Genomic DNA, 55907 nt, shown 5'->3' on the forward strand with positions numbered 1-55907 from the left:
GCACAAGGCCAGTCAGACGAAGGGTCACGCCTACCGCTGCCAGCTATCAGCTCATCACTGCTGAACCGACCCCACCAGCCTCACAGTCAGTCGAGCAGGGCGTCCAGGCCGACGGTGAGGCCCGGCCGGCGGCGCACCTCGCGCACCGCCAGCAGCACGCCGGGCATGAACGAGGCCCGGTCGTACGAGTCGTGCCGGATGGTCAGCGTCTCGCCCGTGGTGCCGAAGAGCACCTCCTGGTGGGCGACCAGACCGGTGGCGCGGACGGCGTGGACGCGCACCCCGTCGATGTCGGCGCCGCGCGCGCCGGGCACCTCGTCCCTGGTGGCGTCGGGGGTGGGGCCGAGACCGGCCTCGGCGCGGGCCTGCGCGACGAGCCGGGCCGTGTGGGTGGCGGTGCCGCTGGGCGCGTCGAGCTTGCGCGGGTGGTGCTGCTCGATGATCTCGACGGACTCGAAGTGCCGGGCCGCGCGGGCGGCGAACTGCATCATGAGCACCGCGCCGATGCCGAAGTTGGGGGCGATCACCACGCCGACGCCGGGCGTGCCGGCCAGCCAGCCGCGCACCTGCTCCAGCCGCTGCTCCGTGAAGCCGGTGGTGCCGACGACCGCGTGGATGCCCTGGTCGATGCACCAGCGCAGGTTGTCCATGACGACGTCGGGGGTGGTGAAGTCGACGACCACCTCGGCGCCGGCGACGGCGGACCGGTCGTCGCCCTGGTCGATGGTGGCCACCAGGTCGAGGTCGCCGGCCGCGTCGACGGCCTTGCAGACCTCCATGCCCATCCGGCCGCGGGCGCCCAGCACGCCGACCCGCACCGACCCGACCGGGGTCTTCTCCTGCTCGTCAGTCACGGGGCACAACCTATCCCAATCGGGACGCCGCCCTCCCCACGGACCGGCCGGGATCAGCCCGGCGACTGCACCGGGGAGCGGGACCGGTCAGCGCGCGGCGAAGGCGGACTCGTCGAACGGGCCCACCACGGCGAGGGACATCGGCCGGGCGAGCAGTTCGGCGGCGAGGCCGTTGACGTCGTCGAGGGTCACCGCGTCGACCCGGGCCAGCAGCTCGTCGACCGGCATGAGGTTGCCGTAGAGCAGCTCGCCCTTGGCCAGCCGGCTCATCCGGGAGCCGGTGTCCTCCAGGCCGAGGACGAAGGAGCCCTTGCTCATCCCCTTGCCCCGGGCCAGCTCGGCCTCGGTGATCCCCGTGGCGGCCACCCGGGACAGCTCGGCCCGGGTCAGGTCCAGCACCTCGTCCACCTTGCCCGGGGCGCAGCCGGCGTAGACGGCGAAGAGGCCGCTGTCGGCGTACTGGCTGGCGTAGGAGTAGACCGAGTAGGCCAGGCCGCGCTGCTCGCGGATCTCCTGGAACAGCCGGCTGGACATGCCGCCGCCGAGCACGTTGTTGAGCACCCCGAGGGCGAAGCGCCGCTCGTCGGTGCGGTCGATGCCGGGGCAGCCGAGGATGACGTGCGCCTGCTCGGTCTCCTTCGGCTCGACCAGGGTGGCGGCCGGCTTGGTGCGTACCGCCGGGGTGGCCGGCCGGTGCGCGGCCGGCGCGGCCGGGTCGGTGTCCAGCGGGGTGCCGCGCAGCGCCTGCCGGACCAGCTTGACCACGGCGGCGTGGTCGAGGTTGCCGGCGGCGGCGATGACGATCTGCGGCGGCGTGTAGCGGCGGCGGTAGAAGCTCTGGATCTGCCGCCGGGTCATCGGCGTGACCGTCTCCTCGGTGCCGGAGATGAGCCGGCCGAGGGGGTGGTCGCCGTAGACGGCGCGGGCGAACAGGTCGTGCACCTCGTCGCCGGGCTCGTCGTCGTGCATGGCGATCTCTTCGAGGATGACCGCGCGTTCGGTCTCCACGTCGGGGGCGGCCAGCACCGAGTCGGCGACCAGGTCGCACATGACGTCGATGGCCAGCGGCAGGTCCTCGTCCAGCACGCGGGCGTAGTAGCAGGTGTATTCCTTGGTGGTGAAGGCGTTGGTCTCGCCGCCCACCGCCTCGATCTCCGAGGAGATCTCCAGCGCGCTGCGCTTGTTGGTGCCCTTGAAGAGCAGGTGCTCCAGGAAGTGCGCGGCGCCGGCCTGCGGACCGGTCTCGTCGCGGGAGCCCACCGCCACCCAGATGCCGAACGACACGCTGCGCATGGCCGGGATCGCCTCGGTGAGCACGCGCAGGCCGCTGGGGAGAACGGTGCGGCGGACGGTGCCGCCCAGCGGGTCGTCGCTGAGCGTCCGGGTGATCGCCCGGGCGGTTCCCCCCGCGGGGCGCGCGACCTCGGACGACGTCACCCCCCGTCGAGCTGCCGGGGAGGACGAACGCCGGGTCCGACTCACGAGGAACCTGCTCTCAGTTCGACGAGGGGTGGGTGGTGCGGTGGTGACGAGCGACAGCTCCGACGGCTCCAGCTCGGCGCGGCTGACGCCGAACCGGAGCTGGAGCCGTGGCTGGAGCAGTCACCGGCCGGGCGACGCCGTGGGCGTCACCCGGCCGGTGGGTGGATCAGCTGTGCCGGGTGCGGCGCCGCGGGCGGCCGTCGCCGCCGCCCTCGCCGCCTTCGCCGCCCTCGCCGCGCTCCGGACCCCGGCCGCCGCGGTCGCGGTCGCCGCGCTCACGGTCGCCACGGTCGCGCGGGCCACGGTCGCCGCCGCGGTCCCGGCCGCCCGGCCGCTCGCCGCCACCGGCGGCCTCGCCGGCGGCCGGCGCCTCGGCGCCTTCCGGACGGATCTTGTCCAGGTAGATCTTCCCGCGGGCGTCGATGTCCGCGATCTCCACCTCGACCCGGTCACCGACGTTGAGGAAGTCCTCGACCTTCTCGACCCGCTTGCCGTCGCCCACCTTGGAGATGTGCAGCAGGCCGTCGCGGCCCGGGAGCAGCGAGATGAAGGCACCGAACGCGGCGGTCTTCACCACCGTGCCGAGGAACCGCTCCCCCACCTTCGGCAGGGTCGGGTTGGCGATGCCGTTGATCCGGTCCACCGCCGCCTGGGCGGACGGGCCGTTGGTGGCGCCGACGTAGATGGTGCCGTCGTCCTCGATGGAGATCTCGGCACCGGTCTCGTCCTGGATGGCGTTGATGGTCTGGCCCTTCGGGCCGATCACCATGCCGATCTTGTCGACCGGGATCTTCACCGTGGTGACCCGCGGCGCGTACTCCGACATCTCGGCCGGAGCCTCGATCGCCCGCTGCATCACGTCGAGGATGGTCTGCCGGGCCTCGTTCGCCTGCTGCAGCGCGGCGGCCAGCACGTCCGACGGGATGCCGTCGAGCTTGGTGTCGAGCTGCAGCGCGGTGACGAACTCCCGGGTGCCGGCGACCTTGAAGTCCATGTCGCCGAACGCGTCCTCGGCGCCGAGGATGTCGGTCAGCGTCACGTACTGGGTCTTGCCGTCGACCTCGTCGGAGATGAGGCCCATGGCGATGCCGGCGACCGGCGCCTTCAGCGGCACACCGGCCGAGAGCAGGCCCAGCGTCGAGGCGCAGACCGAGCCCATCGAGGTGGAGCCGTTGGAGCCGAGCGCCTCGGAGACCTGCCGGATGGCGTACGGGAACTCCTCGCGCGACGGCAGCACCGGGATCAGCGCGCGCTCGGCGAGAGCGCCGTGGCCGATCTCGCGCCGCTTCGGCGAGCCGACCCGGCCGGTCTCACCGGTCGAGTACGGCGGGAAGTTGTAGTTGTGCATGTAGCGCTTGCGGTTCTCGGGGGACAGCGTGTCCACCATCTGCTCCATGCGCAGCATGTTCAGCGTGGTGACGCCCAGGATCTGGGTCTCGCCCCGCTCGAACAGCGCCGAGCCGTGCACCCGCGGCAGCACGCCGACCTCGGCGGTCAGCGGGCGGATGTCGCGCGGGCCGCGGCCGTCGATGCGGACCTGCTCGCGCAGGACCCGGTTGCGGACCTCGGACTTGGTCAGCGAGCGGAAGGCGGCGGAGAGCTCCTTCTCGCGGCCCTCGAAGCGACCGCCCAGTTCCTCGGCGACCTTGGCCTTGATCCGGTCCAGGGCCTCCTCGCGGTCCGCCTTGCCGGCGATCTTGAGGGCCTCGGAGACCTCGGCGCGGGCCACCTCGGCCACGGCCTCGTAGACGTCGTCCTGGTAGTCCAGGAAGACCGGGAACTCGGCGACCGGCTTGGCGGCCACCTCGGCCAGCTCGCTCTGCGCGCGGCACAGCTCGCGGATCGCCGGCTTGGCGGCCTCCAGGCCGCTGGCCACGATCTCCTCGGTCGGCGCGGTGGCGCCGTCCGAGATCAGGGCCACGGCGTTCGGTGTCGCCTCGGCCTCGACCATCATGATCGCGACGTCGCCGTCGGCCAGCGCCCGGCCGGCCACCACCATGTCGAAGGTGGCTCGGGCCAGCTCCTCCAGGGTCGGGAAGGCGACCCACTGGCCGTCGACGTGCGCGACCCGGGTCGCGCCGATCGGGCCGGAGAACGGCAGGCCGGAGAGCTTGGTCGACATGGAGGCGGCGTTGATGGCCACCACGTCGTACGGGTGCTGCGGGTCGAGCGCCAGGATGGTCTCGACGACCTGGACCTCGTTGCGCAGGCCCTTGACGAACGACGGGCGCAGCGGGCGGTCGATCAGCCGGCAGGTGAGGATGGCGTCCTCGCTGGGCCGGCCCTCGCGGCGGAAGAACGAGCCGGGGATCCGGCCCGCGGCGTACATCCGCTCCTCGACGTCGACGGTCAGCGGGAAGAAGTCGAACTGCTCCCGGGGCTGCTTGCCGGCGGTGGTGGCGGAGAGGACGACCGTCTCGCCGAGCTGGGCGATGACGGAGCCGGCGGCCTGACGGGCCAGCCGGCCGGTGGAGAAGGTGATCTCGCGGGTGCCGAAGGACCCGTTGTCGATCACGGCGGTGCGGGATTCGGTGCCGAGGTTGGTCTCGGTCATGTGCTGTGGTGCTCCTTCGCGTCGTCGGCCCACGACACGGGGTACTGCTCAGGCGGCCGGTCTTCGATCGAAGCGCCCGGGTGGCCGGCATGATGCCGGGGTGCCCGGGGGCCACTACCGGAGACCGGTGCGCTGACCGGTTCCCTCTCGGTCGGTCGCGTGGCCGGGTTCTTCTGGTGGTACCGGAACGGGGGAGCGGCCGAGTGGCCACTCCCCCGTCACGTCATCGGCGCAGGCCGAGCCGCTCGATGAGCGACCGGTAGCGGTTGATGTCCTTCTTCTGGACGTAGTTGAGCAGCCGGCGGCGACGGCCGACCAGCAGCAGCAGCCCACGGCGGCTGTGGTGGTCGTGCTTGTGCACCTTCAGGTGCTCGGTGAGCTCAGCGATCCGCTTGGTGAGGACCGCGACCTGCACCTCCGGCGAACCGGTGTCGCCCTCGGCGGTCGCGTACTCCGAGCGGATCTTGGCCTTGGCTTCCTGGTCGAGCGCCATGTTCTCCCTGTTTCGTGGAACGTTAAGTGAGGTCCGGATCGGTCGGAGTGACCGGGAAACGGACCGGTTCCTCGCACCCGCGGCGTCGTGCAGGCACGCGAGGCCCCACGTCGGTCAGCCGACGTCCCCGTCAGCCTACCAGCCCGGGCGGGAACCGCCCGGTGAAGGGCCACGAAGTGGCCCGCCCGCCGGCTCCGGCCCGCTCAGCCGACCGCCCGCCGGGTCCGCTCCACGTCCTCGGCGATCTGGGCCACCAACGGCTCGATCGCGTCGTACGTCCGTTGTTCCCGCAGGTGCGCCACGAAGTCCAGGGCCAGCCGCTCGCCGTAGAGGTCGCCCGTGAAGTCCAGCGCGTACGCCTCCACCCGGCGCTCCCGGCCGGAGAACGTCGGGTTGGTGCCGATGGAGACCGCCGCCGCCAGAGGCTCGCCGCCCCGGCGCACCAGCCGGGCCGCGTACACCCCGTCTGCCGGGATGGCCGCGTACCGGTGGGTCAGCAGGTTGGCCGTGGGGTAGCCCAGCTCACGCCCGCGCTGGTCACCGCGGACCACCACGCCCTCGACCCGGTGGGGGCGGCCCAGCGCGGCGGCCGCCGCGGCCACGTCCCCCGCGTCGACGCAGGAGCGGATGTACGTGGAGGAGAAGACCGTGCCCGCCTCGGCGACCAGCGGGGCGCCCTCCACCCCGAAGCCGAAGGTGCGGCCCAGCCGCTCCAGCAGCGCCACGTCGCCGGCCGCCCGGTGCCCGAACCGGAAGTTGTCGCCGACCACCACCAGCGCGGCGTGCAGGTGCTCGACCAGGACGTCGTGCACGAACTCCTCGGCCGGCAGCCGGGAGAACTCCGGGGTGAACGGCACGACGCAGAGCACGTCCACGCCGAGCGCCTCGATCAGCTCGGCCTTGCGGGCCGGCTCGGTGAGCACGGCCGGGTGCGAGCCGGGGCGCACCACCTCGGCCGGGTGCGGGTCGAAGGTCACCACCACCGACTTGACGCCCAGCTCGCGGGCGCGCGCCACGGCGTGGCCGATGGTGGCCTGGTGGCCCTTGTGCACGCCGTCGAAGACGCCGATGGTGACCACCGAACGCCCCCAGCCGCCGGGCGCCGCCTCGTACCCCCGCCACCGCTGCATGCCGCTCCTCCCCTGTCCGCCCGCGCCGTCAGGCGGGGGCCAGCACGATCTCCGCGCGGGCCCGCCCGTCCCGCTCGCTGACGATAGCGATCAACCCGCCGTCCGGGCCGAAGACGGCGTACGGCCCGGCGATGCCCGCCGGGTCCAGCGGCCCGCCGTGGGAGAGCACCCTGGCCTCCTCGGGCGTGGCGTCGCGGCGCGGGAAGAACCGGCCCGCGGCGGCGTCCAGCGGCAGGTTCACCACGTCCGGCGCGCGCTGCTCCAGCGCGTCGAGGGTGGCCGCCTCGGCCAGGGTGAACCCGCCGACCGCGGTGCGGCGCAGCGCGGTGAGGTGGCCGCCGACGCCGAGCGCCAGGCCCGCGTCCCGGGCGATGGCCCGGATGTACGTGCCGGACGAGCAGGTGACGTCCACGTCCACGTCCACCACCTCGGGGGTGTCACGGCGGATCGCCAGCACCTCCAGCCGGGAGATGGTCACCCGGCGGGCCGGCAGCTCGACGCTCTCCCCCTCGCGCACCCGCTTGTACGCCCGCTGTCCGTCGATCTTGATGGCGCTGACCGCGCTGGGCACCTGGTCCACCTCGCCGGTCAGCGCGGCGAGCGCGGCGCGGACCGCCTCGTCGGTGACCGTGCCGGCCGGGGTGCTGGCGATCACGTCGCCCTCGGCGTCGTCGGTGACCGTCGCCTGGCCGAGCCGGATCGTCGCGGTGTAGCTCTTGCCGGCGCCGATGACGTAGGTGAGCAGCCGGGTGGCCCGGCCCACGCCGATCACCAGCACGCCGGTGGCCATCGGGTCCAGCGTGCCGCCGTGCCCCACCCGCCGGGTCCGGGCCAGCCGCCGGATCCGGGCGACCACGTCGTGCGACGTCATGCCGCCGGGCTTGTCGACCACGATCAGACCGTCTGCGCTCACGACGGCCAAGCCTGCCAGACGCCGGTCATCGGCCCTCCGGGGGATACCGCCCTGATCGAGCCGGGTGTCAAGATCATGCGCCCCTCGCCCCACTCCTGCCCGGGAAGCACGATGAGCAGCGACGACCTCACCCCCGAGCCACCGCGGCTCGACCGCCCGTCCGGGGGCGGCCCCGAGGAGATCCCGGACTGGGTACGCCAACTGGAGCGGGAGATCCACGTCGGACCGGCCGCCCGGCTGCGCATCTGGTTCGGCCGGCACGCCCGCGGCCTGCGCCTCGGCGTCGGCGCGGTGCTGGTGCTCGCGCTGCTGGCGTACGTCGGCGCCGCCGGATACCGGTACGTCAAGCGCCCGGCCGACCCGCCCCGGGCTTATCCGACCGTGAGCCCGCCCGCCGGCGTCCAGGCGACCACCGCGGCATCGCCACCCCCGACCGCCGGCCCGTTCGACGGCACCCCCGCGGGCGCCTTCCCGGAGGGCGCGGCCGGGATCACGCTGCCCCCGGCGAAGGCGACCGGCGGCTTCACGGCGAAGCAGGTGTCCGGCACGCTCACGAAGATCCGGGCCGCCCTGGTGACCGCCCGGCTCGACCGCGCCTTCATGACGGCGAAGGACCGGGAGCGGCTGGTGCGGCAGTTCGCCCCGGACGCCCGCCGCCACCTCCGCGAGGACCTCAGCGACGCGGAGTTCCTCACCCTCGCGACCCGGCTCGCGCCCGGGGCCCGGCTGCTGCCCGACCAGCCCCGGGTGAAGGGTCGGATCACCTACCGGGCGACCCGGGACGACCAGGGGATCCGAGTGCTCCGCCTGACCACCAACTTCGTCTGGGCCTACGCCTTCCAGAGCCCCCGGGCCGAACCCGGCGACGGGGTGGTGGTCGTGCACGACACCCTGGTCTGGGAGGTGCCCCACCCGGACGACGTCCGGCCCCGGAACAGCGGTCTCTGGCTCACGGACATCCGCGCGTACACCGCGAACGTCGACTGCGCGGCCTCCGACAAGGGACTGCTCGACATCGGCACGGCGCGGGACGGGAAGCCGGTCGCCACCCCCACGCCGGACCCCGACTCCCTGTACGACCCCGACCGCTCGCTGGACATCCCCGACAACTGCTGACCCGGCCCCCTCCCGCCACCGTGACGACCTGGGAACCGAGATGACCGAGCACCCCCCGACCGTCGAACCCCGCCGTCCCGAGCAGCCGTACCCGCCCGCCGACGGGCTGGGGACGGTCCCCGACTGGCTGCGCCAGCCGGCCGTGCCGCCCGAGCCGGACCGCTCCGACCGGTGGCGCATCTGGCTGGGCGGCCACTCGGGCAAGCTGCTCGGCGGCGTCGCGGCCCTGCTGGTGCTCGCCTTCTTCGGGTTGCTCGCCACGGGCGGCTACCGGGCCGTCCAGCGGTGGGCAAGCCCGCCGACGGCGTACCCGACGATCAGCCAGCCGGCCGGCGAGCAGGCCGTCTCGTCGGCGTCGCCGCCCCCGGCGGCCGGCGCCTTCGACGGCACGCCGGCCGCCGACTTCCCGGAGGGGGCGGCGGGGATCACCCTGCCCGCCGCGAAGCGGACCGGCCCGTTCACGGAGAAGCAGGTGGCGACCGCCCTGGCCAAGGTCCGCAAGGCCCTGGTGACCGGGCGGCTGGACCGCACATTCATCACCTCGAAGGATCCGGACCGGCTGCTGCGGCAGTTCGCCCCGGACGCGCGGTCCAACCTGCGCAAGGACTTCGCCTCCGACGCCTTCGCCACCTACGCCACCCGGTTGGCGCCCGGCGCCCGGATCACCAAGGACGAGCCGCGGGTGAAGGGACGGATCAGCTACCGGGCCACGAAGGACGCCCAGGGCATCCGCATCCTGGAGATCACCAGCAACTTCGTCTGGGCGTACGCCTTCCGGACCACCGGCGGGCTGCCCGGCGACGGGGTGGTCGTGGTGCACGACACGGTGGTCTGGAGCGTGCCGCACCCCGGCGACGTGCGGAGCGGCTCCGACGGGCTCTGGATCGAGAAGGCCGACTCGTACGGCTCCAACATCGACTGCGCGGCCTTCGACAAGGGACTGCTCGACGTGGGCAGCCCCACCTACGGCGGCCCGGAGGACCCGGATCCGGACGCCGTCTTCGACCCGGACCGCACCCTCGACGTCCCGGACACCTGCTGAGTCACCCCCTGGCACGGGGTCGCGGCGTCGACCCCGTCCGGCAGACTGCCGCCACCCTCGTTACCCCCACCTGCAAGGAGCCCTGGATGAGCACCACCCCGCCGTCGCACGAGCACCGTCCACGGGTCGACCTGCCCGAGTGGATGCGGAACCCGGAGCCACCGCGACGCACCCTCGGCCGCCGCCTCTCGGACTTCGTCGACGGCGTGCCGCCGCTGGCCGCGGCACGCCGTCGGCTCTGGGCGTGGCGGGACCGTACCCGGTTCAGCGAGCGCCACCCCGCACTGTCCGCGATCGTGTCCTTCGTGGTGGTGGCCGTGGTGGCCACCGCGCTGGTGGTCGGCATGCTCTACCTCTTCAACAAGATCACGAACCACGAGATCTGACGCGCCCCGTCCCGGTGCGACGTTCAGCCGCCAACCTCTCCGTACGCCTTGGGATGCCCGATGACCACCGAGGACGAGACCACTCCACCGGCCGATCCGGACCGGTACGAGGTCGCCACCCGCGATGAGGCCATCCAGCTGCCCAGCTGGATGACCGGCGAGGACGCGGCGACGCCGCTCACCCGCGGGGAGCGCATCCAGCTCGTGTGGTCCCGGGAGCGCGGCAAGCGCCACGTCGCCTACGTCGCGTTGCTCGCGCTGGCACTCCTCGGCGCCACGGCCGCACTCGGTCAGGTCGCGGTCGACCGGATCCGGGCCGGCACCGCCCAGCCGACGGCCTCTCCCACGCCGTCTCCGGTGCCGCTGAGCCAGGTCGGCGAGCCGCGGGACCTCTTCGCCGGGAGCGTCGCGGCGGATTTCGCGGTCGGCGAGGAGGCGCTCACGCTGCCCCGGGCCACCGCTTCCGGACCGTTCACCGCCGCGGAGGTGGCCGCGGCCCTGACCCAGGTCCGCAAGGCGCTCACGGCGGCCCGCCTCAATCTGGCCATGTTCCTCGGCGACCCGGAGCCGTTCCTGGCCCTCCTCGCGCCGGACGGCCGCCGGGAGCTGGCGCACGACTTCGACGACAACACCTTCGTGCACTACGCCACCCGGATCGGCTCCCGTGACCGGGCTGAGGAGGTCAGGGCCCGGGGGACGATCCGCTACCGGGCCACCACGAACGAGTACGGCGTCCCGGTGCTGGAGATCACCACCGACTACGTCTGGGTGTACGCGTTCGACGTCCCGCGCACCACGCCCGGCCAGGCCGGCCTGGCGGCGATCCACGACGAGGTCGTCTGGCAGGTCCCCCGGTCGCACGGGCTGCCCGCCAAGCAGCGAGGGCTCTGGCTGGTGTCGGCGCGGGCGAGCACCAGCAATGTGGACTGTTCCCGGCTGGCGGAGGGCTTCTTCACGGTCTATCCGTGGCTGGGCGGGCCGGGCTCGTTCAAGCACTGTTGACGGTCGGGGCGTCCGCCGTTGGCCGACTCGCGGTCGGGGTATACCGAATTGAGCGACAAGGTGGGACACTCACTGACATCTCGCCCACTCCTGACCGGGGGCCGTGATGACCGACGATCGGCCGGACTCCGCACCACCGCGCCACCCCGCCGCGACGCCGGGCCACCGGCCCGGACCGCCGGCCGCGCCGGACTGGTCGCGCCGGCCGCCGCCGGTCGCGGGCGGCCCGGGCCACGACGGCGGGCGGCGGGGCTGGCTGGGCCGGCACTCCGGCTCGCTGCTCACCGCCGTGACGGCGCTGCTGCTGCTCGCCTTCGTCGGGGTGGTCGGCGGGGCCATCCTGGTGTCGATGCCGTCCTCGGGCGGGCGGCCGGTGGTGTTCCCGACGTTCGGCCCGCCGACCGGCGCACCGGCGCCCACGTCCGCCGCACCAGCCCGGGCGTCCGGGCCCTTCGACGGCACGCCGGCCGCCGGGTTCGCCCAGGGGCAGGCGGGGATCGCCCTGCCGGCCGCGAAGCGGACCGGCCCGTTCACCGAGAAGCAGGTGGCGGCCGCGCTGACGAAGGTCCGGGCGGTCCTGGTGACCGCGCGGCTGGACCGCCGGTTCATGACCACGGACGACCCGGAGCCGCTGATCCGTCAGTTCGCCCCGGACGCCCGCGCCGGCCTGCGGGAGAGCTTCACCTCCGACACCTTCGCCGCCTACGCCACCCGGTTGGCGCCCGGCGCCCGGCTCACCGCCGACCAGCCCAGGGTGAAGGGTCGGATCAGCTACCGGGCCACCAAGGACGCCGACGGCGTCCGGATCCTGGCGGTGACCACCAACTTCGTCTGGTCGTACGCCTTCCCGACCGACGGCACGGCGCCGGGCGACGGGCTGGTCGTCGTGCACGACACGGTGGTCTGGAGCATGCCGCATCCCGACGACGTCAAGCGCGGCTCGAACGGGCTGTGGATCGAGGACGCGAACTCGTACGCCGCCAACGTCGACTGCGCGGTCTTCGACCGGGGCCTGCTCGGCCCGGGCACGCGCGGCTTCGGCGGCCCGGACCCGGTGTTCGACCCCGCCGCGACGCTGGACCTGCCGGACACCTGCTGAGCCGGGGTCAGCGGACGGCGCCGACCACGGCCCAGCCGCCCGAGCGCAGCCGCAACAGCAGGGCGACCAGCCGGAGCACCACGAACAGGGTCAGCCCCGCCCAGATCCCGCCCAGCCCGAGGTCGAGCCCGTAGGCCAGCCAGATGGCCGGCAGGAAGCCGCCCAGCGCCGCCACGATGGTCAGGTTGCGCAGGTAGCGGACGTCCCCCGCGCCGATCAGCACGCCGTCCAGGGCGAACACGACGCCGCCGATCGGCTGGAGCGCCACGAACCAGGGCCAGGCCACCATGGCCTGCTCGCGTACCTGCGGATCGGAGCTGAACCACGACGGCACGAGGCCGGCGCCGGCGGCGATGAGCACCGCGAACGCCACGCCGCAGAGGCCGCCGACCAGGGCGATGCGCCGGGCGAGGGCGCGGGCCGCGGCAGCGTCGCCGGCGCCGAGCGCCGCGCCGATCAGGGACTGCGCCGCGATCGCCAGGGCGTCCAGCACCAGGGCCGTGAAGAACCAGAGCTGTACGGCGATCTGGTGCGCGCCGACCGCGGCGGCCCCGAACCGGGCGGCCACGGCGGTCGCGGACAGGAAGCTGGCCTGGAAGGCGACGCCCCGGATGAGCAGGTCGCGGCTGAGCGTCAACTGCTGGCCGATCAGCCGGGGCCGGGGGCGCAGCGCGACCCGCTCCCCGACCAGGGCCGCCGCGAAGAGGCCGCCGGAGATGGTCTGCGCCACCGCGTTCGCCACGGCCGAGCCGGCCAGGCCGAGCCCGGCCGGGTAGACCAGCAGCGGGCAGAGCAGCGCGGAGAGCAGGTTGGGGCCGAGCACGAAGAGCAGCGGCCGGCGGGTGTCCTGGATGCCGCGCAGCCAGCCGTTGCCGGCCGCCGCCAGCAGCAGGCCGGGCGCGCCGAGCGCCGCGATCCGCAGCCAGGTCGCGGCGGCGTCGGCCACCTCGCCGGGGCCGCCCGCGAGGGTACGCGCCAACCACCCGCCGCCGATCTGCATGGCGAGCGCCACGAGCACCCCGACGCTCAGGGCGAGCCAGGACGCCTGCACGCCCTCGGCCACGGCCGCGGCCCGGTCCCCCGCGCCGAACCGCCGGGCCGACCGCCCGGTGGTGCCGTACGCGACGACGGTGCCGAGCCAGGCGGTCAGCGTCAGCACGGTGCCGCCGATGGCGAGCGCGGCGAGCGGGACCCGCCCCAGGTGCCCGACGACCGCCGTGTCGACCAGCACGTAGAGCGGCTCGGCCGCGAGGACCACGAGGGCCGGCAGGGCGAGCGAGGCGATCCGCCGGGCCGTGGCGGACTGGGCGGCGGGCGCGACTGTCGGACTCATCGCCGCCGATCCTGGCACGCCCCGCGTAAGGCATGCAACCCCACTCACTACTTACTCTCCCGGACGCACTCCGGGGTTGATCGTGAGGGTGGCGGCGATGTGGATCCCCGAAACTGCCGCCAACGTCATGATCGACGGGGTGGGGCGGGGCCCGGCGGAGATCCGCGGGCGTGCGGCGTCACCGCCGGGCGGCCACCGTCACTGACGGGTGTCCATGGAGGTCTGCAGTGCGCGGCGCATCTGCTCGCGCGCCTCGTCGGCGGTGTTCTCGGTCTGCGGCTTGCGCTTGGTCGCCATGGGAGTTCCCTTCCAGGGTGCGGACCACCGACGCACGGCGGCCCTGATGGGCGCCGACGTTCCCACCCGGCGCGGCCTCCGCCGCGCCGCGACGTGGAGTCGTCGGCCTGCTGAGCGCCGGCGGCGCGGTCCGGGATCACCGGAACGGCTCGCTGGCAGCGTGTGCCCGGGTCGGTCTGACCCTGGAGGGAGGCGGCACCGGGTGTGGCACCACCGCCCCGTGACCTGCGCCGAAGCGCCGGCCCTCACCCAAATTAACGTTCACTTTCCACATGCTGCCCACTGTTCCCGCAATGCGGACAGGGAGACCGGGGGGGGCGGCGGCGCGCCTCAGCGGGCCAGGAAGTGCCAGCCCAGCCACCACCAGAAGCCGAACAGGCCGATCCGCCCGACCGGCACCGGCCCGACCTCGTAGCGCATCACGAAGGCGCAGACGTCGGCCAGGGACGGGATGCGCGAGCCCTCCCGCCGGGCGGCCCACTCGACGGCCGCGAAGAGCAGCAGCGCGACCACGAAGCCGCCGATCGCCACGATGCGCATCATCGGCGCACCAGCCCCCAGAACGCGGTCAGCCAGGCGAACCAGGCCGCCGAGCGGACCAGATGGTCCTCCAGCATGGGATCGGCCAGCCGGGAGAACGTGGGGAACTCGTCCCCCACCGACAGCACGAACGTCGCGCCCTCCAGGACGCCGAAGACGGTGACCGGCAGCAGCCACCAGAGCGCGCCGGCCGGCAGCCGCCGCGGCGCCGACCGCCGGGGCGGCACCCGGTTGCTCAGGCCGACCCAGATCAACGCCCCGCCGGTGCCCAGGGTGTAGAGGTTGGCGGCGGCGGAGAAGGACGGCAACTGCCCGCCGACCAGGGAGAGGCAGATCAGCACCGGCACGGAGACGACCGGGCGGTCCCAGGCCCGGGGCGCCTCGACGGTGAGCTCACGGGGGTGATCCATCACCCGATTGTCCCCAGCGTCACGGTACGCGGAAAGACCGGCACGCCCCGGAGTCACCCCCGGTTCCCGCCCTCGGGGTAGGTCAGGCGGGCAGCAGGGCGCCCGGCAGTTCCGCCCGGATGCGCTCCACCACCTCGTCGACCGTGCCCCGCCCGGTGAACCCGGCCGCGAACCGGTGCCCGCCGCCCCCGAGCGCCATCGCGACCCGGCTCACGTCCACGGCGCCCTTGCTGCGCAGCGAGACCGCCCACTCGGCGTCGCCGGACTGCTTGACCACGCAGCTCACGTCCGCCTCGGCGGTGCAGCGCACCGAGTCGATCAGGGCCTCCAGCACGTACGCCGGCTGGTCGTGCCGGGCCAGGTCCTCCCGGGTGGCGTAGGTCCAGACCAGCCCGCGCCCGGCGGCGGCCGCCGGTTCCAGCCGGGCCCGGCCCACCACCTCGCCGAAGAGGCGCACGGCGCCGAACGGCCGGGTGTCGAAGATCTTCCGGGAGATCTCCCCCGGCCGGATCCCGGTGGCCAGCAGCCGGGCCGCCATCTCGTGCACGGCCGGCGTGGTGGCCTCGAAGCGGAACGAGCCGGTGTCGGTGCTGAGCGCCACGTAGAGGCCGGCCGCGATGTCCGCGTCCAGCGTCACGCCGAGCCGATCCAGCAGGCCCAGCGCGACCACCGAGGTGGCCGCCGCCTGCGGGTCCACCAGCTGGATGGCGCCGAACCCGGTGTTCGAGGCGTGGTGGTCCAGCACCAGCGCCGTGCCCGCCTTGTCCAGCCGGTCGACCAGGTCACCCAGGCGCGACTCGCTCGCCGCGTCGAAGCAGATCACCAGGTCCGGATCCGGGTACGCGTCGTCCTGCGCCACCAGCAGGTCGGAGCCGGGCAGCCAGCGGAACGGCTCGGGCACCTCCGGCGGCCCGGGAAAGGTCGCCTGGAGCTGCCGCACGCCGAGCCGGCGCAGGCCCAGCCCGAAGCCGAGCATGCTGCCCAGCGCGTCGCCGTCCGGGTTGACGTGGCAGATGAGCAGCACCCGCGCGGTGGCGGGGAGCCCGCGTACGGCCGCGACGGCGGCCGCCCAGTCGGTGTCGGTCGGGCCGGCGCCGTCCGGCGGGCCGCCCTCGGCGGAACCGGTCACGGGCGGTCGCCGCCGCGCGGCTCCCCGTCCCCGGTCTCCTCGACCTCGGCGTCCTCGGTGTCCTCGTCCTCGTCCTCGACCCGGTACGGCTGGGGCTCGCCCGCGTACTCGGCCTTGGCGGCCAGGCGCTGCACCTCGGCGTCCGCGTTGCGGGCCGCCGCGAGCAGGTCGTCGATGTGCTTGACCTGGTCCTGCACGTCGTCGAGGACGAAGGTCAGGGTCGGCGAGTGGCGCAGCCCGAGCGCCTTGCCCACGGTGCTGCGCAGCATGCCCTTGGCGCTCTCCAGCGCGGCGGCGGTGCTGGCCTGGGCCGCCGCGTCGCCGAGCACGGTGTAGAACACCGTGGCGTCGCGCAGGTCGGCGGTGATCCGGGCGTCGGTGATCGTGATCATGCCGAGCCGGGGGTCCTTGATCTGGCTCCGCACCACCGACGCGACCAGTTCACGGATGCGCTCCGCGTGCCGGCGAACCTTGGCCGGATCCGTCATGTCCCCCACCTCCAGGGCTTCCTGCTTCCTACGACGGCTCCGGCTCGGCACGCCTGACGCCGCGCCGCGACCTGGAGCCGTCGGCCGGAGACGACGGCGCGGCGCCGCCAGGTCCGACCGCTCAACATCCCGAACACTACCCGCGCGATCGCCACGCTCGCGCGGGGCCGCCGCTGCCGGCGACCGGCCCGGTCAGTCCTCCGCGCCGTGCAGGCGGCGGTGGACCGACAGCAGCTCGACCTCCGGCCGGGCGGCGACCAGCCGCTCGCAGGAGTCGAGCACCTCGCGGACGTGCGCCGGCTCGGCGGCCACCACGGCCACCCCGATCTGCGTACGGCCGTGCAGGTCGAGCGCCCCCACCTCGGCGGCGGACACCTCGAACCGGCGCAGCGCCGCGACGATCGGCCGGACGTACGACCGCTTGGCCTTCAGGGACCGGGAGTCCCCCGGGAGCAACAGGTCGAATTGCGCGGTTCCGGTGTACACGGCGAGCAACGGTACGGCAGGAGCACGGCCCCGGTCACCCGGTTTCCTGCGACGGCTCCCGGTCGCTGCGCCGCGCCGGGCCGGGGTCGCCGTCCGCGACGGCCACCAGCACGTCCCGCTCGATCGCCTGGTCGACCCGGTGCGCGAGGTCCCGCCAGCCGGGCCCGTCCACCACCCGCAGGCCGGCGTCGGCCAGCACCGCCTCGGCGGCGGCCCGCGGGGCCACGAGCGTGTTCCAGGACAGCCCCAGCGCGCCGCCCGGGCGCAGCAGCTCCCGCCACACCGGCACGGCGGCCGTGAGCAGGTCCAGCGGGCTGCGGGACAGGCCGGTCCCGGTGCGGCTGCCGTGCGCCACCCCGTACGGGGCGTCGGTGACGATCACATCGGCGCAGCCGGGTCGGAGCACCTCGCGGGCCCGGGTGGTGTCGGCGTGCAGCACGGTGACCCGCTGGGTCGCCCCGGCCCGGTGCGCGTCCCGGGACGGCGCGACGACCGCCTCGAAGCGCCGGGCCACGAGCCTCCGGTCCCGCCGCACCGGCACCGTCTCGGCGGTGTGCTTGAGCCGCTTGCGGCGCAGCCAGGTACGCAGGAACGCCGCGTAGGCGTCCACGTCCTTGCCGTCGTGTTCCACGCCGATGCCGTCGTAGCCGTACATGAGCGCCTGGTTGAGGGTGGTGCCCCGCCCGCAGAGCGGGTCGAGCACCACGACCGGACCGTCGAGCATCCGGGGCGCCGAGGCCGAGGCGAGCAGGGTGACGTTGAGCAGCAGCCGGGTGAACTGCTCGTTGGTCTTGCCGGCGTACTTGGGGATGGTGACGAGGTCGGAGTCGTACCGGGCGAGGGGGTGCAGCGGCACCGGCCGGAGCAGGTCGTCGCCCACCCGCTCGAAGAGCGCGTACGCCGCCGACAGGTTGGCCAGGTGGGCCAGGTCCCGGGCGCCCGGTCCGGGCTCCGGGGCGGCGAAGGTCAGGTACTCCACCCCGCCGATCCGCTCCACGGCGGCGTCGACCGGCGGCGCGTCGAGCACCCCCGACCCGGCGAACACGGTCAGCTCGGCGTGGGCCAGCCGGCCGGCGGCGTCGGCGTAGACGCGGTTGGCGGAGGGGGCGAGGAGCAGCGCGTACCTGAGCACGCCGGAGATTGTCGCAGCCTGCGGAAACGGCGACGGCCGGGGCCCGCAGGCCCCGGCCGTCGCCGTCGTTCACACCGCTCAGGCGCGCGGCTTCTCCCGCATCTCGAAGGTCTCGATGACGTCGCCGACCTGGACGTTGTTGTAACCGCCCAGCGTCAGACCACACTCGAAGCCTTCGCGGACCTCGGTCGCGTCGTCCTTGAACCGCTTGAGGGAGCTGATCGTGAGGTTGTCCGCCACGACCGCCCCGTCCCGCAGCAGCCGCGCCTTGGCGTTGCGGCGGATGAGGCCGGACCGGACGATACAGCCGGAGATGTTGCCGATCTTGGACGAGCGGAAGACGTCGCGGATCTCCGCGGTGCCCAGCTCGACCTCCTCGTACTCCGGCTTGAGCAGACCCTTGAGCGCGGCGTCGATCTCCTCGATGGCCTGGTAGATGACCGTGTAGTAACGGATCTCCACGCCCTCGCGGTCGGCGATCTCGCGGACCTTGTTGGCGGCCCGCACGTTGAAGCCGATGATCGTGACCGCCTCGGACGAGGCGCTCGCGAGCATGACGTCGCTCTCGGTGATCGCACCCACGCCCCGGTGGATGATCCGAAGCTGGACCTCCTCCGGGATGTCGAGGTTGAACAGCGCGTCCTCGAGGGCCTCCACGGAACCGGAGACGTCGCCCTTGAGCACCAGGTTGAGCGAGGTCTTCTCGCCCTCCTTGAGCTGCTCCATGAGCGTCTCGAGAGTCGCCCGGCCACGGGAGTTGGCGAAGGACGCCGCCCGCCGCCGTGCCTGCCGCTGCTCGGCGATCTGCCGCACGGTCCGGTCGTCCTCGGCGGCCAGGAAGGTGTCACCCGCACCCGGCACCGTGGTCAGACCCAGCACCATGACCGGACGCGCCGGCCCGGCCTCGTCGACCGGCTTGCCGTTCTCGTCCAGCATGGCCCGGACCCGGCCGTGCGCCCCACCGGCGACGATCGAGTCGCCGGCTCGGAGGGTGCCCTTCTGCACCAGCACGGTCGCCACCGCACCACGGCCCTTGTCCAGGTGCGCCTCGATGGCGACACCCTGCGCCGGCCCGTCGATCGGAGCGGTCAGCTCCAGCGACGCGTCGGCGGTCAGCAGCACGGCCTCGAGAAGCTCCTCGATGCCGATGCCGGGCTTGGCCGCCACGTTGACGAACATGGTGTCGCCGCCGTACTCCTCGGCGACCAGGCCGTACTCGGTCAGCTGCTGGCGGACCTTGTCCGGGTTCGCCTCGGGCTTGTCGACCTTGTTGACCGCGACCACGATCGGCACGTCCGCCGCCTTGGCGTGGTTGAGCGCCTCGATGGTCTGCGGCATCACACCGTCGTCGGCCGCCACCACCAGGATCACGATGTCCGTCACCTGGGCACCACGGGCACGCATGGCGGTGAACGCCTCGTGACCCGGGGTGTCGATGAAGGTCACCGCGCGGTCCTCGCCCTCGTGCGGGACGTGGACCTGGTAGGCGCCGATGTGCTGGGTGATGCCACCCGCCTCGCCGGCCACGACGTTCGCCTTGCGGATCGCGTCGAGCAGCTTGGTCTTACCGTGGTCGACGTGACCCATGACGGTCACGACCGGCGCACGGCTGACCAGGCGCTCCGCCGCGACCTCGGCGTCGAGGTCGATGTTGAACTGCGCGAGCAGCTCGCGGTCCTCGTCCTCCGGGCTGACGATCTGCACGTCGAAGCCGAGGTGCTCACCCAGCAGCAGCAGGGTCTCGTCGGAGCAGGACTGGGTCGCCGTCACCATCTCGCCCAGGTTGAACATCTCCTGGACCAGCGAACCCGGGTTGGCGTTGATCTTGTCGGCGAAGTCCGACAGCGAGGCGCCACGGGACAACCGGACGACCTGACCCTGACCGCGGGGGGCACCCGAGGACATGGTCGGGGCCGACAGGTTGTCGAACTCCTGTCTGCGCTGCTTCTTCGACTTGCGACCACGGGTCGGTCGGCCACCCGGACGCCCGAAGGCACCCGCGGCGCCGCCGCCACGGCCACGACCGCCACCACCCGGACGGCCACCGCCGCCGGCCGGGGCACCCGGGCGGAAACCGCCACCGGGAGCGCCACCGCCGCCACCGGGACCGCCGCGGTAACCACCACCGCCGCCGCCACCGCCACCGGGACCGCCGCGGAAGCCACCGCCGCCGCCACCGCCGCCGGGACCGCCGCGGAAGCCACCGCCGCCGCCACCGGGACGGCCCGCGCCGCCGCCGGGACCACCACGACCGCCACCGGGGCCACCGGGGCGACCCGTGGTCGGCCGCTGGCTCGGCATGGAGGCCGGGCTGGGCCGGGGCGGCATGGAGGCCGGGCTGGGCCGCGGCGGCATGCCCGCCGGGCTCGGCCGGGGACCGCCGCCACCGGCGGCCGGGGGCCGCTGCTGGCCACCCTGGATGCCGAACGGGTTGTTGCCGGCGCCGCGCGCCGGCGGACGACCGCCCGGTCGGGCACCCGGGCCCGGGGTCGGACCACCGGGACGGCCGGCGGCCGGGGCACCCGGACGCGGCGGCGCCGCGTTGGGGCCCGGACGCGGCCCCGGACGGGGACCACCCTCGGTCGGGGGCTCGCGGCGGACGTTCTCCCGCTGCTGCTGGCGGGCGGCCTGCGCGGCCTTGACCGCGGCCTCCTGCTCAGCCTTGAGGGCGGCGGCGCGCGCCTCGGCGGCCGCCACTTCGATGTCGTGCGCGCTCGCCGGCTTGGCGACCGGGGTCGCCGGCTGCGGCGGGCCGGGGACCGGGCCCTTGGGCTTCGGTCCAGGGGTCGGCGCGGTCGGCCGCCGCGGCGGCATCGGCCTGGCCGAGACCCGGGGGGCGCCCGGGGTCGGGGACGGGGTCGGGGTCGTTGTCGTTGCCGGGCTCGGGGCGGCCGCCGACGGGGCGGCCGGCGCCGAGGAACCACCGGCGGACGCGACGAATGCGCCACGCAGCCGTCGGGCGACGGGCGCCTCGACGGTGCTGGACGCGGACTTCACGAACTCGCCCATCTCCTTGAGCTTGGCGAGAACGGTCTTACTCTCGACCCCGAGCTCCTTGGCAAGCTCGTGTACGCGGGCCTTTCCTGCCACTGCACTCCTCACTCCGAGGTCGTGCGGGCAGCACCCGCAGCGACCTCACTCCTGCACTTGAAGCCTGGTCATTTCAGGGACTTCATCGTGTGCTCATGTCGGTCGTCCTACCTTGCTAGCGACCCTCGACCGGTCGGGCTGACCGGTCGTCGGGGTTTGCGCGTCAACGTGCTCCGCGAGCGCACCGTGGTCGGGGACCCCGGTGATGCGCAGTGCCCGCCCGAAGGCGCGGCGCCGCACCGCCTGCGCGAAGCAGGCCGGATCCGGGTGCATGTTCGCTCCCCGACCCGGCAGTCTGCGCGCCGGATCAGGCCGGAGGCTGTAATGACCAGCCTCGTCACCGATCGCGACGATTCGCAGCAACTCGCTGGCCGGCGCTCGCTTCCGGCAGCCCACACAGGTGCGCTCCGGCAGCGCGCGTCGTGCCACTGGAGGAAGTCTACCCCTAGCTGCTCGAGATCGCGCCGCCCGCCTCGGGAACGTGATCAGCTCCGCCCCGGCCGGCCGCGCCGCTCTGCTCCGCGTCGGAGCGGATGTCGATCCGCCAACCGGTCAACCGGGCCGCAAGCCGGGCGTTCTGCCCCTCCCGCCCGATCGCCAGCGAGAGCTGGAAGTCCGGGACGGTCACCCGGGCGGTACGGCTGGCCAGGTCGACCACCTCCACCCGGAGCGCCTTGGCCGGCGAGAGCGCGTTGCCGACGAAGGTGGCCGGGTCGTCCGACCAGTCGATGATGTCGATCTTCTCGCCGTGCAGCTCGCTCATCACCGCGCGGACCCGCTGGCCCATCGGGCCGATGCAGGCGCCCTTGGCGTTGACCCCCTGGGCGGTCGAACGCACCGCGATCTTCGTGCGGTGACCTGCCTCACGCGCGATGGCGCCGATCTCCACGGTGCCGTCGGCGATCTCCGGAACCTCCAGGGCGAAGAGCTTCTTCACCAGGGCCGGGTGCGACCGGGACAGGGTGATCTGCGGGCCGCGCATGCCCTTGGCGACGTGCACCACGACGCAGCGGATCCGCTCGCCGTGCGCGTACCGCTCGCCGGGGACCTGCTCGGACTGGGGCAGGACGCCCTCCAGCTTGCCCAGGTCGACGCTGACGATGCCCTTCTCGGACCGCGCCTCGTGCGCCTGCACCACGCCGGTGACCAGGTCACCGTCGCGGCCCACGTACTCGCCGAAGTGCACCTCGTCGGTGGCCTCCCGCAGCCGCTGGAGGATCACCTGCTTGGCGGTCATGGCCGCGATCCGGCCGAAGTCGTGCGGGGTGTCGTCCCACTCCCGGACCACGCTGCCGTCGGCGTCCACCTCCTGGGCGTACACCGAGGCGGTCCCGGTCTTGCGGTCGATCTCCACCCGGGCGTGCGGCTCGGCGCCGTCGGTGTGCCGGTAGGCGGTCAGCAGCGCGGTCTCGATCGCCGCGAGGATCGTGTCGAACGGGATTTCCCGCTCGCGCTCCAGTGCGCGCAGCGCCGCGAGGTCGATGTTCACCTCTCCTCGTCCTCCAGATCTTCGTCGTCGTCGTCGATGTCGGTGTCGGTGTCGGTGTCGTCACCGAAGTCCTCGTCGGCCACCTCGTCCAGGCGGGTGAACTCCACCTGGACCCGGCCCGGACCGAGCTCGGCGTACGGGTGCTCCGCACGGCCGGCGTCGGTCTCCAGCGCCACGCGCTCGTCGTCGGCGGCGGCGATCCGGCCGGTGACCTGCCGGTCCCCCTCCGGGCCGTGGACGGTCACCTTGACCAGCCGGCCGGCGTTGCGCCGCCAGTGCCGGGGCAGGGTGAGCGGGCGGTCCACGCCGGGCGAGCTGACCTCGAGCTGGTATTCGCCGGCCACGATGTCCCCGCCGGCCTCCTCGGCGGCGTCCAGCGCCGCCGAGACCGCCCGCGAGACGTCCGCGACGGCGTCCAGGTTGATCCCGCCGTCGGCGTCCACGATCACCCGGACCACGTGCCGGCGGCCGGCGCGGGACACGGAGAGGTCCTCCAGGTCGTAACCGGCGGCCGTGACCACCGGCTCGATCACCTCGCGCAGCCGGGCCCGGCGCGCGTTCAGGTCGCCGCGGGGTGCACCGCCCCGGTCCGCGCCCCGGGTGCCGTCGGACCGGCGGGGGCGCCCCGAGGGCCCCGTCGGCCGGGTGGCACGGCCACGCTGCGTCATTCGGCGCACCTCTCTGCTGTTGCCACGGGCCCGGGGGTCCGTCGTGTCACTGCTCGGCGGGCCGGTCGGCCCGCCATGCCGGCACGCCACCGGGGCGTTCGCGCCCGGTGGCTGCGCAGAGCGTAACGCGCGGGCCGGGCGGCGGCCCGGGCGGCGCACCGACGCCACTGGCCCACAGGACGGTGGAGATGGTGTTGACTTGTCCGGTGGCGACGGGCAGAACGACATCGGATCAGGGCACACCGGGGCATTCCCGGCGGGCGCTGCTGCGCGCCGGGGCGCTGGTCGCGCTCGGTGGCGCGGCCGTGCCGCTGACCGGCTGTGATCTTTTCGACCGCGACGACGAGTCCAAGCCCCCCGATCCGCTGGAGCCGCTCGCGGCCGAGGCCACCGCGCTGGAGGCCCGCTACCGGGCCGCCGCCACCGCCGTCCCGGCGCTGGCCGAGCGGTTCACCCCGATCGCCGACGCGCACCGGGCGCACGCCGAGGAGTTGCGCAAGGTCATCGGCCGGCCGGCGCCGTCGGGCAGCCCGGCCGCCGGCCCGTCGGAGGCCGCCGTCGACCCGGACACCGTCCGGACCGAGCTGCGGCAGGCCGAGCAGGAGGGGCGGGACAACGCCGCGAAGGCGTGCGCCGCCGCGCCCGCCGAGCGGGCCGCGCTGCTCGGCTCGATCGCGGCGGCCCGGGCGACCCACGTGGAGGCGTTGAAGTGAACCCGACCAGCGGCCCGGTCCAGGCCCTCGGCGACGCGCTCGCCGCCGAGTACGCGGCGATCTGGGCGTACGGGGTGATCGGCGTGCACCTGACCGAGGCGGCCCGCTCCGCCGCCCGCGCCGCCGAGGGGGCACACCGGTCCCGCCGGGACGCCCTCGTCCTCCAGCTCAGCTCCGGCGGCGGTCCGGTTCCCGCCGACCGGGCCGGCTACGCGCTGCCGTACCCGGTGACCGACCGGGCGAGCGCGCTCAAGCTGGCCGTCGAGATCGAGGAGCGCACCGCCGGCCACTGGCGGGCGGCGCTGCCGCACACCACCGGGGCGGACCGGAACCGGGCGCTCGCGGCGCTCACCGACTGCGCGCTGCGGGCCACCCGCTGGCGGCGCACCGCCGGGGTGACCCCGGTCACCGTGCCGTTCCCCGGCCGGCAGGCCTGAGCGGGGCCCCGGTCACCCGGCGGAACCCTGCGGTTGCGGACCGCATACCAGGTATGCATACTCCAGGCCATGTCCATCCGCCACGGCCTGCTCGCCCTGCTGGAGCGCGGCCAGATGTACGGCTACCAGCTCCGCTCGGCGTTCGAGGAGTCGACCGGGTCGACCTGGCCGCTGAACATCGGGCAGGTGTACACCACCCTGGCCCGGCTGGAGCGCGACGGCCTGGTCCGCTCGTTGCCGGAGAGCGAGGGTGGGCAGCGGCCGTACGAGATCACCGACGCCGGGCGGGCGGACCTGGCGCTCTGGTTCGCCACCCCGATCAGCCGGGCCGACCGGCCCCGGGACGAGCTGTCGATCAAGCTGGCCCTGGCCCTCACCACCCCCGGCGTGGACGTCCGCTCGGTGGTGCAGACCCAGCGCAGCGCCACCATGCGGGCCCTGCAGGAGTTCACCCGGTTGAAGTACGCCAGTGACAAGCCGGAGGATCTGCCCTGGCGCCTGGTGCTGGACGCGATGATCTTCCAGGCCGAGGCCGAGGTCCGCTGGCTCGACCACTGCGAGACGAGCCTGGTCCGCCACCGTCCGGCGCCGAGCCGGCCGGTCATCCACCCGGAGGCGGTGGACCGGGCCGACGAGGAGGCCCGCCGGTGACGGCAGGAGGTGAGTCCATGGGTGGCGTGCTGGAGTTGCGGGCGGTGCACCGGACCCACGGCGCCGGCGAGGCGGCCGTGCACGCGCTGCGCGGGGTGAGCCTCACCGTGGCGGCCGGCGAACTGGTGGCGGTGATGGGGCCCTCCGGTTCCGGCAAGTCCACCCTGCTGGCCCTGGCCGGCGGGCTGGACCGGCCGACCGGTGGGGAGGTGGTGGTCGAGGGCGAGTCCCTCGGCGGCCTGTCGGCCCGCGACCTGGCCCGGCTGCGCCGCCGCCGGATCGGCTACGTCTTCCAGGATCTGAACCTGCTCGGCAGCCTCACCGCCGTGGAGAACGTGGCGCTCCCCCTCGAACTGGACGGCGCCGGCGTCCGGGCGGCCCGCCGGTCGGCCCTGGCCGCGCTCGCCGAGGTGGACGTGGCCAGGCTGGCGGACCGGTTCCCCGACCAGATGTCCGGCGGCCAGCAACAGCGGGTGGCGATCGCCCGGGCCCTGGTCGGCGAGCGTCGCCTGGTCCTCGCCGACGAGCCCACCGGCGCGCTCGACTCGCAGGCCGGCGAGGCGGTGCTGCACCTGCTGCGCCGCCGGGTGGACGCCGGCGCGGCCGGTGTGCTGGTCACCCACGAGGCGCGGCACGCCGGCTGGGCGGACCGGGTGGTCTTCCTCCGCGACGGCGTGCTGGTGGACTCGACGGCCCCGCTGGTCGGCGTGGAGCACCTGCTCAGCGGCAGCGGTCGGTGAAGCCGGGCCGGCTCGCCGTCACGCTCGGGTCGTGGCGGACCGCGCTGCGGATCGCCCGGCGGGAGGCCGGCCGGGCGCGCCGGCGTACGGCGCTGGTGCTCGTGATGATCGCGCTGCCGGTGCTCGGGCTGAGCTTCGCTGCGGTGAGCTACGACATGGCCGAGCTGACCCGGGCCGAGCGGATGGACCGGCAGCTCGGCGCCGCCGACGCGGAGCTGCGCTGGATCGACGTCAACCCGATCACCCAGGACGCCTGGGGGGAGGGTTCCTGGCCGGTCGAGGGGGACGCGGTCCCCCGGACCCGACCGGTCACGGCTGACGAGTTGCAGGCCCTGCTGCCCGCCGGCAGCCGGCTCACCCGGCTGCGCCGGTGGGTGCCGTTCGAGGTACGGGTCGACCGGAAGACCGTGTCGTTCGACGCCCGCGCCGTCGACCTGACCGACCCGCTCGCGCGCCCGCTGGCCAGCCTGTGCGAGGGCCGGCGGCCCACCCGGCCCGACGAGATCGCGGTGAGCCCGGCGGCGCTGCGCCGGCTGCGCGCCCGCCTCGACGAGCCGGTGCGGACCGTCGACGGCACCACCTACCGGGTGGTCGGGGTGGTGGAGTTCCCGGACAGCCTGCGGGAGGTGGTCGCGCTCCGGCCGGAGATCCCGTCCGCCCCGCCCGGCGTGGCGGACGAGAACTGGCTCGTGGACCTGCCCGGGCCGGTGGACGCGGCGCTGGCCGACCGGTTGAACGCCCGCGGAATTCTGGTGTCGGCCCGGACCGCGCTGCCCGGGCGGGACGAGATGGCCACCGGGCCCGGCCTGCCCGACGCCGAGGAGGCCGGCAACACCGTGCTGGTCGGCGGGCTCGGCCTGCTGGAGGTGGTGCTGCTGGTCGGCCCGGCCTTCGCGGTCGGCGTACGCCGCCGGCGGCGGGACCTCGCACTGGTCGCGGTGGCCGGCGGGGACGCCACACACCTGCGCCGGATCGTGCTCGCCGACGGGGTGGTGCTCGGCGCGGGCGGTGCGGCCGTCGGGCTGCTGCTCGGCATCGGCGCCGCGTTCGCCGGCCGCCCGCTGGTCGAGCAGTACGTGATGCAGGCGCGCTTCGGGGCGTACCGCGTCTTTCCCGCGGCGCTGGCGGCGATCGTCGCGGTGGCGGTGCTGGCGGGCGTGCTGGCCGCGCTCGCCCCGGCGTGGGCGGCGGCCCGGCAGGACGTGGTGGCCGGGCTGGCCGGCCGGCGGGAGCCGCCGCGGCCGGGGCGCCGCTGGCTGGTGCTCGGGTTGCTGCTCACCGTGGCCGGCGCCGCCCTGGCCGCGTTCGGCGCCACCCGGACCACCCCGACCGGCGTGCTGGCCGGGGTGGTCCTGGGCGAGCTGGGGCTGGTCTTCTGCACCCCGACGCTCATCGGGCTGCTGGCCCGGACCGGCCGGCTGCTGCCGCTGACACCCCGGCTGGCGCTGCGCGACGCGAGCCGCAACCGCTCGTCGGCCGCGCCGGCCATCTCCGCCGTGATGGCGGCGGTGGCCGGCAGCGTGGCGCTCGGCGTCTACGTGGCCAGCGACGACGCCCGGCAGCGGGAGGCCTGGCAGCCCGGCCTGCCCCCGGGGCACGTGCTGCTGCAGCGCACCGACGGGCCGGCCACCGGCGCGCTGCCCCCGGCCGGCGAGGTGGCGGAGCGGGTCGGGGCGGTGCTGCCGGGAGCCACGGTGGTCCCGCTCGCGACCCCGGAGTGCGCCCAGCCGGCGAACCCGGAGGACTACTGCGTGGCCACCGCGGTGCGCCCGCCCGAGCAGCGGTGCCCGTACGACCCCATCGACGCCGTTCCCGCCGCGGCGCGGACCGACGCGCGCTGCGTGCGGCCGTTCCGCGACCCGAGCGACTTCTACCTGCCGGCCGTCGTGGACGACGGGACGGCGCTGCCCGCGCTGACCGGCGCCCCGGCCGAGGAGGTGGCGGCGGCCCGCCGGACGCTGGCGGCCGGTGGGGTGGTGGTGGCCGATCCCGCGCAGGTGGTGGACGGTCGGGTGCGGGTGGAGGTCAGCCACGGCTCCGGAGCGCCGGTGGCCGCGGGCACCCTGCCCGGGCACGCGCTCCGCGGTGGCCTCCCGGTGGACCGGCTGGTGGTCTCCGCGGCGGCGGCCGCCGCGCTCGGCCTTGTGCCCGCGCCGCTGGGCTACGTGGTCGACACCGCCGACGAGCCGACCGCCCGCCAGCGGGACCGGCTGGCCGCCGAGCTGAGCGGCGTCGCCCCGCTGGCGGTCCAGGTGGCGACGGCCGGGCCGCCGTCCGACCAGCGCCCGCTGCTGCTCCTGCTGGCCGGAGCCGCCGGCCTGATCACCCTTGGGGCGGCCGCGGTGGCCACCGGCCTCGCCGCCGCCGAGGGCCGCCGGGACCTGTCCACGCTCGCCGCGGTCGGCGCCGATCCCCGGGTACGCCGGCTGCTGTCGCTCTGCCAGGCCGGGGTGATCGCGGTGCTCGGGTCGGTGCTCGGCATCCTCGCCGGCCTCGGCTCGGCGGCCATCGTCCTGATCTCGATCAACCGCCGGTACGCCCAGTCCTGGCCGGTGGAGCCGCCCTACCCGCTCGTGGTGCCCGGGTCGACGCTGACCGTGCTGGTGGTCGTGCCGCTGGTGGCCATGGTGGGGGCGGCCCTGCTCACCCGGTCCCGGCTGCCCGTCGAGCGCCGGCTGGACTGACCGCCCTCGAGCGGGCCGGGGGGTGTCGCGGGCGGAATGCGAGCGGCACACTGGGCGGGTGTCCGCCGTGCAGTCCCTCACCCGTCGTCTCGGTCACCAGCAGTGGTTCGCCGCCACCATGCGCCTGCTCGTCCCCGCCGACCGGCTGGTCGGCCGGCTCACGAAGGGGCGGGTGGTCGCCTTCGGGCTGGTGCCCTCGCTGATCCTCACCACCACCGGCCGCCGCTCCGGCAAGCCGCGCAGCAATCCCCTGCTCTACGTCCCGGACGGCGACGCCTTCGTGGTGATCGGCTCGAACTGGGGGCAGCAGCACCAGCCCGCCTGGTCGCTGAACCTGCTCGCCCAGCCGGCCGCCGAGGTCGACGTCAAGGGGCGCCGCGTCCCGGTGCGCGCCGAGCCGATCAGCGGCGCGGAGCGGGAGCGGCTGTTCACCCGGCTGGTCGACGAGTGGCCGGCCTACCGCACCTATGTGGAGCGGGCCGGCGGCCGCGAGATCCGCGTGTTCCGGCTGGTCCCGGCGCGCGAGCCGGCCGCCTGACCGTCGGGCGCGGCGAGCCGGCGGGCCAGGTCCGGCTGGCTAGGGTGGTGGTCGGTCGACGCGCGCCGGGCCGCCGCCGGGCGGGCCGCGCGCGGAACGGAGGTGGACCGTGGCAGCCGGCGGCGCCGAGTTGGACACCGACCGCTACCTGGACGATCCCCGCTGGCGGGTCGCCGAGCGGGTGAGCGTGGCGGCGCTGCGCCGGTTCCCGGCGGACGTCCTCGCCGTGGCCGTGCACGGCGCGCTCGCGCACGGCGACGACGACGGCGGCGGCAACGGCGAGGTGGGGCTGCTGGTGGCCACCTACCGGCCGGGCGCCGGGCCGTCGCCGGCCACCCGCCGGGTGGACGGGGTGCTGGTCGACCTCACGGTGGCCGGGGCCGACGACTACCTGCGGCAGGCCACGGCGATCACCGCGCTCTGGCCGCTCACCGCCGACCGGTACGTCACCACCCGCGCCCTGCACGACCCGACCGGCTGGCTGCGCACGCTCCGCGACGAGCACCTGGCCCGGCTGGCCCGGGCCCGGCCGGGCGAGTTCACCGGCGCGGCCCGCCAGGCCTGGTACCGGGGCAGCGCGGCCCACGCCCGGGCGCTGCGGCTGGCCGAGTGGTACGAGACGGACCCGGCGCTGCTCATGCTCGGCGAGGCCCGGCTGGCCGCGGCCACCGTGCAGGGGCTGTTGAGCCGCACCTACTTCCGTGACCCGGGCGACGCGGTGCGGCGCACCGGCCTGGCCGGGGCGGACATGACCGAGGTGGGCATGGTGCTGGCCCGCCAGGCCGAGGAGCTGGCGGCCCGGGGCCGCCCGGTCGACGGCACAGTGGGCGAGCTGCTCGGCGGCTAGGCCGGGGCCGGACCGCTAGCCGATCCCGCCCTGGATGCCGATGAGGGCGCCGACCAGGTAGGTGGCGCCGGCCGCGAGGGCGCCGAGCAGCAACTGCCGCAGGCCGCCGGTCCACCAGGTGCGGTTGGTGAACCGGGCCACGATTGCGCCGGCCACGAAGAGCCCCATCCCGCCGACGGCGAGCGCCAGCGCCAGGCTGGTGAAGCCGAGCAGGTAGGTGACCAGCGGCACCAGCGCGCCCACCGAGAAGCAGAGGAACGAGGAGACCGCGGCCGCCCACGGGCTGGGCTGCTCGTCGGGGTCGACGCCCAGCTCCTCCCGGACGTGCACCCGCAGCGCCTCCTCCGGGTTGCGCCGGACCGCCTCGGCGACCTGGGTGGCCAGGTCCCGCGGCAGCCCCCGGGCCACCCACGCGTCGGCCAGCTCGCGGGCCTCCGCCTCGGGGTGCCGCTCCAGCTCGCGCCGCTCCTTGGCCACCTCGGCGGCCACCTGCTCGTTGGCCGAGCGGACGCTCGTGTATTCGCCCAGGCCCATCGAGATGGCGCCGGCCACCAGCCCGGCCGCGCCGGTGAGGACGATGCTGCGGGGCGAGACCCCGCCGCCGCCGACCCCGGCGATCAGCGCGATGTTGGTGACGAGCCCGTCCATCGCCCCGAACACGGCCGGCCGGAGCCAGCCGCCGGACACGTCCGCGTGGTGCGCCTCGCGCAGCGCCGCCGGGGTGTCGGTCACGGCAGCGTGAGGATCTCGTGGCCGTCGTCGGTCACGACGATGGTGTGCTCGAACTGCGCCGTCCACCGGCGGTCCTTGGTGACCACGGTCCAGCCGTCGTCCCACATGTCGTACTGGTAGGTGCCCAGGGTGATCATCGGCTCGATGGTGAAGGTCATCCCGGGCTCCATCACGTCGGTGGGCCGCGGGCTGTCGTAGTGCGGGACGTAGAGGCCGCTGTGGAAGGACTCGCCGATGCCGTGGCCGGTGAAGTCGCGCACCACGCCGTAACCGAACCGCTTGGCGTACGACTCGATGACCCGGCCGATCACGTTGATCTGCCGGCCCGGTGCGACCGCCTTGATGCCGCGCATCATGGCCTCGTGGGTCCGCTCGACCAGCAGGCGGGCCTCCTCGCTCACCTCGCCCACGCAGAAGGTGGCGTCCGTGTCGCCGTGCACCCCGCCGATGTACGCGGTCACGTCGACGTTGATGATGTCGCCGTCCTCGAGCACGGTGGAGTCCGGGATGCCGTGGCAGACGACCTCGTTGAGGCTGGTGCAGCAGGACTTCGGGAAGCCCTTGTAGCCCAGCGTCGACGGGTAGGCGCCGTGGTCGCAGAGGAACTCGTGGACCACCTTGTCGATCTCGTCGGTGGTCACCCCCGGCTTGCAGTGCTCCCCGGCGAGCTGGGTGGCCTGGGCGGCGAGCCGGCAGGCCAGGCGCATCTTCTCGATGGTCTCCGGCGTCTGCACGTGCGAGCCGCGCCACTCCTGGGGACGCTTCTTGCCCACGTACTCCGGACGCGGGATGTCAGCGGGAACCGCTCGCCACGGGGAGAGCGTGCCTGGGGTCAGCGGCGCACGGACGGTCATGACGACAAGCCTATCGCCGCGCCCCTGGTGACCCCCGCCACGGCCCGCTCGCCCGGGTTGTTGCCGCACCGCAGGGGCTGTGCCATTGTTGCTGCGTGGATCAAGGGGGCGCGCCGCCCGTCTTCTCCGCGACGGCGGAGATCGACGGTGATCAACTGCGCGTGCAGATCGCCGGCGAGGTCGACATGGCGACCGCCGACACCATGTACCAGACCGTCCTGCGGGAGTCCGCCCGCCACGTCACGCTCGACCTGCGGGCGGTGACCTTCTTCGACTCGGCCGCGATCCACGCGGTGGTCCGGCTGGCCCAGCAGTTCCCCGGCGGGCTCACCGTGCTGCCGTCCCGGCAGGTGCGGCGGGTGCTGGAGATCTCCGGCCTGGGCGAGCAGGACTGGCTGGCGCCGGCCTGAGCCGCCACCCGGCGCGGCGTCAGTCCGCCAGCCGGCGGCGCAGGACCAGCTCGGTGCCGTCGTCCGTGCGGGTCACGGTCATCTCGCCGAGCGCCTGGATCAGCGACAGCCCCCGACCCCGGAAACTCGACCCGGTGGACTCCTTCCACCGGCCGCTGTCCCGGACCCTCGCGGTCACGGTCCGGTCCTCGATGGTCACCTCGACCCCGATCGTCGGCTCGGCCGGGGCGACGGGGTGCTCGATGGCGTTGGCGGCGGCCTCGGAGATGGCCACCGTGAGGTCGAACAGGTCGGTCTCGCCGACGTGGTGGGCGACGAGGAAGTCCTCCAGCCGCTTGCGCAGCACGCTGAGCCGGGTCGGGTCGGCCGGCAGCCGCAGCGCGAAGCGGTTCAGCTCGGTCGCCTCCAGCGCCAGCACCGCCACGTCGTCGTGCCGGGTCCGCTCAGCGACCCGCTCGACCACCGCGTCGACCAGGTCGGCCACGTGCTCGCCCGGGGTGGTCGCGTCCGCCCGGAGCTGACGGAGCCCGGCGTCGATGCCGGACTGCCGGTCCTCGATCAGCCCGTCGGTGTAGAGCAGCAGCCGGCCGCCGGGGGCCAGCTCGGCGTCGACGGTCCGGTACGCCATGCCGGGGATCGCCCCGACCGGCGGCCCGAGCGCCCGGTCGTGCAGGAACACGGCGTCGCCGTCCCGGATGAGCAGCGGCGACGGGTGGCCGGCGCTGGCGTACCGCAACCGGCCGGTGCGCGGGGAGAAGCGGAGGCAGACGACGGTGGCGAACGATCCGCCCTCGGTGGAGCCGACCAGCCGGTTGAGCCGGGTCAGCGCCTCACCCGGGTCGTAGCCCTCCAGCACGTACGCCCGCAGCGCGTTGCGGAGCTGGCCCATGGCGGCGGCGGCCCGCACCCCCTTGCCGACCACGTCGCCGATCACCAGCACCAGCTCGTCGTCGGCGGCGCCGATCACGTCGTACCAGTCGCCGCCGACCTCGACGTCGGCGCTGCCCGGCAGGTAGCGGCTGGCCACCACGGCGCCGGGGAGCTGCGGCAACGTACGCGGCAGCAGGCTGTGCTGGAGGGTGGTGGCGATCCGGTGCTCGGCCTCGTAGAGCCGGGCGTTCTCCAGCCGCACGCCGATTAGCCGGGCCAGCTCGGTGAGCGCCGCCTGCTCGGTGCCGCCGCCCTCCCGGCGCCACACCCGCAGCTCCCCGAGCTGCTCCTCCGTGGTGCCGGTCAGCGGGAGCACCACCGACGGCTCGGCGGACACCTCCCCGCCGCCGTCCGCCTCGTAGCGCGCGCCGGTGGCCGTGACCACCACGCGGCCGGCCTCGGCCAGGCTGAGCGCGTGCCGCGCGGCGACCTGCACCACCTCGGCCGTGGACCGGGCGGTGTTGATGGCCACGGCGGCGTCGGCGAGCGCCCGCAGGCGGCGGATGATCTGGCCGCGGAGCTGGCCCAGCTCGACGTTCGCCCGGACCCGGGCGATCAGCTCCTGGCTGGAGAAGGGCTTGGTGAGGTAGTCGTCCGCGCCGACCGAGAGACCGGCGACCTCCTCCGCCGCGCCGGCCCGGGCGGAGAGCAGCACGATCGGCACGTGCCGGGTGACCGGGTTGGCGCGCAGCGCGGTGACCAGCCCGAAGCCGTCCAGCCGGGGCATCATCACGTCGGTCAGCACCAGGTCGAACGGGGAGTCGACGGCCAGCCGCAGCGCCTCCACGCCGTCCGGCACGGCGACCACCTCGTACGCCGGGGAGAGCAGCCGGCCGACGTGCTCGCGCAGGTCGGCGTTGTCGTCGGCGACCAGGATCCGGCCCGCTCCCCCCGCCACCCCGGCCGATTCCGGCAGGCCCCCGGGCCGGGCCACCGCGTCGGTCCAGAGCGCGGTCTCGGCGACGTAGAGCCGGGCCTGCTCCGGCTCGGCCGGCGGCACCGGGGCGAGGGCCGAGACCCGGTCGGCGGGCAGGTGCGCGTAGCCGAACGGCACGGTGACCGTGAAGGTGGTGCCCTGGTCGACGACGCTGCGGGCCTCGACCGTGCCGCCGTGCATCTCGACCAGCTCGCGGACCAGGGCGAGGCCGATGCCGGTGCCCTCGTGGGTGCGGGCCCGGGCGCCGGGAACCCGGTGGAACCGCTCGAACACCTGCGGCAGCTCCTCCGGCGCGATGCCGACCCCGGTGTCGGTGACCTCCAGCACGGCGGCGCCGGCGCGGGCGCTCACCCGGACCCGGATCTCGCCGTCGAAGGTGAACTTGACCGCGTTCGACACCAGGTTGAGGACGATCTTCTCCCACATGTCCCGGTCGACGTAGACCGGCGACGGCAGCGGCGGGCAGTCCACGACCAGGCGCAGGCCGCCCCGCTCGGTGGCCGAGCGGAAGGTGCTGGCCAGCCGGGAGGTGTAGTCGGCCAGGTCGGTGGGCTGGTAGCGGGCGGTCAGCCGGCCGGACTCCAGCCGGGAGAAGTCGAGCACGGTGTTGACCAGCTTGAGCAGCCGTAGCGCGTTGCGGTGCATCACGGTCAGCCGGTCGAGGTACGCGTCGGGCACGTCGCGGTCGGCGAGCAGGTCCTCCAGCGGCCCGAGCACCAGGGTGAGCGGGGTGCGGAACTCATGGCTCACGTTGGCGAAGAAGTTGGTCTTGGCGTGGTCCAGCGCGGCCAGGGCGGCGGCGCGGGCCCGCTCCTGCTCGTACGCCCGCTGCTTGCCGACGGCCCGCGAGATCTGGGCGGCGACCAGGTCGGCGAAGTGGCGGTAGTCGTCGGTGAAGGGCAGCCGGCGGGCCACCCCGAGCAGCAGCACGCCGGCCGGCTCGTTGACGGCGGTGAGCGGCAGCAGCAGCGCCCGGTCGGCGGCGTCCGGCGGCACCGCGCCGAGCAGGTCCGCGGTGGGGACCCAGCGGGCCTCGTCCGGGGCCTCGCCGGAGCGGGGTTCCGGCGGCCCGCCGGCGACCCGGCCCGGGTCCAGCCCCGCGCAGCCGGCCAGCACCGGGACGCCGGTCTCGTCGTGCAGCCAGACCGCGCTGAACGGCACGTCGGCCCGGTGCGTGTCCAGCACCCGGGCGACCGCCCGGCCCAGCTCCAGGGTGCTGCCCACGTCGGCCAGCTCGGTGCCCAGCTCGGCCAGGGCCCGCAGCCGGCGCTCGCCGACCACCCGCCCGGTGGTCTCGTTGACGAAGCAGATAACCCCGCTGACGCTGCCGTCGGCGTCCCGGATGGGGTCGTACGAGATGTCGAAGTAGACGTCCTCCAGGAAGCCGTGCCGGTTGAGCACGAAGGGGTGGTTCTCGCCGCGGTAGGGCGCGCCGGTGCCGTGCACGCCGTCGAGCAGGGGCCCGAGCACGTCCCAGGTCTCGGCCCAGTGCTGACGGGCGGACTGGCCGAGGACCGTCGGGTGCTTGTCGCCGATGGTGGGCCGGTAGGCGTCGTTGTAGAAGGCCAGGTGGTCCGGGCCCCAGAACAGCACGATCTGGGCCCGCGAGGAGAGCATCGTACTGACCGCGTGGCTGAGCGCGGGGGGCCAGCGGTGCGGGGCGCCGAGCGGGGAGCGCGACCAGTTGAAGCCGCGTAGCCGCTCGCCCATCTCGCCCCCCGCGGCGAACGCCGCGCTCAGCAGTGGTGGAAGCGTCTCCCCGGTCTCCGAGGACGAACGATGGACGCCCCCGCCCCCCTGGGCCGAGCCCATGCAGCCTCCCGCTCCGGCCGAGTCCACGACGACCGGCGCAGCTACGCCGGTCGTGCCCCGCCTACTACCCAGGCGGAGGAGCAACGTAACGCATCGCGGCCCGGGGGCGCTGGTTACGTACGCCTCATCCTGACGTAACCGGCGGCCGGCGGCGAGTCGGGCGCTCCGGGGGGTCGGCCCGGCCGGTGTCGTGGGGTGTCGCCGCGTGGACCAGAGCGGCGACCGGCCGGGGATCGGCGTCGTTCTCCGGGTGCCACTGCACGCCGAGCAGGAAGCGCCGCGCCGGATCCTCCACGGCCTCCACCACCCCGTCGTCGGCCCAGCCGGTCACGGCCAGGCCGCCCGGGTCGGCCACCCCCTGGTGGTGGTACGAGTTGACCCGGTCCACCCCGGCCATCACCGCCCCGGCCAGGCTGCCGGCGGCGAACCGGACCGGGTGCGACCCGTACACCCCGGGGGCGGGACGGTGGCCGTCGTGCCCCACCACGTCCGGCAGGTGCTGGTGCAGCGTGCCGCCGTAGGCCACCGCGAGCAGCTGCATGCCCCGGCACACGCCGAGCACCGGCAGGTCGGCGGCGAGCGCCTTGGTCAGCAACGCCAGCTCGCCCGCGTCCCGGTCCGGCCGGCTCTCGGTGCGCGGGTCGGGCGCCGCCGCGTACCGCTCCGGGCCGACGTCGGCGCCGCCGGCCAGCAGCAGCCCGTCCAGCACCCGCAGCACGTCGGCGTCGGCGTCGTCCGGGGGCAGCACCACGGCCCGGCCGCCGGCCGCGGTCACCGCGCGGACGTACGCCTGCGGCACCAGCGTCGCCGGCACGTCCCGCCACACCGCCCAGCCGGCCGGCTCGACGTACGACGTGATGCCGATCACCGGCCGCCGGCTCATAGGGGCGTCACGTAGGCGCCGGTGATCCCGCCGTCCACCACGAACTGCGCGGCGGTCATGAACGAGGCGTCGTCGCTGGCCAGGAACGCCACCGCGGCGGCGATCTCCTCGGGGTTGCCGAACCGGCCCATCGGCACGTGGACGAGGCGGCGGGCCGCCCGCTCCGGGTCCTTGGCGAACAGCTCCAGCAGCAGCGGCGTGGCCACCGGGCCGGGGCAGAGCGCGTTGACCCGGATGCCCTCCCGGGCGAACTGCACGCCCAGCTCGCGGGTCATCGCCAGCACCCCGCCCTTGCTCGCCGTGTACGCGATCTGCGACGTCGCCGCCCCCATGAGCGCCACGAACGAGGCCGTGTTGATGATCGAGCCCTTGCCCTGCCGGCGCATGTGCGGGATGGCGTACTTGCAGCAGAGGTAGACGCTCGTGGTGTTGACCCGCAGCACCCGCTCCCAGGCGTCCAGCCCGGTCTCCAGGATCGAGTCGTCGTCCGGCGGTGAGATGCCGGCGTTGTTGAACGCCACGTCCACCCGGCCGTGCCGCTCGGCCACCCCGTCGAACAGTTCCCGGACGGCCGTCTCGTCGGCCACGTCGGTGGCGACGAACTCGCCGGCCACCTCGTCGGCGGCCCGCTTGCCCGCCTCGGCGTCGATGTCCACGCAGACCACGCGGGCCCCCTCGGCGGCGAACCGCCGCACGGTGGCCAGGCCGATGCCGCTGCCCGCCCCGGTCACCACGGCGACCCGGTCCTGAAGCCGTCCCTGCATCTCACTCCTCCGTGCTGATGAACACGTTCTTGACGTCGGTGAAGGCGTGCAGCGCGTCCGGACCCAGCTCCCGGCCGAGGCCGGAGCGCTTCATCCCGCCGAACGGGGTCCAGTAGCGCACCGAGGAGTGCGAGTTGACGCTGAGGTTGCCGGACTCGACGGCCCGGGCCACCCGGACCGCGCGGCCCACGTCCCGGGTCCAGATCGAGCCGGACAGCCCGTACTCGGTGTCGTTGGCGAGGCGGATCGCGTCCGCCTCGTCGTCGAACGGGAGCACCGAGACGACCGGACCGAAGATCTCCTCCCGCCAGTGCCGGTCGGCCGGGGAGTCGGCGAGCAGCACGGTCGGGGCGTACCAGAAGCCGGCGCCGTCGGGGCGGGCGCCGGTGAACGCGACCTTCGCCCCGTCGACGTACCCGGAGACCCGGTCCCGGTGCCCGGCGGAGATCAGCGGACCCATCTCGGCGCTCTCGGCGGCCGGGTCCTCGACCCGGAACCCGCGCACGGCCGGTTCGAGCAGCTCCAGGAAACGGTCGTACACCGATCGCTGGACCAGGATCCGGGAGCGGGCGCAGCAGTCCTGGCCCGCGTTGTCGAAGACCGCGGCCGGCGCGCTGGCCGCCGCCTTCGCCAGGTCGGCGTCGGCGAAGACCAGGTTCGCGGACTTGCCGCCCAGCTCCAGCGTCACCCGCTTCACCTGGGCGGCGCAGCCCGCCATGATGCGGGTGCCGACCTCGGTGGAGCCGGTGAAGCAGACCTTGCGCACCGCCGGGTGGGTGACGAACCGCTCGCCCACCACGCCGCCCTGACCGGGCAGCACCGTGAACACGCCCTCCGGCAGGCCGGCGTCGAGGGCCAGCTCGGCCAGGCGGAGCGCGGTCAACGGGGTCAGCTCGGCCGGCTTGAGCACCACCGTGTTGCCGGCGGCGAGCGCCGGGGCGAAGCCCCAGCCGGCGATGGGCATCGGGAAGTTCCAGGGCACGATCACGCCGACCACACCGAGCGGCTCGTGGAAGGTGACGTCGAGCCCGCCGGGCACCGGGATCTGGTGCCCGGTCAGCCGCTCCGGCGCGCCCGCGTAGTAGTCGAGCACGTCCCGGACGTTGCCCGCCTCCCAGCGCGCGTTGCCGATGGTGTGGCCGGCGTTGCGCACCTCCAGCAGCGCCAGCTCCTCCCGGTGCGCGTCGACCACGGCGGCGAACCGCCGCAGCAGCCGCGCCCGGTCGCCCGGCGCCACCGCGCGCCACGTCTCGAAGGCCGCCGCCGCCCGCTCGATGGCCGCGTCGGTCTCCGCGAGCGAGGTGGCCGGCACCTCGCGCAGCGGCTCACCGGTCGCCGGGTTGATCACCTGGGTCACACGCCCCACCCTTCTCCTGGCGGCGCCCCGAGCGCAAGGTCAGAGGCGTTCGAAGCCACGCACCAGCTCCCAGTCGGTGACGGCGGCGTCGAAGGCGGCCAGCTCCACCCGCGCGTTGTTGGCGTAGTGGTCGACCACCTCGGCGCCGAATGCCTCCCGGGCCGTCTCCGAGGACTCCCACAGGCCGAGGGCGTCGCGGAGCGTGCCGGGCACCCGCTCGGCGCCGGCATCGTCGTACGCGTTGCCGCTGCACTCCTCGCCCAGCTCCAGCTCCCGCTCGATGCCGTGCACCGCGCCGGCGACCAGCGCGGCGATCGCCAGGTACGGGTTGACGTCCGCGCCCGGCACCCGGTTCTCCACCCGCATCCCCTGGCCGTGGCCGACCAGCCGCAGCGCGCAGGTGCGGTTGTCGGTGCCCCAGCGCAGCGCGGTGGGGGCGAACGAGCCGGGCTGGTAGCGCTTGTAGGAGTTGATGTTGGGCGCGAACAGGAGGCTGAACTCGCGCATGGTGGCGAGCAGCCCGGCCAGCACCCGCTGCCCGGTGACCGACAGGTGCGCCGGCCCGTCGCCGAGGATCGCGGAGCGGCCGTCGGCGTCGCGCAGCGAGAAGTGGATGTGGCAGGAGTTGCCCTCCCGCGCGTTCGGCTTGGCCATGAAGGTGATCGACATGCCCTCCTGGGCGGCGATCTCCTTCGCCCCGTTCTTGTAGATGACGTGGTGGTCGGCGCAGGCCACCGCCTCGTCGTAGCGGAAGGCGATCTCGTGCTGGCCGAGGTTGCACTCCCCCTTGGCGCTCTCCGGGGTCAGCCCGGCGCCGGCCATCTCGGTGCGGATCCGCCGCAGCAGCGGCTCCACCCGGGCGGTGCCGAGCAGCGAGTAGTCCACGTTGTATTGGTTGGCGGGGGTCAGCTCGCGGTAGCCGCGCCGCCACGCCTCCTCGTAGGAGTTGCGGAACAGCACGAACTCCAGCTCGGTGCCCGCGTACGCGGTCAGCCCGTGCGCGGCCAGCCGGTCGAGCTGCCGGCGCAGGATCTGCCGGGGCGAGGCGACCACCGGGCCCGAGCCGTCCAGCCACTCCAGGTCGGCCAGCAGCATCACGGTGCCGGGCTGCCAGGGCACCCGGCGCAGCGTGTCCAGGTCGGGCCGCATGGCGAAGTCGCCGTAGCCGCGTTCCCAGCTCGACATGGCGTACCCGTCGACGGTGTTCATGTCGACGTCGACGGCGAGCAGGTAGTTGCAGCCCTCGCTGCCGTGCGCGACCACCTGGTCCAGGAAGTAGGGCGCGTGGAACCGCTTGCCCTGGAGGCGGCCCTGCATGTCGGTCAGCGCGAGCACGACCGTGTCGATCTCGCCCTCGGCGACCGCGACGCGCAGTTGTTCCAGCGTGAGCGGAGCTTTCCTCATTGGCGCGCCTCCATCACCAAGGTCTACTGGCAGAACCGGATCACCGTCAATGCCCCCTGCGGCCACCGTCGCAAACGCGATCGGTCGAGGGCGGAGGCCGGTCGGTGGTGGGTGCGCCGGTGGGGCTTCTACGCGCCGGGTGCGGCGCCGGCGGTGACCGGCTGCCGGAGGATCGTGCGTTGCTTCTCGGGCGCGACCCTGCGGAAGTCACTGAGGTAGATCTCGTGGTGCGTGCCGGCCAGGCGGAACCCCTGGGCGGGGATGACCTCGTGGTGCAGGTGCGCGAGCACGTCCGCCTCGTCGTCGAAGGAACCGACGTGCAGCGTCTGCACGCACCGCCCCTCGGACAGGGTCTCCAGACGGACGTCGTCCAGCCGCGCCGGCCGGTTCTTCGCCCGGACCTGCTCGACAGCGCCGTCGAGCAGGGCCGGGTCGATCCAGTCCGGGACCATGAGCATCAGCGTCCAGTCCCACCGCGACTTGTCCCGCGCCGACGTGAAGGAGGACATGTCCTCGGCCCACCACAGGCCTTCCAGCGGCGGGACGACGTAGTCCCGCCCGAGGTCACGCTTGCTGGCGAACTTCACCTTGTAGGCCACGGGATAGAGCGCTTCGACCGCCTCGGTGAACGCCGGCGAGGTGTTGGGGTCGCCGTGGCCGTCGATCATCAGATATCGCGTGTCGGGCACGTCGACCACCCGGAACCGGCCCCGTTGTGCCTGGTAGGCGTCGACGGTCTTCTTGAAGTCGGTCTTGTTCGTCATCGAACACCTGGACTCGGGGCGGCGAGCCACTGCCTTTCCGCCTGGGGCAGAGGGGGCACGGGAACACCTCACGCGCCGTCCGCGGGAGGGGACGCTTGTGTCTACCCAACCCGTACGACAACCCGCCGCGGCGCCTCATGCCGCGTTGCGCGTCGGCCGGCAGCGTCAGGTGCCGGCTCAGCGGACGGCCGGGCGTGGGCGCAAGCCGTTGAGGGCGGTGGCGATGACACGGTCGGTGTATTCGGCGGTCAGTGGCCCGCTGCGTTGCAGCCAACGGTTGAGCAGGGGACCCCAGATCATCTCTACGGCCACGTCCAGGTCGAGGTCCTCGGCGAGTTGCCCGGCCCGCTGGGCGCTGCGCAGCCGTTGTCGCTTGGCCTCCTTCATCGGTCCGTCCAGCCGTTGGCGGTAGGCGGCGGCCAGTTCGGGGTCGTTCGCGATCTCGGTGGCCAGCGCGCGCATCGGCCGGTCGTACCGGGGATCGTTCAGCTCGACGACCGTCGCGTGCAGCACCGCGGTCAGGTCGGCTTCCAGGTCGCCGGTGTCGGGCAGCACCGGGGGTTCGCCCTCGCTGCCCTCACTGAGCATGAGGAAAGCGTCGAAGATGACCGCGCCCTTCGACGGCCACCAGCGGTAGATGGTCTGTTTGCCGACGCCGGCGCGTGCGGCGATGCCCTCGATGCTGAGTTTGGCGTATCCGACTTCCTGGAGCAGGTCGAAGGCGGCGGCGAGGATGGCCCGCCGCGAGGCTTCGTTCCGGCGGGCCGCGCTGGGCGTTGCTCGGTGCGGTGTCGTCACGGGCCCAACCCTACCGGTTGAGACGGACCGTCTCGTCTTGCATTGCCAGGCACGCTGACGTACTGTCATCGGCAGCGGCGAGACGAACCGTCTCGTCTCAGCAACCGGAGAGTGGAGATCCGCTATGCGCGCCTCATCCAGCACCGCTTCGCGTACCTGGTTCATCACCGGCGCCAGCCGTGGTCTGGGCCGTGCGTTCACCGTCGCGGCACTCGACCGCGGCGACCGGGTGGTCGCCGCCGCTCGGACCATCACCCGCAACGACTTCGACGAGCGATACGGCGACCGGCTGCTCGCCCTGCGGCTCGACGTGACCGACCGGGCGGCGGTCTTCGCCGCCGTGGCCACCGCGGTTGAGCACTTCGGGCGGCTCGACATCGTCGTCAACAACGCCGGCACCATGGCCATGGGCATGATCGAAGAGTTCACCGAAGCTGAGGCGCGCAACCAGTTCGAGGTCAACCTCTTCGGGGCGCTCTGGGTCAGCCAGGCCGTGCTGCCGCACCTGCGCGCCCGACGCGCCGGCCACATCGTGCAGATCTCCAGCATCGCCGCGCTCGGCGGCTTCCCCAGCACCGGCGCGTACAGCGCGAGCAAGTTCGCGCTGGAAGGCATGAGCGAGGCCCTGGCGATGGAGGCGGCAGCCTTCGGCGTCAAGGTGAGCATCGTGCAGCCCGGCGGCTACTGGACGGACCTGTACACCAGCATGACCTCCACAACGCCGATGGAGGCCTACGGTCCACTGCGCGCGGAACTGGAACGGCAGTGGGCGGAGGGCTCGATCGACAGTGAGCCCCGACTCGCCGCCGAGGCGCTGCTGAAACTGGTCGACAGCGACGACCCGCCGCTGCGACTGCTGCTCGGCAGCATGGTCTACGACCTGGCCTTCGACATCTCACGGCGGCGAATGGACACCTGGGCGGGCTGGGAACAGGTCAGCCGAGCCGCCGAGCAGGCCGTCCCCGCCGCCAACGGTATGCACTGACGCCCCACCCCCGACCGCCCCGACCAGGCCTGGCGCCGCGCCCCCGCAACGACCTCCGGTCGGGCCGGCGGAACCGGCGTCAGTCGCGGGCGCGCGCCCAGGCGAGGAAGCGGTGGTGCAGGTCCGGGACGTGCCCCGGGTTGAGCCCGGCCAACTGCTCCGTGGCCTCGGCCATCAGCCCACCGAGATGGAACAGCAACCCGGTCCGGTTTCCCCGGTACTCGACGAGCAGCGCCAGCCGCGCCGGCTGGCAGGGCCACTCCGCGCCGCAGCTCCGGCAGCGCCAGAGCGGGCGCATCGGGACGTGCGGGATGGTCCGGCGCACCATCACCGCAGCCGGCGGGCCACGGCGCGGGCCTCCTCGCCGGTCAGCGGCAGGAACCAGAGGAACCGCCGCACGATCTCCGGCGGCTCCGGCCCCTCGGGCCGCCCGCGCAGGTCCCGGATGGCACCGCCGAGCAGGGACGACATGACCGGAAGGAGCGCCGCCGAGTCGACCCGGATCGCGCGGAAGGCGGGGCAGGGCCAGGGCTCGCCGCAGCGTCCGCAGTCCCAGGCCGGACGGTGGCCGACGTGCGCGGTCGCCGTGAGCACGCCGGCCGCCAGCGGCGCCCGTTCGCCCGCCGCTCCCGGACCGGCGCCAACCGACCGGGCCGGCTCGCGCTCCGGCAGCTTCCTCGTCGGGCACAGCAACCATCGGGTACGCACGTCAGCCTCCTCGTCATTGGAGGGGCCGCCCGGCATCGCTGGGCACCGGGCGGCCCGAGCTGGAACCCACCCACGATCTGCGCCGAGCGGGTCCGCTTGCGTGACAGTCTGGTTAGGACACCGCTACCGTCGATATGCGCTCGCCGCATATGCGCAGGTCAGGCCGATGGTTGAGCAGCGATGGGCGAGGGCCGGACGAAACCGAGCAGGAATTGAGGGATCGATGGGGACCGCGACCAACTACGTGCTGGGCGAGTTACGTCTGTTCCGGGCCGCCCTGGGCCTGAGCCAGGACGACTTCGGCAGGATCATCGGATACTCCGGCTCCCACGTCAGCTCGGTCGAGACCGGCGGGCGTCCGCCGACGGTCGAGTACATGAAGGGGGTCGACGACCAGCACCACACCGGGGGACGATTCGGCCGGATGCTGCGGGAGCTTGGGAAGCTCGACACCACGCCGGCCTGGCTGCGCGAGTGGATCGAGTTCGAGCGCGAGGCGGCCACACTGCGATGGTTCGAGCTGGCCTACATCCCCGGCTTGCTTCAGACCGAACGGTATGCCCGGGCCACGCTGGCCGGAGGACGGTTCAGCCCGAAGGATGTCGACCAGGCGGTCGCTTCCCGGCTGGACCGGCAGGCGATCCTCGATCGTGAGCGCCCCCCACAGCTCATCGCCGTCCTGGACGAAGCGACCCTTCGCCGGCCGGTGCTCGACCAGCCCGGCCTGATGGCGGAGCAACTTGAGCACCTGGTCGAGCAGGCAGGACGCGAACATATCCAGGTGCACGTCGTGCCGGTGGATGCTGGGATGTACCTGGGGCTGGCGGGGCAGTTCATCATCGCCGAACTCCCTGACGGCGCACGGGTGGCGCACGCCGACAACCAGCTCACGGCGCAGATCGTCGATGCGCCGGCCGACATCGCTAAGCTGGCGAGGACGTGGGAGATCGTCCGGAACGAAGCGCTCCCCCGCCGGCAGTCAACCGACCTCATCAAGGAAGTGGCGAAGTCATGGACGTGCTGACCCCGCAGTGGCGGAAGTCGACGAGGTCTGGCGGCAACGGCGGGTCCTGCGTGGAGGTGGCCGACAACCTGCCGGGCGTCGTGCTGGTGCGCGACACCAAGGACCGGGAGGGCGGCACCCTCCACGTCGACCCCACGTCGTGGCGGTCCTTCGTCGGCCTCGCGAAGCAGATCGGCCCGGTTGGCTGAATCGCAGTACCGCACCCACCGTGCCCACGCGAGAAAATGTAGGGCGGCGATGATCTTCATGTCGCCATACTTGTGGCCATGAAGCTTGCCGAGGCTCTTGCGCTGCGTGTGGATGCGGCGCGTCGCGCCGAACAACTCCGTGCCCGCATCGCCGCCAGCGCCCGCTATCAGGAGGGCGAAGTGCCCGCCGAGGACGCCGCCGCTCTCCTCGTGGAGGCGGGTGAGGTGCTGGGTGAGCTGGAGGTCCTCATTCGGCGGATCAACCGCACCAACGCCGCCACGGTGGTGGAGGGTGGCACGCTCACCGACGCGCTCGCGCGCCGCGACGTGCTTCGCCTACGGCACAACGTCGTCACGTCCGGCGCGAACGCCGCAGCCGGGGAAGGCCAGCGCGGGTATCGGCAGTTGCGGTCGGAGCTGAAGATGATCCCGGCACTGCCGGTGGCGGAACTGCGACGCCAGGCCGACGACCTCGCCCGGCAGCTTCGCGAGGTCGACACGCTGATTCAGCGGACGAACTGGGAGGTCGACCTGCTGGACTGAGATGGTGCGGAGCAGGTAGCCGACGTGGAGGCGTGCACGAACCCGAGAGCCGGCGGGTAATCCGGCTCCCTCCTGGCGCGCCGCGGGCAGGCGCAGGGGTTCGACTCCCCGGCACACAACGCACGCCCAGCACAGCACACAGGTGACGGCGCACAGGGCACGGCACACTACCGGGTGCAGATCCACGACGGTGAGGGTGGGACAGGGGCCTTCCGCAACCCGTATCACGGCTCATCGGCAGGCGTCCGCCGCTCGTTGGTGGTCGCCCGGACCGAGGCGGTCTGACGGATCACTGAGCCCTGCCCGCCAGCAGCAACCGCCGGACGGGAATCTCCAGCAGCACCCGGTCGCCGTCCTGGGCGACGCGCTCCGTGACGTCCCATTCTCCGCACTTGTTCGCGAACGCCTCGACGACGTCGGCGGGGAACTCGCCGCGGCGCAGGAACCCGCGGGTCGCCGACGACATTCCGGACCTTGACACTGTGGCCGTCGCAGCCGATCCACCAGACGCCGTCCCTGTAGACGAACCAGACCGGCGTCACGTGGGGACAAACCGTCGCGCCGCAATCCGGCGCCCAATCTCCACGAAAGAGTGAGCACAGCCGGCGCGGATGGTGTCAGGATCTCGGCATGTCTGGTCGGGCACTGAGCTTCGGGGCGGTGGCGGAGGCGTACGAACGGTTCCGGCCGGGATATCCCGTGGAACTTTTCGACATGGTGATGACGTACGCGGGCCGGCCCGTCCGGACCGCCCTCGAGATCGGCGCCGGGACCGGGAAGGCCACCCGTCTGTTCGCGCGGCGAGGGATAACGGTGACCGCGACCGAGCCGGACGCGGCCATGCTCGCCGAGCTGCGCAAGCACCTGCCGCCCGGCGTCAGGACCGTGCAGGCCGCGTTCGAGGACCTGCGACCGGGCGAGAGCTACGGGTTGGTCTATGCGGCGGCGGCGCTGCACTGGACGAACCCGGAGGATCGGTGGTCCCGCATGGCCGCGCTCGTGGAGCCGGGTGGCGTCTTCGCCTCGTTCGGGGGGCCGATCCAGCTTGCCGATCCGGCGGTGGAGGAAGCGGTTCGCACGGCCCGTGCACCGTTCCTCGAGAGCGACGAGGTGCCGTCTCCGGACGGGACGCCTGCGGGATACGCCATGCAGTGGCCGGGCACGGAGCTCCTACGGTCCGAGTGGTTCGGCGACGTCCGGCAGTCGGTGGTGGAGCGACGCGTCACGATGACCGCTCGCGACTACGTCGGCCATCTCTCGACCGTCTCGGCCTACCTCCTGTTGCCCCTGCCAGAGCAGGAGGAGGTGTACCGCCGGATCCTGCGGGTCCTGCCCGGGACGGTCGACATCGCCGCCGACCTCACCGTGCACCTCGCGCGGCGCCGCGCGAGATAGTGCCTGGGTGGACGACGGGAGGAGTCTCGCCGAACGTGCCGGGCACCGCTACCGGCCAGCCTCCACCGATGAGCTTTCCCGGTGCAGACCGTCCAACAACCATGACCTCGTTTCGAATGAGCGACACCGAGCCGCAGACCGCAGCCGGAAAGGTCCTGTGGCACTTCACCATGTCCCTGGACGGCTTCGTGGCGGGACCGGACCACGAGATGGACTGGATGACCGGGATCTCGGCCCGGCCCGGCCTGGTCGGCGAGTACGTCGCGACCACGGGTGCCGTGCTGGGCGGCCGGGACGGCTGGGACGCCGCGCCTGGCAGCCGCCCCTACGGCGGCTCCTGGAAGGGTCCGGTCTTCATCCTCACCCACCACCCGGAGGACGCCGAGCCCGCCGAGGGGGTCACGTTCCTCGACTGTGACCCGGCCGACGCCGTGCGGATCGGGCTGGAGGCGGCCGCCGGCAGGAACCTCGAGGTGTTCTCACCGACCATCGGCCGCCAGCTCCTCGCTTTGAACCTGATCGACGAGATCGACCTGCACATCGCACCGGTCCTGCTGGGCGACGGCATCCGGCTGTATGACAACCCCGGCGGTGCGCCGATCCGTCTCCACCGCCTCGGCGGAGGCGATCCCACGTCGGTGGTGAACGTGCGATACCGGCCCGTGGCGAAGGCCCCGGCCGCCGGGTGATGAAACGGCAGCGGTCCGCTCGTGGCAGCGGTCAGGAGACCGCAGCCGTCACCAGCGCGAGGACCTTCTTCTCCACCGCGGGGCTCCACTTCTGGAGCGCGTACGACACCGGCCACAGATCCCCGTCGTCGAGGTTGGCCGTGTCCTGGAAGCCCAGAGTCGAGTACCGGTAGTTGAACTTGCCCGAGTCCTGGAAGAAAACGACGATCTTGCCGTCGGCGTTCGCGTAGGCGGGCATCCCGTACCAGGTCTTCGGCGACAGCTCCGGGGCGGCAGCGGTGACCGTCGCGTGCACGCGCTCGGCGAGCGCACGATCCTGCGGCGCCATCTGCGCGATCCGGTCGAGAAGCGCCTGCAGGTCGTCAGCCTTCTTGGCACCCTTCTTACCCTCGGCGCGCAGCTCGGCGGCGCGCTCCTTCATCGCGGCGCGCTCCTCGGCGCTGAAGCCGTCGGACACGGTCGTGGCGTTCTTCGCGGACATTCTCGGACTTCCGTTCCCTGGTCGAGACTCGGCCTTGGGCCGACGGTCAGGAAAAGGCTAGGCCCGGCGGCACACCGGGCGCTTCTCGATTCCTGATCGGTTCGTCGGCCCGGACCTGGGGTCCGGTAGGGCGCTGGTCACGTGCGCCACTCGCCTGCCAGGAGGCCGTACAGCACGAGATCACGCCGTCCGTCGGGGAAGGCCGCCGCCTCCCGCAGCACGCCCTCCTGCGTGAACCCCAGTCGCTCGGCGACGCTCCGGCTGCGGGTGTTGTCGACGGTGGTGGGCAGCCCGATCCGTTCCAGGCCGAGCGGGCCGAACGCGTGGTCGAGCAGGGCCGTGACCGCCCTGGTGACCAGGCCCCGCCCCACATGGCCGGCGTCGAGCCAGTAGCCCACCTCGCCCGACCGGGCCGGAGCGTCGATCACCAGTTGAGCCCAGCCGACCAGGCGCCAGCCCTCCTCGGCCGGTACCGCGATGGACAACGGCAACAACGATCCTTCCTGCCACGCCCGGCCGGCCCGTTCCAGGTTCGCGCGCACCCCGGCCAGCGTCGGCGGCTCCTGGAACGCGTCCGGGAACCACTGGGCGAGGCGCTGGTGGTTGGCCTCCACCAGCGCCAGATGGGCCTCGGCGACCGCGGTCGTGCGCGGGATCAGGACGGCGTCGTCCCCCAGCGGCCAGGTGAACGACGCGGTGGTGACGGTGGACAAGTCTGCTCCCCGTTCGGTGGCGGCGACCCGCAACTCTTCCCGGACGAACCCGCTCCTCGTCGGCGCCGGGTGACCCGGCGCCGACGAGGGAGGGTCAGGCCGGCTCGTCGGCCGGTGCGGCGTCCGCGGCGGGGCGCTGTTCCGGCACGTCGACGGTACGGCGGGGGCCGGTGAACCACTTCCGGGCCGAGGCGTACCACCAGAGCGCCACGCCGAGGAGCACCCCGCCGATGGCGAGCGGGGCGTAGTTCACGGCCGTCCAGGTGAACTCCGCGTTGCCGGGCACGCCGGCCGGCACGATCGGCAGCACGAAGTAGACACTGATGATCGCGATCTCGATCACCGCGATCCAGCCGAGCAGCTTGTACCTGCGCCCCAGCGTCCACGGGCCGGGGACGAACCGGTCCCCCATGCGCAGCCGCAGGAAGATCGGGATGAGGAAGGACAGGTACAGCCCGATCACGGCGACCGAGACCACCGCGTAGAAGGCGACCGGCACGCCGGCCTTCTGGTAGAGGGCGGGCAGGGTGAGCACCAGGCCGGCCAGGGTGGCCGCGATGATCGCGTTGACCGGGGTGCCGTTGCGGTTCACCCGCGACCAGAGCCGCCAGCCCGGCACCGCGCGGTCGCGGCTGAACGCGTACGCCATCCGGGACATCGAGGTCACGCAGCTCATCCCGCAGAAGAACTGGCCGATGGTGGAGATGATGATGACGGCCTTGAAGAAGAACGGGGTCAGCGCCGACTCGAAGATGGCCCCGGAGAAGCCGCCCGCGGAGTTGATCGCGTCCACGTCGGTGGCGGCGAAGAGGAAGGCGAGCAGCAGGATCCAGCCGCCGACCGCCGAATAGAAGATCGACCGCCAGAGGCCCTGGGCGGCGGCCTTCGAGGCGCCGCGGGTCTCCTCGGAGACGTGCGCGCAGGCGTCGAAGCCGGTGATCGTGTACTGGGTGAGCAGGAAGCCCAGCGGCAGCACGTAGAACCAGAAGGTGAGCCCGCCGGTGTCGCCGTCACCGAAGCCGGAGTTGTTGAACCGCTCGGTGAAGACGAACTTGAAGCTCTGGTGGTCGTCGGGGACCAGGAGCAGGATGAGCACCACCGCGGCCGCGCCGGCCACGTGCCACCAGACCGAGACGTTCTGGAGCACGTCGATGATGCGGTGCCCGTAGATGTTGATCAGCCCGTGCAGGGCGAGGATCACCACGAACAGCCCGAAGGTCTGGTGCGCCGTGCCGGCCCAGCCGTCGAAGAGCGCCGAGAAGGTCAGGTTGAGGAAGGTGGCGCAGCCGTAGTCGACCGAGGCGGTCACGGCCACCAGGCCGATCAGGTTGAGCCAGCCGGTGAACCAGCCGTGCACCGGCCGCCCCATGGTGGCGGCCCACCAGTAGATGCCGCCGGCGGTCGGGTAGGCGGACACCAGCTCGGCCATGCAGAAGCCGATGATGAGGATGAACAGTGAGATCAGCGGCCAGCCCCAGGAGATGGCGACCGGACCGCCGTTGTTCCACGCCTGGCCGAAGGTGGTGAAGCAGCCGGCCAGGATCGAGATGATCGAGAACGAGATGGCGAAGTTGGAGAAGCCGCTCCACTTGCGGTGCAGCTCCTGTTTGTAGCCGAGTTCGGCGAGCCGTCGGGCGTCGTCGTCCATGGGTTGCTCGGCGGTCGGCGCGGGCGTCGTGGCCACTGCACACCTCCTCGAGGTGGATTCCCCGGTTGAGTGGGCAAAGTGTGATCCCGTCGATCAAGGCGGTCAATACGACAGCCGTGGGAATCTCACGGCCGGCACGGCTAATTGCGTTGCCGCGCCAACCCGTTCCGGGGCATCCTTGAGCCCGTGACCAGGCCCGATCGCGACGGGCCGACCGCCGGGCGCTCGGCAACGCCCGGCCGGCGACGGCGCGCGGCGTCCACCTCTCTCTCACTGAAGTACGGCGGTTCGCCGTACCCCCGGACGCCCGCGCCGTCGCTCCTACCTCCCGAGAGTGCGCACCAGGCCCGGCGCGGCGACGTCGACCGGCCCGGCGTACCCGCGCCGCGCGGCCGCGACCGCCTCCGCCGGGTCCGTCCCGGGCCACAGGTGGGTGAGCAGGACCCGCCGCGCCCCGGCGGCATCGGCGTACCGGCCCACCTCGGCGGCGCTGGACAGGTTGCCGAGGTGCCGGTCCGGGATCCCCACCGGATACGTCGCCTCGGCGATCAGCAGGTCGGCGTCCCGGGCCAGCTCGACCAGGTCCGGGCTGGGTCCGGTGTCCCCGGTGTAGGCCAGTACGGCGTCCGGACCGGTGAACCGGGCGCCGACGTTCGGCACCCAGTGCGGCAGCGACCAGTTGTCCACCCGGAACGGCCCGAGGTCGAACGCTTCTCCCGGCGCGAGGGCGGACAACCGGTACGCCCCGTCGACCAGGCCCGGCTCGTCGATGCCGAGCAGGCGGTCCAGAGCACCGGCGGGCGCGTACACGGGCAGCGGCGGGCCGGCCCGGTCGGCGAGCACCCGGGCCCGCAGCAGCGGTTGGAGGTCGGCGCAGTGGTCCGGGTGGCCGTGACTGACGTACACCGCGTCCACCCGCGCCGCCGGGACGCGCGCCAGCAGCGGTTGCAGGGTCGCGTACCCGGGGTCGATCAGCAGCCGGAAGCCCGCCTGTTCGACCAGGAAGCCGGAGCAGGACTGCTCGGAGGTGGGCCAGGCGCCGAGCCCACCGAGGACGGTGATCCGCACGGGTGCGACCCTAACCGCCGGAATCGGCGAACGTCGCCCCGATCCGGTCAGGCGAACAACAGCCCGGCCACCCAGAGCACGGCGATGACCAGCCCGGCCAGGAACTCGACAAGCATGGACAGCCCGGCCGCCTTGAGCGCCTGCACGGTGGCCGGCCAGGCGAGCTGGTTGCTGCCCAGCCGCAGCCGTTCCGCGCCCCAGATCCCGCCGACGAAACCGATCGGCAGGCCGACCACCGGGATGACGAAGAAGCCGACCAGGCCGAGCAGCCCGCCCGCCAGCAGCGACGAGGTCGGCACGCCGGTGCGTTTCAAATTCCGCCCCGGCCACAGGTACTTGACCACGCCGCCGCCCACGGCGACCACGGTGGCGGCGGCCAGCACCGCCCAGCGGCCCGGCCCGGCGTCGGCGAAGAGCGCCCACACCAGCACCCCGCCCCAGCACAGCGGCAGCGCCGGCAGCCCGGGCACCAGCACCCCGGCCAGCCCGGCCAGGATGGCCAGCGCGGCCACCACCGACACCACCGCCTGCGAATCACCCAGGCTCACCGCGTCTCCTCCCCGGCCCGCGCCCGCCCCCCGCGCTGCTCGGGAAGGCGCGAAGTGGACCCACCGGGTCCTTCCTTACCCTCCAGCCGGCGGCGGATGTCGGCCGCCGGCATCGGGGCGCCGAACCAGCGCCCCTGCCCGGTGTCGCAGCGCAGCGACCGCAGCCGTTCGGCCTGCTCCTCGGTCTCCACGGCCTCGGCGGTCACCCACAGCTCCAGCGCGTGGGCCAGCCGGACCAGCGCGTCCACGATCCGCTCGTCGCGGTGGTCGGCGACCACGTCCGCACCGTCGCCCCGGATCCCCTCGACGAACGGGCCGGCCAGCTTCAGGCAGTGGATCGGCAGCCGCCGCAGGTACGCCAGGTTCGAGTAGCCGGTGCCGAAGTCGTCGATGGCCAGCCGGATCCCCAGGTCGGCGAGCTGGTGCAGGGCGCGCAGCGGCTCCCCGGCGGTGCCCATCACGGCGCTCTCGGTCAGCTCCAGCTGCAGCAGTTCGGCGGGGAGCCCGGCGTGCTGCAACGCCTCGGCGACGGTTTCCACGATGGCCGGGTCGTCGGCCTGCCGGGCGGCCAGGTTGACGTTGACCATGAGCCGCGCCTCCGGGTACGCCCGCCGCCAGCCCTCCGCGTCGCGGCACGCCTGCCGGAGCACCCAGGCGCCGAGCCGGACGATCAGGCCGGTCTCCTCGGCCAGCCCGATGAACCGGTCCGGCCCGAGCAGCCCCAGCTCCGGGTGCTGCCAGCGGACCAGCGCCTCCACCGCCACCATCGCGCCGTCGACCAGCGAGACGATCGGCTGGTAGTGCAGCACGAACTCGCCCCGGTCCAGCGCGGCGGGCAGGTTGGCGGCCAGCGCCGACCGGGCGATGTCGGCGGCGCTGCGCTCCGGGTCGTAGACCGCCCAGCGGCCCCGCCCCTCGGCCTTGGCCCAGTAGAGCGTGGTGTCGGCGGCCTTCATGAGGTCGGAGACGCTGGTCTCGGCAGCCGGGCACTCCACGATGCCGATGCTGGCCGACACGGCCAACTGCTGGTCGCCGACGTGCACCGGAGCGGAGACGGCGGCCAGGGCCAGCTCGGCCACCTCCACGGCGTCGTCGAGGCCGCCGTCGGAGTCGACCAGGATGACGAACTCGTCACCGCCCATCCGGGCGACCAGGTGGCCGCGGCCGGACACGCAGTCGGCCAGCCGGCGGCCGATCACCTTGAGCAGCCGGTCGCCCAGGTCGTGGCCGAGGCTGTCGTTGATCGCCTTGAAGCCGTCCAGGTCGATGAAGCAGAGCCCGACCCGCTGCTCCGCCCCGGCGGTGTGGAAGACCTGGCCGAGCGACTCGAAGAACAGCGTCCGGTTCGGCAGGCCGGTCAGCGGGTCGTGCAGCGCCTGGAAACGCAGCCGCTGCTGGAGCTGGTAGCGCTCGGTGATGTCCTCGATCATCGCCACGGTGAACCGGGGGCGGCCGTCGTCGTGGCGGATCAGCGAGACGGCCAGGTCGGTCCAGACCACGCTGCCGTCCTTGCGGTAGTAGCGCTTCTCCACCCGGGCGCTGTCCCGCTTGCCCTCGACCAGCTCCTGGTACAGCTCCCACATGCCGGCGGCGTCGTCGGGGTGGAACAGCCCGTCGACGTTCAGCTCCCGCAGCTCCGCGACCGGGTAGCCGAGCATGTCCGCGAAGGACTGGTTGACCTCGATGATCCGCCCGTCCACACCGGCGATGCCGATGCCGATCGCCGCCCCGGTGAAGACCGCGCGGAACCGCGCCTCGCTGTCCCGCAGCGCCTGCTCCACCGCGTCCCGGGCCTGCCAGGCCGAGCGCGCGATCCGCTCCTGCTGGCTGAACACCCGGTCGCGCAGCGCCCGGCCGAAGCCGGCGGCGAACGCGCCCTGCATGGCCGCGATCCGCTCCCGCACCTCCGGCAGCTCCACCCGGGCGGGCAGCACCCAGGACAGGAAACGGTCGCCGAGCGCCCGCACCGACCAGTCGAGCACCCCGGGCCCGGTGAGGTGCGCCTCGACCAGCGCCCGCCCGACGTCCTCCGCCGGCTGGGCGGAGAACGTCGGGGCGAGCAGCGCCCGACCGAGCCCCACGGTGTGCACGAGCAGCAGCCGCTCGGTCTCGGCGGCGCTCAGCGGCACGAACCCGATGCGCCGCACCGCCCGGGCCCACTCGGCGGCGTACGCCGCGGCGCCCGGCCGGCTGAATTCGCCCCCGTCGGGGTCCGGGGCGCGCATGTCGGCTCAGCCGGCCGTCCGGTCGTGCCGGGCGACGCCGCCGAACGCCCCGAACCGCTCGGGGTGCTCGTCCACGTCGGACGGCGAGTCGGGCCGCCACAGCGGCATGTGCACGACGCCCGGTTCGAGCACCGTCCAGTCGCCGAAGTAACCGGTGATCTCGGCGCGCGAGCGCAGCGTGATCTCGGTGGCGGTGCGCGCCGACAGCCGCTGCGCGTCGAGCATCTCCTGCGGCTGGTCCTCGAAGGTCGAGTGCGAGATGACCAGGAAGCTGCCGGGCGCCGCGGCGGCCCGCAGGGTGGCCAGGATGTCGCCCGGCCGGTCCTCGTCGGGGATGAAGTGCACCACCCCGGCGAGCAGGATGCCGACCGGGCGGTCGAAGTCGATCAGGCCACTGGCCCGGGCCTGGTCGAGGATCAGCTTCGGCTCCCGCAGGTCGGCCAGGATGGCGGTGGCCCGCTCGTTGCCGGCGAGCAGCTCCCGGCTGTGCACCACGGCGACCGGGTCGATGTCGACGTAGACGATCCGGGCCTGCGGGTCGGCCGCCTGGGCCACCTCGTGCACGTTGCCGACCGTGGGGATCCCCGAGCCGATGTCGAGGAACTGGTCGATGCCGGCGTCGAGCAGCACCCGCACGGCCCGGCGCAGGAACTCCCGCCCGGAGCGCATGGTGGCCGCCAGGTTCGGCGTCATGGCGGCGATCTGCTCGGCGAGCTGCCGGTCGATCTCGAAGTTGTGCGCGCCGCCGAGGAAGTAGTCGTAGACCCGGGCCGCGCTGGGCCGGCTCAGGTCGATCTCGGCGGGAATTCCGTCCGGCGTCTGCATCGCTCGGTCCCCCAGGTCGTCGCCGCGGGGGCAGCAGCCCGGCGACCGGGCCGACCCGCAGCATCGTGTGGTCCACACCACTCTAGGCGGGCACACCCACGAACGGGAGATCCACTCTCGACCGTGGGCCCGCCCGCCGTCAGCCCGCCGACTCCAGCAGCAGCGAGATGCCCTGCCCCACGCCGATGCACATGGTCGCCAGGGCCCGCCGGCCGCCCCGGCGGCGCAGCTCCAGCGCGGCGGTGAGCGCCAGCCGGGCGCCGCTGGCGCCGAGCGGGTGGCCCAGCGCGATGGCCCCGCCGTTCGGGTTGACGTGCTCGGCGTCCTCCGGCAGCCCCAGCTCGCGCAGCACCGCCACCGACTGGGCGGCGAACGCCTCGTTCAGCTCGATCACGTCGACGTCGGCCAGGCCGAGGCCCTGCCGGTCGAGCAGCTTGCGGGTGGCCGGGACCGGCCCGATGCCCATGATCCGCGGCGGCACGCCGGCCGCCGCCGCCCCGCTCACCCGGGCCAGCGGGGTGAGGCCGTAGCGCTCGACGGCCGCCGCGGAGGCGACCAGCAGGGCCACCGCGCCGTCGTTGACGCCGGAGGAGTTGCCGGCCGTCACCGTGCCGCCCTCGCGGAACGGGGTGGGCAGCGCGGCGAGCTTCGCAAGCGAGGTCTCCCGGGGGTGCTCGTCGACCTCGACCAGCTTCGTCTCGCGCTTGCCGGCCGGCACCGTCACCGGCACGATCTCCTCGGCCAGCCGGCCGTCGGCCTGCGCCTTGGCGACCCGCTGCTGGGAGCGGAACGCGAACCCGTCCTGCGCGGCCCGGTCGACGCCGAAGTCCGCGGCGACGTTCTCGGCCGTCTCCGGCATCGAGTCGATGCCCCACTGCTTCTTCATGAGCGGGTTCACCAGTCGCCAGCCGATGGTGGTGTCGTAGACCTCGGCGGTGCGGGCGAACGGGGTGGCCGCCTTCGGCATCACGAAGGGCGCCCGGCTCATGCTCTCCACCCCGCCGGCGACCAGGAGGTCGGCCTCCCCGGCCACGACGGCGCGGGCGGCGGTGGCCAGGGCGTCCAGGCCGGAGCCGCAGAGCCGGTTGACCGTGCTGCCGGGCACCTCCTCGGGCAGCCCGCCGAGCAGCGCGGCCATCCGGGCCACGTTGCGGTTGTCCTCGCCGGCCTGGTTGGCGCAGCCCAGGATCACGTCGTCGGTGCGGGCCCAGTCCACCGAGGGGTGGCGGGCGACCAGCTCGCGGATCACGTGCGCGGCCAGGTCGTCGGGGCGGACCCCGGCGAGGGCGCCGGCGTACCGGCCGATCGGGGTGCGGACACCGGCCACGAGGTATGCGACGGTCATCGGCGCTCAGTCCTCCGGGGGTGGACGGGGGTGGTGGCGGGTCGCCCGCCGGATCGCGGGGACGCCCGGCGCCAGGATATCCACGCCCGGAACGGATAGGTTGGCCGCATGGCCCGGGCCCAGTTCAGCGCAGA

57 protein-coding genes (1 of these 57 running past the window's edge) are annotated in these 55907 nt (G+C 73.8%); 20 read left to right on the forward strand and 37 right to left on the reverse strand.

Translation table 11 applies throughout. From position 1 onward, the window contains the following. Window positions 1-86: 86 nt before the first annotated feature. The 6 genes from dapB to truB form a co-directional block, all read right to left on the reverse strand. On the reverse strand, window positions 87-854 hold the full coding sequence (gene dapB, locus ABZS80_RS24885) for a 4-hydroxy-tetrahydrodipicolinate reductase (protein WP_355059460.1): 768 nt from the start codon (window positions 852-854) through the stop codon (window positions 87-89). Between the two features lie 87 nt (window positions 855-941). Next, the gene (locus ABZS80_RS24890; RefSeq protein WP_355059462.1) at window positions 942-2291 is read right to left on the reverse strand and encodes a pitrilysin family protein; all 1350 of its coding nucleotides are present in this window, start codon (window positions 2289-2291) and stop codon (window positions 942-944) included. Window positions 2292-2502: 211 nt separating this feature from the next. Further along, window positions 2503-4890: a polyribonucleotide nucleotidyltransferase gene (locus ABZS80_RS24895; protein ID WP_355059464.1), complete on the reverse strand. Its 2388-nt coding sequence runs from the start codon at window positions 4888-4890 to the stop codon at window positions 2503-2505. A gap of 223 nt (window positions 4891-5113) precedes the next feature. Then, a complete protein-coding gene (rpsO, locus tag ABZS80_RS24900; RefSeq protein ID WP_067302624.1) occupies window positions 5114-5383 on the reverse strand; it encodes a 30S ribosomal protein S15 in 270 nt (89 codons plus the stop codon). Between the two features lie 203 nt (window positions 5384-5586). Further along, complete coding sequence (locus ABZS80_RS24905; protein ID WP_151465347.1) at window positions 5587-6513, reverse strand: bifunctional riboflavin kinase/FAD synthetase; 927 nt, start codon at window positions 6511-6513, stop codon at window positions 5587-5589. A 28-nt stretch (window positions 6514-6541) separates the two neighbouring features. Beyond that, complete coding sequence (gene truB / locus ABZS80_RS24910; protein WP_355059466.1) at window positions 6542-7426, reverse strand: tRNA pseudouridine(55) synthase TruB; 885 nt, start codon at window positions 7424-7426, stop codon at window positions 6542-6544. A 111-nt stretch (window positions 7427-7537) separates the two neighbouring features. Between truB and ABZS80_RS24915 the strand changes: the two genes are divergently transcribed. The 5 genes from ABZS80_RS24915 (at window position 7538) to ABZS80_RS24935 (ending at window position 12071) form a co-directional block, all read left to right on the forward strand. Continuing rightward, window positions 7538-8542 carry a hypothetical protein gene (locus ABZS80_RS24915; RefSeq protein ID WP_355059468.1) on the forward strand — a complete coding sequence of 335 codons (1005 nt, stop codon included), beginning with the start codon at window positions 7538-7540 and terminating at the stop codon, window positions 8540-8542. A 40-nt stretch (window positions 8543-8582) separates the two neighbouring features. Further along, entirely contained in the window at window positions 8583-9584 is a 1002-nt protein-coding gene (locus tag ABZS80_RS24920; RefSeq protein ID WP_355059470.1) for a hypothetical protein, read from the forward strand. A gap of 86 nt (window positions 9585-9670) precedes the next feature. Beyond that, window positions 9671-9970 carry a hypothetical protein gene (locus tag ABZS80_RS24925; RefSeq protein WP_355059472.1) on the forward strand — a complete coding sequence of 100 codons (300 nt, stop codon included), beginning with the start codon at window positions 9671-9673 and terminating at the stop codon, window positions 9968-9970. A 60-nt stretch (window positions 9971-10030) separates the two neighbouring features. Further along, the gene (locus ABZS80_RS24930; RefSeq protein ID WP_355059474.1) at window positions 10031-10972 is read left to right on the forward strand and encodes a hypothetical protein; all 942 of its coding nucleotides are present in this window, start codon (window positions 10031-10033) and stop codon (window positions 10970-10972) included. 106 nt (window positions 10973-11078) lie between these two features. Continuing rightward, window positions 11079-12071, forward strand: coding sequence for a hypothetical protein (locus tag ABZS80_RS24935; RefSeq protein ID WP_355059476.1), 993 nt, complete (start codon window positions 11079-11081; stop codon window positions 12069-12071). A 7-nt stretch (window positions 12072-12078) separates the two neighbouring features. On the opposite strand, the gene ABZS80_RS24940 is transcribed toward ABZS80_RS24935, so the two are convergent. From ABZS80_RS24940 to rimP, 11 genes are all read right to left on the reverse strand, one after another. Continuing rightward, a complete protein-coding gene (locus ABZS80_RS24940; protein WP_355059478.1) occupies window positions 12079-13404 on the reverse strand; it encodes an MATE family efflux transporter in 1326 nt (441 codons plus the stop codon). A 627-nt stretch (window positions 13405-14031) separates the two neighbouring features. Beyond that, window positions 14032-14241 (reverse strand): DUF6186 family protein, encoded by a 210-nt coding sequence (locus ABZS80_RS24945; protein WP_192579928.1) that lies wholly within the window; start codon window positions 14239-14241, stop codon window positions 14032-14034. Next, the gene (locus ABZS80_RS24950; RefSeq protein WP_355059480.1) at window positions 14241-14651 is read right to left on the reverse strand and encodes a hypothetical protein; all 411 of its coding nucleotides are present in this window, start codon (window positions 14649-14651) and stop codon (window positions 14241-14243) included. The genes ABZS80_RS24945 and ABZS80_RS24950 overlap by 1 nt, the downstream gene beginning before the upstream one ends. A gap of 82 nt (window positions 14652-14733) precedes the next feature. Beyond that, a complete protein-coding gene (locus ABZS80_RS24955; protein ID WP_355059482.1) occupies window positions 14734-15780 on the reverse strand; it encodes a bifunctional oligoribonuclease/PAP phosphatase NrnA in 1047 nt (348 codons plus the stop codon). Further along, entirely contained in the window at window positions 15777-16268 is a 492-nt protein-coding gene (gene rbfA, locus ABZS80_RS24960; protein ID WP_355059484.1) for a 30S ribosome-binding factor RbfA, read from the reverse strand. Before rbfA ends, ABZS80_RS24955 begins: the two co-directional genes overlap by 4 nt. 192 nt (window positions 16269-16460) lie before the next feature. Next, window positions 16461-16754 (reverse strand): DUF503 domain-containing protein, encoded by a 294-nt coding sequence (locus tag ABZS80_RS24965; protein ID WP_151464239.1) that lies wholly within the window; start codon window positions 16752-16754, stop codon window positions 16461-16463. A 34-nt stretch (window positions 16755-16788) separates the two neighbouring features. Next, the gene (locus ABZS80_RS24970) at window positions 16789-17886 is read right to left on the reverse strand and encodes an SAM-dependent methyltransferase (protein WP_355059486.1); all 1098 of its coding nucleotides are present in this window, start codon (window positions 17884-17886) and stop codon (window positions 16789-16791) included. 78 nt (window positions 17887-17964) lie between these two features. Next, on the reverse strand, window positions 17965-20976 hold the full coding sequence (gene infB / locus ABZS80_RS24975; RefSeq protein ID WP_355059488.1) for a translation initiation factor IF-2: 3012 nt from the start codon (window positions 20974-20976) through the stop codon (window positions 17965-17967). Between the two features lie 93 nt (window positions 20977-21069). Beyond that, window positions 21070-21405 (reverse strand): YlxR family protein, encoded by a 336-nt coding sequence (locus ABZS80_RS24980; RefSeq protein ID WP_091268548.1) that lies wholly within the window; start codon window positions 21403-21405, stop codon window positions 21070-21072. 16 nt (window positions 21406-21421) lie between these two features. Further along, window positions 21422-22465, reverse strand: a complete 1044-nt coding sequence (gene nusA, locus ABZS80_RS24985) for a transcription termination factor NusA (protein WP_151464241.1) — start codon at window positions 22463-22465, stop codon at window positions 21422-21424. After that, window positions 22462-23133, reverse strand: coding sequence for a ribosome maturation factor RimP (gene rimP, locus ABZS80_RS24990; protein ID WP_355059490.1), 672 nt, complete (start codon window positions 23131-23133; stop codon window positions 22462-22464). The genes nusA and rimP overlap by 4 nt, the downstream gene beginning before the upstream one ends. A gap of 263 nt (window positions 23134-23396) precedes the next feature. Between rimP and ABZS80_RS24995 the strand changes: the two genes are divergently transcribed. The 7 genes from ABZS80_RS24995 (at window position 23397) to ABZS80_RS25025 (ending at window position 29743) form a co-directional block, all read left to right on the forward strand. Beyond that, on the forward strand, window positions 23397-23846 hold the full coding sequence (locus tag ABZS80_RS24995) for a hypothetical protein (protein WP_192579929.1): 450 nt from the start codon (window positions 23397-23399) through the stop codon (window positions 23844-23846). Further along, window positions 23843-24283: a ferritin-like domain-containing protein gene (locus tag ABZS80_RS25000; protein ID WP_355059492.1), complete on the forward strand. Its 441-nt coding sequence runs from the start codon at window positions 23843-23845 to the stop codon at window positions 24281-24283. Before ABZS80_RS24995 ends, ABZS80_RS25000 begins: the two co-directional genes overlap by 4 nt. A gap of 69 nt (window positions 24284-24352) precedes the next feature. Continuing rightward, window positions 24353-24934 (forward strand): PadR family transcriptional regulator, encoded by a 582-nt coding sequence (locus ABZS80_RS25005; RefSeq protein ID WP_355059494.1) that lies wholly within the window; start codon window positions 24353-24355, stop codon window positions 24932-24934. Window positions 24935-24951: 17 nt separating this feature from the next. Next, window positions 24952-25674 carry an ABC transporter ATP-binding protein gene (locus ABZS80_RS25010; RefSeq protein WP_355059496.1) on the forward strand — a complete coding sequence of 241 codons (723 nt, stop codon included), beginning with the start codon at window positions 24952-24954 and terminating at the stop codon, window positions 25672-25674. Then, window positions 25671-28358: an FtsX-like permease family protein gene (locus tag ABZS80_RS25015; RefSeq protein ID WP_355059498.1), complete on the forward strand. Its 2688-nt coding sequence runs from the start codon at window positions 25671-25673 to the stop codon at window positions 28356-28358. Before ABZS80_RS25010 ends, ABZS80_RS25015 begins: the two co-directional genes overlap by 4 nt. A gap of 58 nt (window positions 28359-28416) precedes the next feature. Continuing rightward, window positions 28417-28896 carry a nitroreductase family deazaflavin-dependent oxidoreductase gene (locus ABZS80_RS25020; RefSeq protein WP_355059500.1) on the forward strand — a complete coding sequence of 160 codons (480 nt, stop codon included), beginning with the start codon at window positions 28417-28419 and terminating at the stop codon, window positions 28894-28896. A 109-nt stretch (window positions 28897-29005) separates the two neighbouring features. Continuing rightward, a complete protein-coding gene (locus tag ABZS80_RS25025; protein ID WP_355059502.1) occupies window positions 29006-29743 on the forward strand; it encodes a nucleotidyltransferase domain-containing protein in 738 nt (245 codons plus the stop codon). 15 nt (window positions 29744-29758) lie between these two features. Here the strand turns inward: ABZS80_RS25025 and ABZS80_RS25030 are convergent, their stop codons facing one another. Next, the gene (locus tag ABZS80_RS25030) at window positions 29759-30475 is read right to left on the reverse strand and encodes a VIT1/CCC1 transporter family protein (RefSeq protein WP_355059504.1); all 717 of its coding nucleotides are present in this window, start codon (window positions 30473-30475) and stop codon (window positions 29759-29761) included. Beyond that, window positions 30472-31329, reverse strand: coding sequence for a type I methionyl aminopeptidase (map, locus tag ABZS80_RS25035; protein ID WP_151463579.1), 858 nt, complete (start codon window positions 31327-31329; stop codon window positions 30472-30474). Before map ends, ABZS80_RS25030 begins: the two co-directional genes overlap by 4 nt. Window positions 31330-31424: 95 nt before the next feature. On the opposite strand from map, the gene ABZS80_RS25040 reads away from it, so the two are divergent. Beyond that, entirely contained in the window at window positions 31425-31739 is a 315-nt protein-coding gene (locus ABZS80_RS25040; RefSeq protein WP_355059506.1) for an STAS domain-containing protein, read from the forward strand. Between the two features lie 19 nt (window positions 31740-31758). On the opposite strand, the gene ABZS80_RS25045 is transcribed toward ABZS80_RS25040, so the two are convergent. The 7 genes from ABZS80_RS25045 to ABZS80_RS25075 all read right to left on the reverse strand — a co-directional run bounded on the left by ABZS80_RS25045 (window position 31759) and on the right by ABZS80_RS25075 (window position 41388). Beyond that, entirely contained in the window at window positions 31759-35418 is a 3660-nt protein-coding gene (locus ABZS80_RS25045; RefSeq protein ID WP_355059508.1) for a SpoIIE family protein phosphatase, read from the reverse strand. A 124-nt stretch (window positions 35419-35542) separates the two neighbouring features. Beyond that, complete coding sequence (locus ABZS80_RS25050) at window positions 35543-36301, reverse strand: gamma-glutamyl-gamma-aminobutyrate hydrolase family protein (RefSeq protein WP_355059510.1); 759 nt, start codon at window positions 36299-36301, stop codon at window positions 35543-35545. Beyond that, window positions 36298-37065: a 3-oxoacyl-ACP reductase gene (locus tag ABZS80_RS25055; protein ID WP_355059512.1), complete on the reverse strand. Its 768-nt coding sequence runs from the start codon at window positions 37063-37065 to the stop codon at window positions 36298-36300. The genes ABZS80_RS25050 and ABZS80_RS25055 overlap by 4 nt, the downstream gene beginning before the upstream one ends. Window position 37066: 1 nt before the next feature. Beyond that, window positions 37067-38422 carry an aldehyde dehydrogenase family protein gene (locus tag ABZS80_RS25060; RefSeq protein WP_151463574.1) on the reverse strand — a complete coding sequence of 452 codons (1356 nt, stop codon included), beginning with the start codon at window positions 38420-38422 and terminating at the stop codon, window positions 37067-37069. Window positions 38423-38461: 39 nt separating this feature from the next. After that, the gene (locus ABZS80_RS25065) at window positions 38462-39826 is read right to left on the reverse strand and encodes a glutamine synthetase family protein (protein WP_355059514.1); all 1365 of its coding nucleotides are present in this window, start codon (window positions 39824-39826) and stop codon (window positions 38462-38464) included. A 128-nt stretch (window positions 39827-39954) separates the two neighbouring features. After that, window positions 39955-40590, reverse strand: a complete 636-nt coding sequence (locus ABZS80_RS25070; RefSeq protein WP_355059515.1) for a GyrI-like domain-containing protein — start codon at window positions 40588-40590, stop codon at window positions 39955-39957. A gap of 177 nt (window positions 40591-40767) precedes the next feature. Next, window positions 40768-41388: a TetR/AcrR family transcriptional regulator gene (locus ABZS80_RS25075; protein WP_355059517.1), complete on the reverse strand. Its 621-nt coding sequence runs from the start codon at window positions 41386-41388 to the stop codon at window positions 40768-40770. Between the two features lie 124 nt (window positions 41389-41512). On the opposite strand from ABZS80_RS25075, the gene ABZS80_RS25080 reads away from it, so the two are divergent. Then, window positions 41513-42373 carry an SDR family oxidoreductase gene (locus ABZS80_RS25080; protein WP_355059519.1) on the forward strand — a complete coding sequence of 287 codons (861 nt, stop codon included), beginning with the start codon at window positions 41513-41515 and terminating at the stop codon, window positions 42371-42373. Window positions 42374-42452: 79 nt separating this feature from the next. On the opposite strand, the gene ABZS80_RS25085 is transcribed toward ABZS80_RS25080, so the two are convergent. Together ABZS80_RS25085 and ABZS80_RS25090 are read right to left on the reverse strand one after the other, a co-directional pair. Then, window positions 42453-42701 carry a flavin reductase gene (locus tag ABZS80_RS25085; protein ID WP_355059521.1) on the reverse strand — a complete coding sequence of 83 codons (249 nt, stop codon included), beginning with the start codon at window positions 42699-42701 and terminating at the stop codon, window positions 42453-42455. Further along, window positions 42701-43081: a hypothetical protein gene (locus tag ABZS80_RS25090; protein ID WP_355059523.1), complete on the reverse strand. Its 381-nt coding sequence runs from the start codon at window positions 43079-43081 to the stop codon at window positions 42701-42703. Before ABZS80_RS25090 ends, ABZS80_RS25085 begins: the two co-directional genes overlap by 1 nt. 223 nt (window positions 43082-43304) lie before the next feature. On the opposite strand from ABZS80_RS25090, the gene ABZS80_RS25095 reads away from it, so the two are divergent. The 3 genes from ABZS80_RS25095 (at window position 43305) to ABZS80_RS25105 (ending at window position 44836) form a co-directional block, all read left to right on the forward strand. Beyond that, window positions 43305-44105, forward strand: a complete 801-nt coding sequence (locus ABZS80_RS25095) for a helix-turn-helix transcriptional regulator (RefSeq protein ID WP_355059525.1) — start codon at window positions 43305-43307, stop codon at window positions 44103-44105. Next, window positions 44093-44293 (forward strand): DUF397 domain-containing protein, encoded by a 201-nt coding sequence (locus ABZS80_RS25100; protein ID WP_355059527.1) that lies wholly within the window; start codon window positions 44093-44095, stop codon window positions 44291-44293. Before ABZS80_RS25095 ends, ABZS80_RS25100 begins: the two co-directional genes overlap by 13 nt. Before the next feature lie 78 nt (window positions 44294-44371). Continuing rightward, the gene (locus tag ABZS80_RS25105) at window positions 44372-44836 is read left to right on the forward strand and encodes a DIP1984 family protein (RefSeq protein WP_355059529.1); all 465 of its coding nucleotides are present in this window, start codon (window positions 44372-44374) and stop codon (window positions 44834-44836) included. 289 nt (window positions 44837-45125) lie between these two features. On the opposite strand, the gene ABZS80_RS25110 is transcribed toward ABZS80_RS25105, so the two are convergent. Beyond that, entirely contained in the window at window positions 45126-45302 is a 177-nt protein-coding gene (locus tag ABZS80_RS25110; RefSeq protein ID WP_355059531.1) for a hypothetical protein, read from the reverse strand. 254 nt (window positions 45303-45556) lie between these two features. Here ABZS80_RS25110 and ABZS80_RS25115 point away from each other — a divergent pair, with 254 nt between their 5' ends. Both ABZS80_RS25115 and ABZS80_RS25120 read left to right on the forward strand, forming a co-directional pair. Continuing rightward, window positions 45557-46231 (forward strand): class I SAM-dependent methyltransferase, encoded by a 675-nt coding sequence (locus ABZS80_RS25115; RefSeq protein WP_355059662.1) that lies wholly within the window; start codon window positions 45557-45559, stop codon window positions 46229-46231. Window positions 46232-46347: 116 nt separating this feature from the next. Further along, entirely contained in the window at window positions 46348-46920 is a 573-nt protein-coding gene (locus tag ABZS80_RS25120; RefSeq protein ID WP_355059532.1) for a dihydrofolate reductase family protein, read from the forward strand. Window positions 46921-46951: 31 nt separating this feature from the next. On the opposite strand, the gene ABZS80_RS25125 is transcribed toward ABZS80_RS25120, so the two are convergent. The 8 genes from ABZS80_RS25125 to pcaF all read right to left on the reverse strand — a co-directional run bounded on the left by ABZS80_RS25125 (window position 46952) and on the right by pcaF (window position 55773). Further along, window positions 46952-47401: a hypothetical protein gene (locus ABZS80_RS25125; protein ID WP_355059534.1), complete on the reverse strand. Its 450-nt coding sequence runs from the start codon at window positions 47399-47401 to the stop codon at window positions 46952-46954. Between the two features lie 137 nt (window positions 47402-47538). Then, window positions 47539-48114 (reverse strand): GNAT family protein, encoded by a 576-nt coding sequence (locus ABZS80_RS25130; protein ID WP_355059536.1) that lies wholly within the window; start codon window positions 48112-48114, stop codon window positions 47539-47541. Window positions 48115-48208: 94 nt separating this feature from the next. Further along, window positions 48209-49798, reverse strand: a complete 1590-nt coding sequence (locus ABZS80_RS25135; protein WP_355059538.1) for an amino acid permease — start codon at window positions 49796-49798, stop codon at window positions 48209-48211. 285 nt (window positions 49799-50083) lie between these two features. Beyond that, the gene (locus tag ABZS80_RS25140) at window positions 50084-50830 is read right to left on the reverse strand and encodes an MBL fold metallo-hydrolase (protein ID WP_355059540.1); all 747 of its coding nucleotides are present in this window, start codon (window positions 50828-50830) and stop codon (window positions 50084-50086) included. A gap of 47 nt (window positions 50831-50877) precedes the next feature. Then, window positions 50878-51378, reverse strand: coding sequence for a DUF456 domain-containing protein (locus ABZS80_RS25145; protein ID WP_151463563.1), 501 nt, complete (start codon window positions 51376-51378; stop codon window positions 50878-50880). Beyond that, window positions 51375-53603 (reverse strand): EAL domain-containing protein, encoded by a 2229-nt coding sequence (locus tag ABZS80_RS25150; protein WP_355059542.1) that lies wholly within the window; start codon window positions 53601-53603, stop codon window positions 51375-51377. Before ABZS80_RS25150 ends, ABZS80_RS25145 begins: the two co-directional genes overlap by 4 nt. Window positions 53604-53609: 6 nt before the next feature. Beyond that, window positions 53610-54428 carry an SAM-dependent methyltransferase gene (locus ABZS80_RS25155; RefSeq protein ID WP_355059544.1) on the reverse strand — a complete coding sequence of 273 codons (819 nt, stop codon included), beginning with the start codon at window positions 54426-54428 and terminating at the stop codon, window positions 53610-53612. A gap of 139 nt (window positions 54429-54567) precedes the next feature. Next, the gene (gene pcaF, locus ABZS80_RS25160) at window positions 54568-55773 is read right to left on the reverse strand and encodes a 3-oxoadipyl-CoA thiolase (protein ID WP_355059546.1); all 1206 of its coding nucleotides are present in this window, start codon (window positions 55771-55773) and stop codon (window positions 54568-54570) included. 108 nt (window positions 55774-55881) lie between these two features. Between pcaF and ABZS80_RS25165 the strand changes: the two genes are divergently transcribed. Beyond that, window positions 55882-55907, forward strand: the start of a protein-coding gene (locus tag ABZS80_RS25165; protein ID WP_355059548.1) for a glutathione S-transferase C-terminal domain-containing protein. Its footprint extends 940 nt past the window's final position; the window shows 26 of its 966 coding nt (coding positions 1-26); its start codon is at window positions 55882-55884; the stop codon falls past the right edge of the window.

Origin of the sequence: Micromonospora sp. NPDC005305, assembly GCF_040607315.1 — a bacterium.
In the GTDB taxonomy this organism is placed as follows: domain Bacteria; phylum Actinomycetota; class Actinomycetes; order Mycobacteriales; family Micromonosporaceae; genus Micromonospora.

Excerpts from the sequence above, each read along its gene's own strand:
- ABZS80_RS24895 (WP_355059464.1), bottom strand. The coding sequence starts at position 4,890 with ATGACCGAGACCAACCTCGGCACCGAATCCCGCACCGCCGTGATCGAC.
- rpsO (WP_067302624.1), bottom strand. The coding sequence starts at position 5,383 with ATGGCGCTCGACCAGGAAGCCAAGGCCAAGATCCGCTCGGAGTACGCG.
- ABZS80_RS24905 (WP_151465347.1), bottom strand. The coding sequence starts at position 6,513 with ATGCAGCGGTGGCGGGGGTACGAGGCGGCGCCCGGCGGCTGGGGGCGT.
- ABZS80_RS24915 (WP_355059468.1), top strand. The coding sequence starts at position 7,538 with ATGAGCAGCGACGACCTCACCCCCGAGCCACCGCGGCTCGACCGCCCG.
- ABZS80_RS24920 (WP_355059470.1), top strand. The coding sequence starts at position 8,583 with ATGACCGAGCACCCCCCGACCGTCGAACCCCGCCGTCCCGAGCAGCCG.
- ABZS80_RS24925 (WP_355059472.1), top strand. The coding sequence starts at position 9,671 with ATGAGCACCACCCCGCCGTCGCACGAGCACCGTCCACGGGTCGACCTG.
- ABZS80_RS24930 (WP_355059474.1), top strand. The coding sequence starts at position 10,031 with ATGACCACCGAGGACGAGACCACTCCACCGGCCGATCCGGACCGGTAC.
- ABZS80_RS24935 (WP_355059476.1), top strand. The coding sequence starts at position 11,079 with ATGACCGACGATCGGCCGGACTCCGCACCACCGCGCCACCCCGCCGCG.
- ABZS80_RS24940 (WP_355059478.1), bottom strand. The coding sequence starts at position 13,404 with ATGAGTCCGACAGTCGCGCCCGCCGCCCAGTCCGCCACGGCCCGGCGG.
- ABZS80_RS24945 (WP_192579928.1), bottom strand. The coding sequence starts at position 14,241 with ATGCGCATCGTGGCGATCGGCGGCTTCGTGGTCGCGCTGCTGCTCTTC.
- ABZS80_RS24950 (WP_355059480.1), bottom strand. The coding sequence starts at position 14,651 with ATGGATCACCCCCGTGAGCTCACCGTCGAGGCGCCCCGGGCCTGGGAC.
- rbfA (WP_355059484.1), bottom strand. The coding sequence starts at position 16,268 with ATGACGGATCCGGCCAAGGTTCGCCGGCACGCGGAGCGCATCCGTGAA.
- rimP (WP_355059490.1), bottom strand. The coding sequence starts at position 23,133 with ATGACGCAGCGTGGCCGTGCCACCCGGCCGACGGGGCCCTCGGGGCGC.
- ABZS80_RS25005 (WP_355059494.1), top strand. The coding sequence starts at position 24,353 with ATGTCCATCCGCCACGGCCTGCTCGCCCTGCTGGAGCGCGGCCAGATG.
- ABZS80_RS25010 (WP_355059496.1), top strand. The coding sequence starts at position 24,952 with ATGGGTGGCGTGCTGGAGTTGCGGGCGGTGCACCGGACCCACGGCGCC.
- map (WP_151463579.1), bottom strand. The coding sequence starts at position 31,329 with ATGACCGTCCGTGCGCCGCTGACCCCAGGCACGCTCTCCCCGTGGCGA.
- ABZS80_RS25045 (WP_355059508.1), bottom strand. The coding sequence starts at position 35,418 with ATGGGCTCGGCCCAGGGGGGCGGGGGCGTCCATCGTTCGTCCTCGGAG.
- ABZS80_RS25050 (WP_355059510.1), bottom strand. The coding sequence starts at position 36,301 with ATGAGCCGGCGGCCGGTGATCGGCATCACGTCGTACGTCGAGCCGGCC.
- ABZS80_RS25055 (WP_355059512.1), bottom strand. The coding sequence starts at position 37,065 with ATGCAGGGACGGCTTCAGGACCGGGTCGCCGTGGTGACCGGGGCGGGC.
- ABZS80_RS25065 (WP_355059514.1), bottom strand. The coding sequence starts at position 39,826 with ATGAGGAAAGCTCCGCTCACGCTGGAACAACTGCGCGTCGCGGTCGCC.
- ABZS80_RS25070 (WP_355059515.1), bottom strand. The coding sequence starts at position 40,590 with ATGACGAACAAGACCGACTTCAAGAAGACCGTCGACGCCTACCAGGCA.
- ABZS80_RS25080 (WP_355059519.1), top strand. The coding sequence starts at position 41,513 with ATGCGCGCCTCATCCAGCACCGCTTCGCGTACCTGGTTCATCACCGGC.
- ABZS80_RS25085 (WP_355059521.1), bottom strand. The coding sequence starts at position 42,701 with ATGGTGCGCCGGACCATCCCGCACGTCCCGATGCGCCCGCTCTGGCGC.
- ABZS80_RS25095 (WP_355059525.1), top strand. The coding sequence starts at position 43,305 with ATGGGGACCGCGACCAACTACGTGCTGGGCGAGTTACGTCTGTTCCGG.
- ABZS80_RS25100 (WP_355059527.1), top strand. The coding sequence starts at position 44,093 with ATGGACGTGCTGACCCCGCAGTGGCGGAAGTCGACGAGGTCTGGCGGC.
- ABZS80_RS25105 (WP_355059529.1), top strand. The coding sequence starts at position 44,372 with ATGAAGCTTGCCGAGGCTCTTGCGCTGCGTGTGGATGCGGCGCGTCGC.
- ABZS80_RS25110 (WP_355059531.1), bottom strand. The coding sequence starts at position 45,302 with ATGTCGTCGGCGACCCGCGGGTTCCTGCGCCGCGGCGAGTTCCCCGCC.
- ABZS80_RS25115 (WP_355059662.1), top strand. The coding sequence starts at position 45,557 with ATGACGTACGCGGGCCGGCCCGTCCGGACCGCCCTCGAGATCGGCGCC.
- ABZS80_RS25120 (WP_355059532.1), top strand. The coding sequence starts at position 46,348 with ATGAGCGACACCGAGCCGCAGACCGCAGCCGGAAAGGTCCTGTGGCAC.
- ABZS80_RS25125 (WP_355059534.1), bottom strand. The coding sequence starts at position 47,401 with ATGTCCGCGAAGAACGCCACGACCGTGTCCGACGGCTTCAGCGCCGAG.
- ABZS80_RS25150 (WP_355059542.1), bottom strand. The coding sequence starts at position 53,603 with ATGCGCGCCCCGGACCCCGACGGGGGCGAATTCAGCCGGCCGGGCGCC.
- ABZS80_RS25155 (WP_355059544.1), bottom strand. The coding sequence starts at position 54,428 with ATGCAGACGCCGGACGGAATTCCCGCCGAGATCGACCTGAGCCGGCCC.
- pcaF (WP_355059546.1), bottom strand. The coding sequence starts at position 55,773 with ATGACCGTCGCATACCTCGTGGCCGGTGTCCGCACCCCGATCGGCCGG.